General features: G+C 48.8%; 45 protein-coding genes and 4 tRNA genes (2 of these 49 only partly in view). 14 read left to right on the top strand and 35 right to left on the bottom strand.

Translation table 11 applies throughout. The features are described 5' to 3' along the window. From lon to AR688_RS05035, 11 genes are all read right to left on the bottom strand, one after another. Positions 1–2,017, bottom strand: the 5' portion of a protein-coding gene (lon, locus tag AR688_RS05085) for an endopeptidase La (protein WP_068229965.1). The gene continues 380 nt to the left of window position 1, outside the view; the window shows 2,017 of its 2,397 coding nt (coding positions 1–2,017); the start codon lies at positions 2,015–2,017; its stop codon lies beyond the left edge, outside the window. Positions 2,018–2,144: 127 nt separating this feature from the next. Next, positions 2,145–3,425 (bottom strand): ATP-dependent protease ATP-binding subunit ClpX, encoded by a 1,281-nt coding sequence (gene clpX / locus AR688_RS05080; protein ID WP_068229962.1) that lies wholly within the window; start codon positions 3,423–3,425, stop codon positions 2,145–2,147. Between the two features lie 55 nt (positions 3,426–3,480). Beyond that, positions 3,481–4,104: an ATP-dependent Clp endopeptidase proteolytic subunit ClpP gene (gene clpP / locus AR688_RS05075; RefSeq protein ID WP_197412113.1), complete on the bottom strand. Its 624-nt coding sequence runs from the start codon at positions 4,102–4,104 to the stop codon at positions 3,481–3,483. Positions 4,105–4,209: 105 nt separating this feature from the next. Continuing rightward, positions 4,210–5,520, bottom strand: a complete 1,311-nt coding sequence (tig, locus tag AR688_RS05070; protein WP_068229960.1) for a trigger factor — start codon at positions 5,518–5,520, stop codon at positions 4,210–4,212. A 239-nt stretch (positions 5,521–5,759) separates the two neighbouring features. Further along, positions 5,760–7,013, bottom strand: coding sequence for a glutamate-5-semialdehyde dehydrogenase (locus AR688_RS05065; protein WP_068229959.1), 1,254 nt, complete (start codon positions 7,011–7,013; stop codon positions 5,760–5,762). Then, complete coding sequence (proB, locus tag AR688_RS05060; RefSeq protein ID WP_068229957.1) at positions 7,010–8,131, bottom strand: glutamate 5-kinase; 1,122 nt, start codon at positions 8,129–8,131, stop codon at positions 7,010–7,012. The genes AR688_RS05065 and proB overlap by 4 nt, the downstream gene beginning before the upstream one ends. Positions 8,132–8,342: 211 nt before the next feature. Further along, a complete protein-coding gene (locus AR688_RS05055) occupies positions 8,343–8,843 on the bottom strand; it encodes a GNAT family N-acetyltransferase (RefSeq protein WP_068231226.1) in 501 nt (166 codons plus the stop codon). Between the two features lie 224 nt (positions 8,844–9,067). Next, a tRNA-Pro gene (locus tag AR688_RS05050) sits at positions 9,068–9,144 on the bottom strand. A gap of 22 nt (positions 9,145–9,166) precedes the next feature. Continuing rightward, positions 9,167–9,242: transfer RNA gene (locus AR688_RS05045), tRNA-His, on the bottom strand. Between the two features lie 25 nt (positions 9,243–9,267). Next, positions 9,268–9,344 (bottom strand) — tRNA-Arg (locus AR688_RS05040). A 66-nt stretch (positions 9,345–9,410) separates the two neighbouring features. Continuing rightward, positions 9,411–9,487: transfer RNA gene (locus AR688_RS05035), tRNA-Pro, on the bottom strand. Positions 9,488–9,676: 189 nt separating this feature from the next. On the opposite strand from AR688_RS05035, the gene folD reads away from it, so the two are divergent. The 6 genes from folD to AR688_RS05005 all read left to right on the top strand — a co-directional run bounded on the left by folD (position 9,677) and on the right by AR688_RS05005 (position 12,896). Next, a complete protein-coding gene (gene folD, locus AR688_RS05030; protein WP_068229955.1) occupies positions 9,677–10,534 on the top strand; it encodes a bifunctional methylenetetrahydrofolate dehydrogenase/methenyltetrahydrofolate cyclohydrolase FolD in 858 nt (285 codons plus the stop codon). A gap of 101 nt (positions 10,535–10,635) precedes the next feature. Next, complete coding sequence (locus AR688_RS05025; protein WP_068229951.1) at positions 10,636–10,869, top strand: CopG family transcriptional regulator; 234 nt, start codon at positions 10,636–10,638, stop codon at positions 10,867–10,869. Further along, positions 10,856–11,119, top strand: a complete 264-nt coding sequence (locus tag AR688_RS05020) for a type II toxin-antitoxin system RelE family toxin (RefSeq protein WP_068229945.1) — start codon at positions 10,856–10,858, stop codon at positions 11,117–11,119. The genes AR688_RS05025 and AR688_RS05020 overlap by 14 nt, the downstream gene beginning before the upstream one ends. A gap of 36 nt (positions 11,120–11,155) precedes the next feature. After that, a complete protein-coding gene (locus AR688_RS05015) occupies positions 11,156–11,893 on the top strand; it encodes a hypothetical protein (protein WP_156420208.1) in 738 nt (245 codons plus the stop codon). 239 nt (positions 11,894–12,132) lie between these two features. Next, positions 12,133–12,399: a type II toxin-antitoxin system TacA family antitoxin gene (locus tag AR688_RS05010; protein WP_068229940.1), complete on the top strand. Its 267-nt coding sequence runs from the start codon at positions 12,133–12,135 to the stop codon at positions 12,397–12,399. Next, positions 12,390–12,896 (top strand): GNAT family N-acetyltransferase, encoded by a 507-nt coding sequence (locus AR688_RS05005; protein ID WP_068229938.1) that lies wholly within the window; start codon positions 12,390–12,392, stop codon positions 12,894–12,896. Before AR688_RS05010 ends, AR688_RS05005 begins: the two co-directional genes overlap by 10 nt. A 240-nt stretch (positions 12,897–13,136) precedes the next feature. On the opposite strand, the gene AR688_RS05000 is transcribed toward AR688_RS05005, so the two are convergent. The 13 genes from AR688_RS05000 to manD form a co-directional block, all read right to left on the bottom strand. Then, complete coding sequence (locus tag AR688_RS05000) at positions 13,137–18,401, bottom strand: ATP-binding protein (RefSeq protein WP_068229937.1); 5,265 nt, start codon at positions 18,399–18,401, stop codon at positions 13,137–13,139. A 1,068-nt stretch (positions 18,402–19,469) separates the two neighbouring features. Further along, on the bottom strand, positions 19,470–20,429 hold the full coding sequence (locus AR688_RS04995) for an alpha/beta hydrolase (protein ID WP_068229933.1): 960 nt from the start codon (positions 20,427–20,429) through the stop codon (positions 19,470–19,472). A gap of 46 nt (positions 20,430–20,475) precedes the next feature. Further along, the gene (locus tag AR688_RS04990) at positions 20,476–21,600 is read right to left on the bottom strand and encodes a glycoside hydrolase family 43 protein (protein WP_197412112.1); all 1,125 of its coding nucleotides are present in this window, start codon (positions 21,598–21,600) and stop codon (positions 20,476–20,478) included. A 161-nt stretch (positions 21,601–21,761) separates the two neighbouring features. Further along, positions 21,762–23,237, bottom strand: coding sequence for a phosphoesterase (locus AR688_RS04985; protein WP_068229928.1), 1,476 nt, complete (start codon positions 23,235–23,237; stop codon positions 21,762–21,764). A gap of 4 nt (positions 23,238–23,241) precedes the next feature. Continuing rightward, positions 23,242–24,555 (bottom strand): sugar MFS transporter, encoded by a 1,314-nt coding sequence (locus AR688_RS04980; RefSeq protein ID WP_068229926.1) that lies wholly within the window; start codon positions 24,553–24,555, stop codon positions 23,242–23,244. Further along, complete coding sequence (gene nagA / locus AR688_RS04975; RefSeq protein ID WP_068229923.1) at positions 24,552–25,721, bottom strand: N-acetylglucosamine-6-phosphate deacetylase; 1,170 nt, start codon at positions 25,719–25,721, stop codon at positions 24,552–24,554. The genes AR688_RS04980 and nagA overlap by 4 nt, the downstream gene beginning before the upstream one ends. Positions 25,722–25,745: 24 nt before the next feature. Continuing rightward, a complete protein-coding gene (gene nagB-II, locus AR688_RS04970) occupies positions 25,746–26,738 on the bottom strand; it encodes a glucosamine-6-phosphate deaminase NagB-II (protein WP_068229920.1) in 993 nt (330 codons plus the stop codon). Further along, positions 26,735–27,625, bottom strand: a complete 891-nt coding sequence (locus tag AR688_RS04965) for a BadF/BadG/BcrA/BcrD ATPase family protein (RefSeq protein WP_197412111.1) — start codon at positions 27,623–27,625, stop codon at positions 26,735–26,737. Before AR688_RS04965 ends, nagB-II begins: the two co-directional genes overlap by 4 nt. Positions 27,626–27,657: 32 nt before the next feature. Next, positions 27,658–28,734, bottom strand: a complete 1,077-nt coding sequence (locus AR688_RS04960) for an acyltransferase family protein (RefSeq protein ID WP_068229915.1) — start codon at positions 28,732–28,734, stop codon at positions 27,658–27,660. A gap of 13 nt (positions 28,735–28,747) precedes the next feature. Further along, positions 28,748–31,030 carry an alpha-N-acetylglucosaminidase gene (locus AR688_RS04955; RefSeq protein WP_082694676.1) on the bottom strand — a complete coding sequence of 761 codons (2,283 nt, stop codon included), beginning with the start codon at positions 31,028–31,030 and terminating at the stop codon, positions 28,748–28,750. An 80-nt stretch (positions 31,031–31,110) separates the two neighbouring features. After that, positions 31,111–33,771 (bottom strand): TonB-dependent receptor, encoded by a 2,661-nt coding sequence (locus AR688_RS04950; protein WP_082694675.1) that lies wholly within the window; start codon positions 33,769–33,771, stop codon positions 31,111–31,113. A gap of 187 nt (positions 33,772–33,958) precedes the next feature. After that, on the bottom strand, positions 33,959–34,978 hold the full coding sequence (locus AR688_RS04945) for a LacI family DNA-binding transcriptional regulator (protein ID WP_068231220.1): 1,020 nt from the start codon (positions 34,976–34,978) through the stop codon (positions 33,959–33,961). A 216-nt stretch (positions 34,979–35,194) separates the two neighbouring features. After that, positions 35,195–36,403 (bottom strand): D-mannonate dehydratase ManD, encoded by a 1,209-nt coding sequence (gene manD, locus AR688_RS04940; protein WP_068229910.1) that lies wholly within the window; start codon positions 36,401–36,403, stop codon positions 35,195–35,197. 170 nt (positions 36,404–36,573) lie between these two features. Here manD and AR688_RS04935 point away from each other — a divergent pair, with 170 nt between their 5' ends. Together AR688_RS04935 and AR688_RS04930 are read left to right on the top strand one after the other, a co-directional pair. Then, the gene (locus AR688_RS04935) at positions 36,574–37,329 is read left to right on the top strand and encodes a FadR/GntR family transcriptional regulator (protein ID WP_068229906.1); all 756 of its coding nucleotides are present in this window, start codon (positions 36,574–36,576) and stop codon (positions 37,327–37,329) included. A gap of 165 nt (positions 37,330–37,494) precedes the next feature. Then, the gene (locus AR688_RS04930; RefSeq protein ID WP_068229904.1) at positions 37,495–38,556 is read left to right on the top strand and encodes an alpha/beta hydrolase family protein; all 1,062 of its coding nucleotides are present in this window, start codon (positions 37,495–37,497) and stop codon (positions 38,554–38,556) included. Between the two features lie 34 nt (positions 38,557–38,590). On the opposite strand, the gene AR688_RS04925 is transcribed toward AR688_RS04930, so the two are convergent. Further along, entirely contained in the window at positions 38,591–39,973 is a 1,383-nt protein-coding gene (locus tag AR688_RS04925; protein ID WP_068229901.1) for an MATE family efflux transporter, read from the bottom strand. 134 nt (positions 39,974–40,107) lie between these two features. Here AR688_RS04925 and AR688_RS04920 point away from each other — a divergent pair, with 134 nt between their 5' ends. The 3 genes from AR688_RS04920 to AR688_RS04910 all read left to right on the top strand — a co-directional run bounded on the left by AR688_RS04920 (position 40,108) and on the right by AR688_RS04910 (position 42,364). Next, positions 40,108–40,992 (top strand): LysR family transcriptional regulator, encoded by an 885-nt coding sequence (locus tag AR688_RS04920; RefSeq protein WP_068229898.1) that lies wholly within the window; start codon positions 40,108–40,110, stop codon positions 40,990–40,992. Positions 40,993–41,190: 198 nt separating this feature from the next. After that, the gene (locus AR688_RS04915; protein WP_068229896.1) at positions 41,191–41,796 is read left to right on the top strand and encodes an AHH domain-containing protein; all 606 of its coding nucleotides are present in this window, start codon (positions 41,191–41,193) and stop codon (positions 41,794–41,796) included. Continuing rightward, positions 41,789–42,364 carry an imm11 family protein gene (locus AR688_RS04910; RefSeq protein WP_068229893.1) on the top strand — a complete coding sequence of 192 codons (576 nt, stop codon included), beginning with the start codon at positions 41,789–41,791 and terminating at the stop codon, positions 42,362–42,364. The genes AR688_RS04915 and AR688_RS04910 overlap by 8 nt, the downstream gene beginning before the upstream one ends. A gap of 308 nt (positions 42,365–42,672) precedes the next feature. Here AR688_RS04910 and AR688_RS04905 read toward each other — a convergent pair whose 3' ends face one another. From AR688_RS04905 to cysS, 3 genes are all read right to left on the bottom strand, one after another. Then, a complete protein-coding gene (locus tag AR688_RS04905; RefSeq protein WP_068229892.1) occupies positions 42,673–43,311 on the bottom strand; it encodes a nucleoside monophosphate kinase in 639 nt (212 codons plus the stop codon). Positions 43,312–43,418: 107 nt separating this feature from the next. After that, positions 43,419–44,576: a Shedu immune nuclease family protein gene (locus tag AR688_RS04900; RefSeq protein WP_068229891.1), complete on the bottom strand. Its 1,158-nt coding sequence runs from the start codon at positions 44,574–44,576 to the stop codon at positions 43,419–43,421. Positions 44,577–44,818: 242 nt separating this feature from the next. Continuing rightward, entirely contained in the window at positions 44,819–46,198 is a 1,380-nt protein-coding gene (gene cysS / locus AR688_RS04895) for a cysteine--tRNA ligase (protein WP_068229888.1), read from the bottom strand. A gap of 157 nt (positions 46,199–46,355) precedes the next feature. Here cysS and AR688_RS04890 point away from each other — a divergent pair, with 157 nt between their 5' ends. Both AR688_RS04890 and lpxH read left to right on the top strand, forming a co-directional pair. Next, positions 46,356–46,850 (top strand): peptidylprolyl isomerase, encoded by a 495-nt coding sequence (locus AR688_RS04890; RefSeq protein ID WP_068229883.1) that lies wholly within the window; start codon positions 46,356–46,358, stop codon positions 46,848–46,850. A 9-nt stretch (positions 46,851–46,859) separates the two neighbouring features. After that, positions 46,860–47,636 (top strand): UDP-2,3-diacylglucosamine diphosphatase, encoded by a 777-nt coding sequence (lpxH, locus tag AR688_RS04885; RefSeq protein ID WP_331458813.1) that lies wholly within the window; start codon positions 46,860–46,862, stop codon positions 47,634–47,636. On the opposite strand, the gene AR688_RS04880 is transcribed toward lpxH, so the two are convergent. The 6 genes from AR688_RS04880 to AR688_RS04855 form a co-directional block, all read right to left on the bottom strand. Then, on the bottom strand, positions 47,633–48,181 hold the full coding sequence (locus AR688_RS04880) for an acyloxyacyl hydrolase (protein ID WP_068229882.1): 549 nt from the start codon (positions 48,179–48,181) through the stop codon (positions 47,633–47,635). The genes lpxH and AR688_RS04880 overlap by 4 nt on opposite strands. 160 nt (positions 48,182–48,341) lie before the next feature. Beyond that, the gene (locus AR688_RS04875; protein WP_068229881.1) at positions 48,342–49,250 is read right to left on the bottom strand and encodes a LysR family transcriptional regulator; all 909 of its coding nucleotides are present in this window, start codon (positions 49,248–49,250) and stop codon (positions 48,342–48,344) included. Positions 49,251–49,326: 76 nt separating this feature from the next. Then, positions 49,327–50,349: a Gfo/Idh/MocA family protein gene (locus AR688_RS04870; protein ID WP_068229878.1), complete on the bottom strand. Its 1,023-nt coding sequence runs from the start codon at positions 50,347–50,349 to the stop codon at positions 49,327–49,329. Between the two features lie 20 nt (positions 50,350–50,369). Beyond that, the gene (locus AR688_RS04865; RefSeq protein WP_197412110.1) at positions 50,370–52,754 is read right to left on the bottom strand and encodes a GH36-type glycosyl hydrolase domain-containing protein; all 2,385 of its coding nucleotides are present in this window, start codon (positions 52,752–52,754) and stop codon (positions 50,370–50,372) included. A gap of 21 nt (positions 52,755–52,775) precedes the next feature. Next, positions 52,776–54,167, bottom strand: coding sequence for an MFS transporter (locus AR688_RS04860; protein ID WP_068229876.1), 1,392 nt, complete (start codon positions 54,165–54,167; stop codon positions 52,776–52,778). A gap of 76 nt (positions 54,168–54,243) precedes the next feature. Beyond that, positions 54,244–54,756 (bottom strand): gluconokinase, encoded by a 513-nt coding sequence (locus AR688_RS04855; RefSeq protein ID WP_068229874.1) that lies wholly within the window; start codon positions 54,754–54,756, stop codon positions 54,244–54,246. Positions 54,757–54,887: 131 nt separating this feature from the next. Here AR688_RS04855 and AR688_RS04850 point away from each other — a divergent pair, with 131 nt between their 5' ends. After that, positions 54,888–55,889 carry a LacI family DNA-binding transcriptional regulator gene (locus AR688_RS04850; protein ID WP_068229871.1) on the top strand — a complete coding sequence of 334 codons (1,002 nt, stop codon included), beginning with the start codon at positions 54,888–54,890 and terminating at the stop codon, positions 55,887–55,889. Positions 55,890–55,994: 105 nt separating this feature from the next. On the opposite strand, the gene AR688_RS04845 is transcribed toward AR688_RS04850, so the two are convergent. After that, on the bottom strand, positions 55,995–57,671 hold the 3' portion of the coding sequence (locus AR688_RS04845) for a TonB-dependent receptor (protein WP_068229868.1). Its footprint extends 819 nt past the window's final position; only the last 1,677 of its 2,496 coding nucleotides appear in the window; the start codon falls outside the window, past its right edge; it ends in the stop codon at positions 55,995–55,997.

Here is a 57,671-nt window from a genome sequence, read left to right as displayed (position 1 = left end):
TGGCGCCTTCCGGTACATGCACGTGAATATCGCGTTTTTCATAAAAGTCTTCATTGATACGCAAACCTGCGGCGCGGCTACGCACTACTGTCATCGCCGCCTGGATAGACTCTTTCATCACATCACCCAGTGAGCCGGTAAAGGTCAATTTGCCTTTACCCATCACCGATGCCGCTTCAATGGTCAGTAAATCACCGCCTACTTCAGTCCAGGCTAAACCTGTTACCTGGCCGATACGGTTGCTGTCTTCGGCTTTACCGTAGTCATAACGCTGCACACCAAGGTAATCTTCCAGATTCTGCTGGTTTATCACCACCTGCTTTAAATCTTTGGTCAGCAGTATTTGCTTTACCGCTTTGCGGCATAGTTTGGAGATTTCACGCTCTAAACTACGCACCCCTGCTTCGCGGGTGTAATAACGGATAATGCCGATAATAGCGCTATCTTCAATCACTATCTCGCTGGCTTTTAACCCATTGCGGCCAATTTGCTTGGTGATCAGATGCTGCCTGGCGATATTCAGCTTTTCATCTTCGGTATAACCGGCCAGACGAATCACTTCCATCCGGTCCAGTAATGCCGCCGGAATATTCAGGCTGTTGGACGTTGCGAAGAACATCACATCAGATAAGTCGTAGTCCACTTCCAGATAGTGATCACTGAATGCCGTGTTTTGCTCAGGATCTAATACCTCCAGCAAGGCTGCTGCCGGATCACCGCGAAAATCTGATGCCATCTTATCGATTTCATCAAGTAAAAACAGCGGGTTACGCACGCCAACCTTAGCCATTTTCTGGATGATTTTGCCAGGCATAGAACCGATATAGGTACGACGGTGGCCACGAATTTCAGCTTCATCACGCACACCGCCCAGCGCCATCCGCACGTACTTACGTCCGGTAGCTTTGGCAACAGATTGCCCCAGTGACGTTTTACCCACACCCGGAGGGCCAACCAGACAAAGGATTGGGCCTTTTAACTTATTGACCCGTTGCTGCACGGCTAAATACTCAACAATGCGCTCTTTCACTTTTTCCAGGCCGTAATGGTCTGCGTTAAGAATTTGCTCGGCCACCGCCAGGTTTTTCTTCACCTTGCTGCGTTTTTTCCACGGCACATTAGCCAGCCAGTCGATGTAGCTGCGCACCACTGTAGCTTCTGCCGACATTGGCGACATCATTTTCAGCTTTTGTAGCTCGCTACGGGCTTTATCTGCCACTTCTTGTGGCATTTGTGCCTGTTCAATTTTTTTATTCAGCGTTTCAAATTCGTCCGGCGCATCTTCCAGCTCACCCAGTTCGCGCTGAATAGCTTTCATTTGCTCGTTCAGGTAATACTCGCGCTGGCTTTTCTCCATCTGCTTTTTCACCCGGCTGCGAATACGGCGCTCTACCTGAAGAATATCAATTTCACTCTCCATCATCGCCATCAGATATTCAAGCCGCTCGGTCACGTCGAAGATTTCCAGCACTTTTTGCTTATCTTCCACTTTTAACGGCATATGCGCGGCCATAGTATCGGCCAGCCGTGCCGGTTCATCTATACCGGTCAGCGCGGTTAATACCTCTGGCGGGATCTTTTTATTCAGTTTGATATAACCTTCAAACTGATTAATAGCAGAGCGCAGAAACACTTCCTGCTCACGGCTATCTACTTCCGCAGTTTCGATAATATCAACATAGGCCGCAAAGGCTTTGTCTGTCTCTGTAAATTCAGCCAGACGGGCACGACGGCTGCCCTCTACCAATACCTTCACGGTACCGTCCGGCAGTTTTAGTAATTGCAAAATCGTCGCAACCGTACCTACTTCATATAGATCAGTCGCTGCCGGATCATCCAGCGTGGCGTCTTTTTGCGCAACCAGAAAAATTTGTTTGTCGTTTTCCATGGCCGCATCAAGGCATTTAATCGATTTTGCCCGACCAACAAACAGCGGGATAACCATATGGGGATAAACGACCACGTCGCGCAGTGCCAGCACCGGCATATGCAAACGTTCAGCGTGTTCTGATGTCATTGATACTCTCTCGAATTTAGTTACTGCAGGCGCGAATATGTTTCAGTATATGGGGTTCGTTTTAAAAACTTCAATTACATATACGAAAAAGGAGCTGATTCAGCTCCTTTTTTTTCCTGTGACAGGATTAATGTGACTCAGCCGCAACGGGCTCACTGCTCTGATAAATCAAAATAGGGTCGCTTTCACCGCGGATCACGGTTTCATCAATCACTACCTTTGACACATCCTGCATTGATGGCAGTTCATACATGGTATCCAGCAGCACACCTTCAACAATAGAACGCAGGCCACGGGCGCCGGTTTTCCGCTCCATTGCTTTTTGTGCAATGGCTTTTAGTGCGTCTTCACGGAACTCCAGCTCAACATCTTCCATCGCGAACAGGGCGGCAAATTGTTTTACCAGAGCATTTTTCGGCTCACTGAGAATTTGCACTAAGGCCGCTAAATCCAGCTCAGTTAAGGTGGCAACAACCGGCAACCGACCGATAAATTCCGGAATTAAGCCGTACTTCACCAAATCTTCCGGCTCTACATCACGGAAGGATTCACTTAAGCTGCGCGTACTTTCTTTGCTGCGTACCTCAGCACCAAAACCAATACCAGAACCTTTGGCACAGCGCTGCTCAATCACTTTATCCAAGCCGGCAAAAGCGCCGCCGCAAATAAACAGAATTTTTGAGGTATCAACCTGCAGGAATTCCTGCTGCGGATGCTTACGGCCACCTTGCGGTGGTACCGAGGCAACAGTACCTTCAATCAGCTTTAACAGCGCTTGCTGCACGCCCTCACCCGATACATCACGGGTAATAGACGGATTATCAGATTTACGCGAAATTTTATCGATTTCATCGATGTAAACAATGCCACGCTGGGCTTTTTCTACATCGTAGTCGCATTTTTGCAGTAGCTTCTGAATAATATTTTCGACATCTTCACCAACATAACCGGCTTCGGTCAGGGTGGTCGCATCAGCCATGGTAAAAGGCACATCGAGTAAACGGGCCAGCGTTTCTGCCAGCAAGGTTTTACCGCTACCGGTAGGGCCTATCAGCAGAATATTACTTTTACCCAGCTCAACGTCTTGTTTATGCTGAGCACTGCGCAGGCGTTTGTAATGGTTATACACCGCCACTGCCAGCACTTTTTTCGCATGATCCTGACCAATGACATAATCGTCAAGATGATTACGGATCTCGCGCGGCACCGGCAATTTGTCGGCATCACGTTTCGGGGAAATGTCTTTAATTTCCTCGCGGATGATGTCATTGCATAAATCAACGCATTCATCACAAATATAAACCTGTGGGCCTGCAATCAACTTACGCACTTCATGCTGTGATTTGCCACAAAAAGAACAGTACAACAGTTTACCGTTCTTATCGCCGTCAGTGCGGTGATCAGACATGTAACTACCTCTTTCACTACGGTGCAGCCCTGTAACGCAGAGCTGCCTAAAATGATTACTTCGTTTCTCTATTGGTTAATATGGCATCTACCAGGCCATAATCCAAGGCTTGCTGCGCACTTAAGAAGTTATCACGCTCAGTATCTTTGCAAACCTGCTCATAACTTTTATCACAGTGCTCAGCCATTAAACGGTTTAATTTCTCTTTAATGCTTAAAATTTCCCGGGCATGAATTTCAAAATCCGTTGCCTGGCCCTGGAAACCACCTAACGGCTGGTGGATCATCACCCGCGCGTTGGGTAAACAGTAACGTTTGCCTTTAGTACCACCAGATAATAAAAATGCGCCCATACTGGCCGCCTGGCCAACACATACCGTGGCAATATCCGGCTTGATATAACGCATAGTGTCGTAAATTGACAAACCAGCGGTAACAGAGCCACCTGGCGAGTTAATATAAATATAGATGTCTTTTTCCGGATTTTCTGATTCTAAGAACAATAATTGCGCCACAATCAGGTTGGCCATGTGATCTTCAACCTGACCGGTTAAGAAAATAACCCGCTCTTTTAACAGGCGTGAGTAGATATCGAATGACCGTTCGCCTTTGGCTGTTTGCTCAATAACGATTGGTACCAGAGCGTTTACTATGTCATTTAAATGTTGCGGCATAGACATATTTCAGAGTTCCCTTTAAATGGCTGGGTTTTGCTGTTGCAGAAAATAAAATGGCCCGAACTGTTGTCCGAGCCATTAAAGCCGTCAAGCCAAAATAAGTCAACGTTAGTTGGCAGCTTGCGGGTTCATTATCTCGTCAAAAGCCGCTTTTTGTTCAGTCACTTTAGCGCCGGCCAGAATAACTTCAATGGCTTGCTCTTCAAGTGCTACATTGCGCATGCTTTGTAACAGCTCTTTATTGCTGTTGTAATACTGTACCACTTCTTGCGGATCTTCATAAGCAGAAGCAACAGTTTCAATTAACGCCTGAACCTTTTTATCATCTACTTTCAGTTCATTCGTTTTGATCACTTCACCCAGCAACAAACCTACTTTTACGCGATCTTTGGCTTGTTCTTCAAACAGTGACGCTGGCAATTCTGGTAATTGCTTAGGATCCACGTTATTACCAAAACGCTGCAGAGCTTGTTTACGCAGTACATCTACTTCGCCGGCAATCAGTGCTTGTGGCACGTCTACGTCGTTGTTAGCCAGTAAACCTTTGATAACCTGGTCTTTTACTTTAGCCTTAATATTCTGGTTCAGTTCACGCTCCATGTTTTTACGCACTTCTACTTTCAGTGCATCCACAGTAGCGGTTTCTAAACCAAACAAGGTGGCAAACTCGTCAGTCAGTTCAGGCAGTACCTGCTGCTCTACTTTGTTTACCGTAACAGCAAAACTTGCCGCTTTACCTTTTAAATTCTCGGCGTGGTATTCTTCAGGGAAAGTAACATCAACAGTAACTTGCTCACCGGCTTTTTTACCTACGATACCGTCTTCAAAACCTGGGATCATCCGGCCCTGGCCCAGCTCTAAAGTGAAGTTAGTGGCTTTACCGCCTTCAAACTCTTCACCGTCAATAGAACCTACGAAATCAATAATTACCCGATCGCCGGTTGCCGCTTTGCCTGTGGCCTCTTCCCATTTAGCGTGTTGTTTACGCAGGGTATCCAGCATCTTGTCTAAATCGGCATCAGCAATCTCAACAACGGGCTTATTTACTTCAATTTTATCCAGGTTTTTAACTTCAACTTCAGGATACACTTCAAAAGTGGCTTTAAATTCTAAATCTTTACCTTGCTCCAGTTGGCCTGGGGCAAAAGTCGGTGCGCCTGCCGGAGTCAGTTTGTTGGCAATAATGGCATCATAAAAATGACGCTGCATTTGCTCACCGGCAACTTCCTGCAATACTGCCAGACCATAACGCTTTTGGATCAGTGTTACCGGCGCTTTGCCCGGACGGAAACCGTCGATACGCTGACGCTTGGCCAGATCACGTAAACGGCTTTTTACTTCTGAGTCAATTTTGTCGGCCGGAACAGTGATAGTTACTTGGCGCTCTAAACCCTGAGTGGTTTCCACAGAAACTTGCATCTTGTTACCTCAAATTCAAAAACGGGCGTGTAATTAACGCCTTACTAGTGTGATCTGGTATCAAAACGCAGCACTGAACCAGACCTGTTATAAAATAGGACGCGGCATTATAGCGGGGTAAATGTCTGACGTCGAGCCCTTAACAAGGCCGTACTAAGCCAGTATGCCGACAAAATAAAAAACGCAGCATAGTCAATAAATTACTATTGCTGCGTTGATTTTTTCGGTCGTGACGGCAGTTAACTGCGGGTTTGGCCGCTGCCGGTTACCACATATTTTTCCGTGGTCAGCGCTTCAAGGCCCATCGGCCCGTAAGCATGCAGCTTACTGGTAGAGATACCTATCTCAGCACCTAAGCCTAACTCACCACCATCAGAGAAGCGTGACGAGGCGTTATGCATGACCACCGCAGAATCTACCTGGCGGATAAAGCGCTCTGCATTGGCCTGATCGCTGGTGCAGATAACCTCAGTATGCTGGCTGCCAAACTGGTCAATGTGCGCCATGGCGGCATCCAGATCGTCTACCACCCGGATAGCAATTTCCGGCGCCAGATATTCCTGACCAAACTCATTATCAGCAATGGGCTGCGCCTGATTAAAGTAACCGATACTGTTTTTGCAGGCATGTACGATTACATCGTGCTGTGCCAGCGCATTGGCTACTAACGGCAGAAAATCAGTGGCAATGTGCTTGTTTACCAATAAGCCTTCGAGCGCATTACACACGCCGGGGCGCTGTACTTTGCCGTTAAGCAACAACCCCAGTGCCATAGTTAAATCGGCGCTTTGGTCAACATACAGATGACAGACACCTTTGTAGTGCTGAATAACCGGAATACGGCTGTGCTCGGTAACAAAGCGGATTAAGCCTTCACCACCACGTGGTATTACCAAATCGATATACTGATCCTGTTTTAACAGTGCCAGCATTAAGTCACGATCAGGATCCGGCACTATGCTCACGACTTCGTCGGGCAAATCATGTTCGCGCAGCGCTTGTTGCATCGCCGCCGCTATGGCCAGACTGGTTTGAATAGCCTCACGGCCGCAGCGCAGAATAACCGCATTACCGGATTTAAAGCATAAAGCCCCTGCGTCCGCCGTTACATTAGGCCGTGCTTCGTAAATCATACAAATAACGCCCAGTGCAATGCGGCGTTTTTCGATATTAATACCGTTTGGCCGCTGTTCAATATGCCGCGTTGCGCCAACCGGGTCCGGCAAGGCTATAATTTGCTCTATGGCTTTGGCCATGGCATCAATGCGGTCATGATTGAGTGTTAAACGGTCGAGCATAGCTGCACTGGTGCCATTGGCACTGGCCGTGGCCACTTCATCTTTATTCGCTTCAAGTATTGCAGCGCTGGCATTATGGATGTGGTTTGCCATACTCTGCAGAACAAAGTTTTTCTGCTCTGTCGTCAAATTTGCGACAGCTTTAGCTGCCTGTGACGCTTTAGCGGCTATCGTTGCCGCGACATCGGTACTCATATTCTCTCCAGTAACATCATTTCACTGCGATGGATCACCGCATCACTACCCGTTGGACAATAGCCAAGGCAAGAAGCAATATCGCGGCTTTGTTGACCTTTAATCGAAAACAATTCGCTGGCACTAAAACGGCTGACACCTTTGGCAATTTTACGCTTACCAGCAGCACAGCGCACCAAAACGGCATCACCTGAATCAAATTCACCGCTAATGTTTACTATACCGCTACACAACAATGAAGCGCCCTGGCGGCATAAAGCTTCAACACAGCCATCGTCGACCCAAATTTCGCCTTTGGCTCTGAGTGTATGCCGTACCCAATGTTTTTTAGCCGATAGGGGCTTAGCGTGACCATAAAAAATGGTGCCCGGATTTTTACCCGCTAAAATACACTGAAAACCGTCTGGTTTGTGGCCATCAATAATAACGGTATCTATACCGTGCGCAGCAGCTTTTTCCGCTGCTTCAATTTTGGTGTACATACCGCCGGTACCCACTTTAGATGAAGCACCACCGGCCAGAGTGTAAATACGCTGGTCAATAATACGCACCTCAGGGATCAGGCTGGCTGTTGGGTCTTTGTTTGGATCTGCGGTATACAGGCCATCAACGTCAGAACAAATAATTAAAGCATCTGCGTTCGCAACCGTAGCTACCATAGCAGCGAGATTGTCGTTGTCGCCTACTTTTAGCTCATCAGTGGCTATCGTATCGTTTTCATTGACGATAGGCAGTATCTGATGGTCAAGTAAACGTTTTAACGTGTTTTGAATATTAACGTGACGCACCCGGTCGCTCAGATCACCGTGGGTCAGTAATACCTGTGCACAAGGAAAGTCAAAACAGCGGCTCCAGAAATTCATTAGCTGATTCTGGCCAACAGCTGCCATCGCCCGTTTTAGTGCGATAGGAACCCGTTGATGCTGAAAATTAAAATGATGGCGGCCAGCAGCCACACTACCTGATGACACCAGGATCACTTCAAGACCCTGTAACCGGCACTGCCGGATAAATTCAGCGATGGGACGCAGGAACTGTTCACTACACCCCTGGTTTTCCGGCGCTATCAGGGCACTGCCAACTTTAAGCACGACCCGCCGCCAGGATGGGTTAATCATAACTCCTCCAATGGTTGTTCCGGCGGCTATAGTAGCAAAAACTGTAACCTGATTCCACCGAGGTTACAGTTTAGAAAAACAAAGATAGGAACATATAAATCATAACTTATTGATATAATTTAACTATAGCTATTATGAATACCTACCATTCACAAAGTACAGCCTACAAAAAACGACTAAAACTGTAATTAAATTACATTCCTGTCAGCGTTTAGGAATACAGCTGAACATCTTTTAATGACGGCTGAACCTGCACTACTTTCTCAAAACTCAGACCTAAGCGGGTTAATACTTTAATTGACGGGAGATTACCGGCACTGACCAGGCCAACAATACGTTTGAGCTTAGCCTTCTGGTAGCCAAAATGCAGCACAGCAGAAGCCGCCTCAAGCGCATAGCCCTTGCCCCAGAACTGAGGTGCAAACGCAAAACCAATATCGGTTTCCTGCAGATAGTCGCGAAACAGCAGTCCGCAAAACCCAATCGGTATTTGATTATCGCTGGTTTCAACCAGAAATAAGCCGTAGCCATGTTGCTGATAACTTTTAATTGGCCCCTCGGCTAAATAATGCAGAGCGTCCAACTTGGAGCGCACACCACGATCAGCAATATTTTCAATAAAAGAGGGTTCATTTAATAGCTGGCAAGTAAAGGCAGCATCTGCAGCCGTAAGATGCCGGATACGCAAGCGTGGGGTTTCAGCAATTATCAAGATAATCATCCTTAATCTGATATTAAATAGCAGCATACAATAAGATTTAAGGATTTGGGAACTGGATTTTATTGTTTAATAACTGACAGTGAATAATTGCTGTTAAAAAGTATTTGCTTTAAAGAAGGGAGAATGGTCGGTGATGCAGGATTTAAACCTGCGACCAGTGGGATTAAGAGTACCCAAACCAAGTGCGCTATTTTTTTACTGTTACGCTGAGAGAATGGTCGGTGATGCAGGATTTGAACCTGCGACCCCTTGGACCCAAACCAAGTGCGCTACCAAGCTGCGCCAATCACCGACTATAAGAACTCTGGGAAAGATGGGGTGGATGATGGGGTTCGAACCCACGACAACCGGAATCACAATCCGGGGCTCTACCAACTGAGCTACAACCACCACTGAAACTGTTTTGCGCTTGTTATGGCGCGCCCGATAGGATTCGAACCTATGACCCACGCCTTAGAAGGGCGTTGCTCTATCCAGCTGAGCTACGGGCGCACAATCTAAACCCTACCAAGCTACTTAACGGCAGCTAAAATACATTCTTAGCTACTGTCAGGAAGATGGTCGGTGATGCAGGATTTGAACCTGCGACCCCTTGGACCCAAACCAAGTGCGCTACCAAGCTGCGCCAATCACCGACTTTGCTGCACTGCTGCAACGGGGCGGAATATTACAGCCGCCCAGCAATAGCGTCAAACCTTTTTTTGCACAAATCAACTGATTGCCTATTATTTGAACCTATTGCGCTACGCCCATTGCAGGATGGAGTTCTGCTGGTAGCTGTGCGAAAATATGCCACAGTAAAATCATGGCAGAGACGTAAGCAAATGACAGCACAAATTATTGATGGCAAAGCCGTTGCCCAGGCAACAAAAGATAAAGTGGCTGCTCAGGTTCGCGCCCGGGTTGCAGCAGGTAAAAGAGCACCGGGCTTAGCCGTAGTGCTGGTAGGGGTAAACCCGGCCTCTCAGGTTTATGTAGGCAGCAAACGCAAGGCTTGTGAAGAAGTTGGCTTTCATTCTGTGTCTTACGACCTACCCTCTGATACCACTGAACAACAGCTGCTGGAATTAATTGATAACTTAAATAACGACAACACTGTAGACGGTATTCTGGTGCAGTTGCCGTTACCTGCCGGCTTAGACTCATCCGCTATTTTAGAACGCATAAACCCGCACAAAGACGTCGACGGCTTTCACCCATACAATATTGGCCGTTTAGCCCAGCGCATGCCAGCGCTGCGCTCTTGCACGCCTAAAGGCATTATGACACTGCTGCAAAGCACCGGTGTTAATGTAAAAGGCATGGATGCGGTTGTCGTAGGTGCCTCCAACATTGTTGGCCGGCCAATGGCGCTGGAGCTGTTACTGGCAGGTTGTACTACAACAGTATGTCATAAATTTACCAAAAACCTGGAAGCTCAGGTACGCCGTGCTGATTTACTGGTTGTAGCTGTAGGCCGGCCGGAATTTATCCCCGGAGATTGGGTAAAACCGGGCGCCCTGGTTATCGATGTTGGCATTAACCGGTTAGACTCAGGCAAACTGGTAGGCGATGTGGAATACGGCGCAGCGGTAAAGCATGCGCGTTATATCACTCCGGTGCCAGGCGGTGTAGGCCCGATGACAGTGGCCAGTTTAGTTGAGAATACACTGGAAGCCTGTGAGCTGTATCACGACAGATAACTGACATAGCAAACGTCAATACAGCGGGAGCTATCTGCCCATGGCGCTATAACGTTATAGCGCTATAATGTCAGTATGTTTACATTGCAACGGGTAGTGATATGAGTTCGCTGTCTAAAAGATCGACCGTATATTTTGCACCGGCAATTCATCAGGCTTTAAAGCTACGCGCTGCAGCAACCGATAGCTCGGTGTCCGAAATTATCGATGAAGCAGTGCGTTTATTAATTGCCGAAGATCAGCAAGATTTAGCCGCCATCGCCGACAGAGTAGCCGAGCCGGAAATAAGCTATGAAGCCTTACTTAATGACTTAAAAGCGCATGGCAAAATATAAGCTGGTGTTTAAAAAGTCGGTTGCAAAAGATCTGCGAAGCATCCCCAATACTGACGTTAAAAAAATACTGGCGAAAATTGATACCTTAACGCTCAACCCAAGAGCTGAAGGCTGCATTAAGTTATCCGGGGTAGACAAATACCGTGTGCGTCAGGGAATATACCGCATTATTTACGAAATCAGGGACGAGCAACTGATAATCAGCGTAATTAAAATCGGCCATCGTTCTGGTGTATATCAAAGTAACTAAGCCGCTTAAATGACAAAACCTGCTACGGAATCAACATTGGATAAAATCACTTTTAAAGACTGGCTCTTTGCCCTGATTGGCCTGCTTTTTACCTTAAGTGGCTTGCTGATTATTCAGAAGGATTTTAATACCGGCATCACCACACTGGTATTTTTTGGCTCCTGCTTTGCAGTGGCAGCTCACACTATTATTCGCAAATTGCGCTTACAGCGGCAGTCATTACGCACAGTAACCGTTGTCGGCGGCGAACCTATCCACGCATCCAAAAAGCGCATCGCTTTGCTCGGTATTGGCTTGCTGGCATTTGGCAGCACCCTTATGCTGTTTCAGCCTGACGATAATAAGATTTTTTATGGCATTACCCTGCTGATTGCCCTTACCGGTGCGGTGATGCTGGTGGGTTTATTTAGCGGCCGCCTGGCGAAAACCTATATCCAGTTCGACCCGTCAGGTTTTACCTTTGGCTACCCCAAAGGCAAAGTCAGTATTCCGTGGGAGGCCATCACCGATTTATACCGTGGTGAAATCCACAATAATCAGGCGATATTTTTGTCAGTTGCCCAGGAAAATATTTTAGTCGAACCGGCGTCGTATCTGGCTAAAGTGAATAAGCAAATGGCGTCATCCCGCAAATGGACCGGTGCTGATTTTGTCATTATGACGTCTACTTACGGTATTGATGCACCAGTGCTAATGGCCGCAATAGAAAGGTATATCACCCAGCCAGAAGCCAGAGTAGAGCTGCAGGCTCAGCGGAAGTTAAGCGAAGGTTGAAAAATGTGCCCCCTGTAATAAACGCCTGTCCACTGTACATCTGCAAGCTGACGTTCGTTGTGAAAAGTCTGCGTCAACAACTACAAATACTCTTTCCAGTTAATTCCGACTGAATCATTCATAATTAACTGGAAAGAGCACTAGCCCAGTAAATCAGTTGGCTACAAATCATGTATATCTATTGACTACACCGAAAAACCGCCTAAACTGTGTATTAAATAGATATACGGGATGGTGTCATGGCCACAAAAACAGCGCCAATCAACATGCGAGTACTGCCAGCGGTGAGAGACATTATCGATGCAGCAGCAAGCCTAAAAAAGGTCGATAGAACCGTGTTCATTCAACAAGCGGCGCTCAATGAAGCGCATAATGTACTGGCTGAACAGCGGGATTTTGTACTTGAAGCAAAAGCTCTTGAAGCTTTCGATAACGAACTCCGTGCAGAGCCCCAGACGCTTGAAGGCATGAAAGATCTGTTTAATAGGAAAGCACCTTGGGAATAAGTGCACCAACACTACTCACCGAGCAGCATCAACTCAACCCATTTCAGTGTGGTATTGAAGAACTAGATAGCTGGTTAAGCAAACAAGCCTTAAAGAGTCAAAAGCGCGGAACCGCGAGAGTCTATGTGGTCAATGACACGACGACTCACCAAGTTATTGGTTACTATGCAATTGCCATGGGCTCAGTATCAAGAGAGCAAGCATTCAGTTCACTACGAAGAAATAGTCCAGATCCGATACCTATGGTAATTTTGGCTAGGCTTGGAGTGGATAGTGCATATCAAGGTCGAGGCATTGCCGCAGGTCTTTTAAAAGATTGTATCTTGCGTTCGATACAAGCGATGAACGCGGTGGGTGGTGCTGGCATTTTGGTGCATGCTATCGATGACAGTGCGCAAGCGTTTTACAAAAAATTTGGTTTTAAAGCATCGACCTTTGATCCTCTGGTATTGATGGCGCGGATCTGCGATATCGAGAAAACGTTATTATCAGAGTAATAAATCGACTCCCCTTTTACAAATGAAGCCCCAAACTCCATGAAAGTTGGCAAAGAGCGAAAAGCAGCTGTTCAGATCAGGGCCATAGCAGGGACGCAATAGCTTGTAAAAGAACAGCCCAATCCTTCATGTAGCCTCCTCTATAGCTTAACAATTTGATCCCCATGTTGAGTTACACACCGAGAATCCGTGTCTGTTCTCATTTTGTGCCTCAGATAGCAATCGTTATCAAGTCGAACCCTACGTAGTCTTCAGCATTTTGTCCTGCAATTCCAACGCCTGTGCAACTTGCCGATCAGACATCAACTTTAGAATAGTTGAGAATTGCCACCTAACTTCGGTGTCAGAAAGAATCAAGCGAAAGTTGTTTTGCCAGTCGTATTCAAGCAAAGAAAGCAAAGAACGCTCCAGATAATAGAAATCGCGCCAGTGCCAATCTTCAAACTGATTTGATATAGTTGCAATTTTTCGGATTCCGTCACGAAGGTAGTCGACGGCCGAAGGGCAAGTTAGGAAATTCGCAAATGTACTGGTGGCATCAGGGTGTGGGAAAAACTCTTCTGTCCATTGTTCGATTTCGGGCTTCATCGATGCAATGTACGAACGATACTTTTCGTCTTTAAGGTAGCAATAACCAGTGCGACTAAACCCCATCAAATGACTATGTAATTTCCCTTCCGATCTATAATTTTGTACTTCAGTTTGCCTCCAGTTATGGTGAGTCCAAACGAAAGTTATCATTGCCTTCCATTCTTGGATGAAAGTGTTTTCACATTCTTCAATTCGCGATCCGTGGATGAACCAAGCTGATATAAACGAATCTACCCAATGTGGTCGTTCCAGTCCGAATGATAGGATTGGTTTCCATAACTGTTGAGCTGAATATGTTTTCGCGATTTTTGGAATAACTGCTGCAACAAGGTCGAATATCCAAGTGTTCCACTGCCCTGGTACAGCAAAGAAATTATCTTGGTTATTTTGATCGAATAAGGCTTCGTCAACTCCGCCTAGAGGACGTAACATGCCAAGCAAGAGACCTTCAAGGGTTGTCACAAATTCCGTCAATTCTTTGCTATCAATAGCTTCTTCCACTCTTTCTAGCCAGCAAAAGCCCGCTTGCAATTGCTTAGGCTCAAACCCATAACCGCGTTGAATCCGCCTTGCAATTGACGCTTCAACCTCGTCTGAAAGTGGCTCAACGTGTGATATTAAATGTTGTTGATGGACCATCTTAATGATTGTTTCACAGGCCTCTTCAGCAATACCGCACAGATTCGGGATTTCGGCTGGTAACGATGACTTTTCGAATTGATCGATCAAATCGTTGTAACGTACATCGGCATCGTACTCAATATCAGGGCAATCCCATATGCTGTTCCCACCATGTGTGACAATGTGGACATTACGTATTCCTGAGGAAATAAGAATTAGATGCTGTAATCGTTTAAAGTTATCACCAAGAGATTCACGTATTTTAAATGCAAAAGTCATCAGATCTTGAATGACGCTGTAATTGAAGGCTAACGCGAAATATGCGCAAATACTTCTAACTGCAACGTTGTTCGGATCATCAGCAAGCATTTTTGGAATAAACATTGCTGCGAAATTATCCCAGTGGTAGTTGCTAATAGAATTCGCACTGTGAAACTGAGGTCGCTGCGGAGGGTTATTAAATACATCGATAAACTGTTTAACACACCAATCCTCTCGCTCAGGATTTTCGGCCAACCAATCTTGGTGCAAGATCATCAGGGCCGCTATACCACCAATAATAGCGTCTTCGGGCCTGTTCCCGCGACTACGAGCTTGTTCGGCATCCTCTGCAATATCCATTAGCCGATTCCAAAAAGCTTCCAAAGCTAATGGTTCCAGCTTTAGTTGCTCATCAATCATTTTTCGGCAGGTCATTGGAAAAGTGAGAACCGTCATATGTTTTTCGTGTGATTCACGAACTTCCGCGAGTTTGAGTCTTCTTTCTTCCGACTCAATGAATTCAAGAGTGATACCATTTTCAAGTTTCCGCATCTGCCAATTGCTCTCATCGAACCTCAAAGTGATGTTCTCAAGAAAACCAGCTTCCTCCGACTCTTCTAAGTTTTGAAGGTCTTCTACCCATTTGGCCTTTACGCTAGTCAAAAATGAACGTGCTTCTGCATCGGTAAAAAATCTCTGAAGTAGCACGTCGCCGAGTGTTGTCTTTCTATGTGCAAGCGTATGCCATTCGTGAGCTGAGTTCCAAATAGACTCCCCCCATTGCGTCCACTGATACATTTGCATTCCGAATAAAGATTCAAGGTCCTGTAATTTGTAGTTCTCTTCCCAAAGCTGAAGTTGCCATACAGGCACCAATGCGCGGAGTTCATTATGGAATAGCTCAGGCGACTTGCGGCCAACAGCCACTAACACACCCAATAAAGCTGTACTCCTGGAAGTACATAATATGCGTTGGATAACGGGGGCTATTGGCTCTTCGTTCTCCAAGTACATATAGAGCCACTTCTCCAGCGCCATCAGCGCTGGCGCAACCACGTTTGGAGAGTGAAATGAACCGCGATACCAATAGTACGCATCACTGGAGCCAAAAAACACGATGTCTTCGCTTCCTACCGAAATACTGATTACTGGAGGGGAGCTGTCTTGAGCTTCTATCCAACGATCCGTTACAAAATTCAGCAGCGTAACGATTGTTTCTATCCCTTTCTCTTGGTTGATTTGAAGAAATGAAAAGAATGGGCCTAAAAAATACATCGGCGGTGACCAATCTTGTTCAGTATTGACGTGTAGAAACTCATTAAAAACGCTGCCGAAATAATCATGATACTGTGGTAATGGTTCCCGTATAAGAAGTGCAAGCAATACTTCTTTGCCGAGGTCGGGACGCGCTGCGAACAAGTACTTTAGCGGGTCGCTACTAGCTAAAAACCCTTTACGAACACACTGATTTACACGACGAAGTGGGCCATCTGTCCATGGTGCTGACAATGGGCCGCGCAGTCCAAAGAGCTCTGCTACACCATCCTCCTCAGACTCTATTTCGTTTACGTCAGACTCGATTATTTCATCTTCGACGAAAAGTGATTTTTCACATCGCTCAACGAGAGCAAGTGCAAGTTCAGAAACCTCATTCGGGAAGACAGAAGCGGCGAACAGAAACCGCGAAAATACACTACTGCATAAATCACTGTCCACCTGCCAATCATGAGACCGGATCTCCTCGATAATATGCAGGGTTGAGTCAAGTAATATCTGTCCAGCCTCAGTGCGAAGAGGCCAGTTAACTTGAGAACATTTAAGCCAAAGACTGGCTATACGCGTGACTTGCTCAGTCGCTATTGAGATCGTCTCGGCTCTCTTCTCAAATAAGACTCTCAGCATAGGGAGCCAGAGTGGCCAGAAAGGAATTCGTAGCAAGGCGGCAAACTTAAGATCGCTTCCATACAAAGGGGCGGGTAGCGTTGCTGTGTGCAGGAATCGTGTCAGGAGGCGGTTGAGTAGTATTCCATTTCTTGCCAATAGCGCAGGCCATACTTGCTTGAGCAGTGCTTCAGCATTTCCTGCGAATACAATTGATTCCAAGATCAAATCGCTTTCGACTTTGTTTTGGTCGTCTGGTGACAACTTGGAAAGGAGCATTTCCCAATCTTCGATTCGAGATTCTTTTTCGAGCAATCGTAAACCGAATAGCCGTATAGCACGGTGCCAACGAGGATTTATTGAATATTCGGGGGCGAGCCGCGAAAATTCATGCTGTCGACTTAACAGAAAACGAGTTCGCGCCCAATCACCCAAAAGATCGTGTTCAAACCCGAATCTCTCATCACGCTCCCAGATGACCTGATCCGATATCAAATCTTGCGAAAGCAAACATTCACTATTGTCGAAATCAATGACCGGAACGGCGGCTAAAAAATTATTCGCTTCTGTACATGCCAATTTTTGCAAGAATCGCGAGCGCGCAGTTCCATTCATTCCATTTTGAATGTGCTGCGTCCAGTACCATTCGAGAATATCCGTCTCCCCGACCCAAGATGTGGTTTGTGTACTATTGCTAGCATTCGACAAAACTAAGTCGAGTATTTTTAAATTTGAAAACAGACCGGACAAATTTTTACGCAATAACATTTGTGAAATAGTAGGGAATGCCTCAACAATTTGGGCGCGTTTGCGGTCGAATTGGAACTCCACCATTTCAACCGAGACATTAAGTCCATTGTTACATTCTCGCTTGAGTTCGAAAAATGTGTGTTCCCATGAGTCGATGACACAGGTGAACACGAACGACCACGCCGTTGAATCTTTGTGCAATCGCGACCGTTTCAGTAACACTGCCAAATTAGACAACCCAACTTGGGTAAGTCTTTCTACTCCGTCGATAACTATACATCCTGATTTTCCAGTAGACTTTTCAACTAATTCTAGGAAAGAATAATTAAGACCGAGATTGGCGAGTAGCACAGAAGCTGAAGAAGCGTTTATATCCAAAGCTGTGAGCCAAACGACATGTCCGTTAGATGCCTCTTCGTAAGCAAGTTGTTTTGCTAGGACGGTTTTTCCTGAACCACTAGCTCCGACTAATGCAATAATAGAATGCTTAATTTTTGGGAGCTCCGCTTTGTCTCGTGCAAGTTCAAGGCTACCAGCTAAGCGGTCTCTTACATGCTCAGTGCGGATTTTGAAATCAGCAGAAATCTTGTTCCAATCAGAAACGTAATTAGGAAACTCGTTCAGAGAGAATTGACGCCGGAGCATGTTTGCCAGTTGCCCCCGAGTCAAATCTCCGCCAGCCGTAGCAAATTCCCTCGCTAGTTGCTTAAGGTTATTCCATAAAAGAATAGCGTGCGGCTTTCCTCCATCTCTAAGCAGATCCGCACATCGATGGATGCATTTGTTTTCGTCTTCTGAAGGCTCGCTTCCGAAATCGAATTGGAAGTGTCGTAGTCGCTGTAACAGTTCCGTGGTGTCTACCGGTGTTATTGAAGCATTAATCGTTGGTGGGCAGTGAAGGCTGCTAAAAATAGCTCGCTCGATATTATTTGAATAGTTGGCGGTACCAAGTCGGTCTGCAAATAGAGTAACGTCCGAAGCGATCGCTTTTGTAAGCAAACCGTCCCAGGCAGTCTTCACTTCCAACTCGATGGTTGACGTCACAAGCGAGAGATAATCTGCATTCACGTCAAATTGCTTCGTTCCTAAGTGAAGCCTCTGCTCCCACACTGCATCCCGAAAGTCAGTTGGCAAACCAGATTTCGTAATCTGGGAATTGCTCTTTACTGAAGCGGCGAGTCTGCAAAAACTATTGTCCGGTCTCCGAAGTTCGAGTACGAGGTCGTCCAGAAACCAGCCATCTGCTCGTTTTTGGAACCGAATTACCTCTACTTGTCCGTCTTCAGCAGACAAAGGGTTGTCGCCAGAAAGCATCTTCAACATAAACGATGCCGACACCTTATCTTCAAACGTGAATCCACCACCGGCGGTCTGCTTTGGTGTTGCTACGTTTTTTGCCACATTTTTCCCTTACCTGCTGTTGGAATAACTTTACTGCAATTTGAGCTAATATCCGCTTGGTCGCTTTCTTTATTGATTGTTGCTAGGCCACTATGCGTGCAGACGTATCATTAAAATTGGAGCGTTCAGAATGAAAATCATCTTAAAACGTACCTGTAACCACGAACCTACAAAGAACTCCTGCGGTTTACAATAGGGGAGTATCTGGGCACTTAGGCGATAGTCATGAGCTTTTATTTACGATGAGAATCTGTATAGATTTAGAATGTGGTTGTCAACTAATTTTAGCCGCATCCTTGTAGCCTTATGACCGGAAACCTGCGGAAACGAGAAGAGGATGATGTGCGTTTAAGAACATTTTGGCAATGTATTGAGGTCTCGAAATTTTCGAAAGCGTCGGTTCTTACGGCTACAACAAACGTCCGCTTTCAGTGAAAAGCGTCGATTTGATCTAATCTCAGTGAATTTCCGCTATTGACACACAGACGATCTTCGCTTTGAGTGAAAAGCAGCCATATGCCAAGACCAATCTAACTACTGCGCCTCCCCCCGTTGGAGCGAGCCGTTGAAAAATAGCGATTTGAGGTTTTAAGAAAACGGGTGTTTGAGCGATTCGACGCTAGCGAATCGCGAGTTACGTTTTCGCCTCAAATCGCTATTTTTCAGCGGGCTTTCGAGCGGAATCGGGTTGCGTTTTCTTTGGATACTTTCTTTTGGCAAGGCAAAAGAAAGTATCTCGCCAAAGGCGAAATCTTTGCTAAGCGGTGTAACCGCTGAAGCAAAAATGATGCTAACAAACTAGCCATCCGCAGGAAAAGCGCCGATTTAATCGAATCTCAGTGAATATTCGCTTTTGGCACTTTGCTGAGATCCTGTAAAACTCTTAGTTACCGAGTTTTAAATTAAAGACAGCTTGAGTACGAGTATCTATGCAGTGACATCGAAGTTCGCAGCCCTTTTTGAGATCGCAAATTGCGACTCCGGTACGCAAGCATACCGGAGCCGGGTAGCGGTTTAACTGTAAGCGTAACAGCAACGCAAGAAACTCGCCCTATCTTCGCCTGATGCTTACTCTTTACGCTTAAACATCCCGTGCATTGTTAGCCAGCTTGTAAAAGCATTAAACCAGCCGGTACTGGTGGTTTCTTTGGGGTACATACCAAAGCCGTGGCCGCCCTGCTCGTAAAAGTGAAACTCAACCGGCTTTTTGGCGGCATGCCAGCTCTTAATCAGACCGAATTCCCCATTCGCGAAGAACGGATCGTCTGCGGCCAGTGCAACGAATAGCGGTGGTGCATCTGCTGGTACCTCTACCGCATCTATTGGACCGTAGATATTGCCAATAAAGGCGGGCCTAGCCTCTTTATCAACGTCTTTATCAACCAGCGTGGTTGCCATAGTAAGCATGGCACCGGCAGAAAAACCTAGCATACCAATACGGTCCGGATCGATGTTCCACTCTACTGCGCGGCTGCGGATAAGCGCGAAGGCTGCACGGGAGTCTTCCAGCTGCGGCGCGAGGTTAAGCTTCATCTGTGCCGGATCAGGCCGCGGCGGCCGGCGCCCGGTTGCCGAAAACATCTCGTCCATCGCCCGTTTAAATTCCGCCATGTCCGCCGGTGTTTGATTTAAGCGATACTTAAGCACAAAGGCTGCAATGCCCTGATTGGCCAGGGCCTGAGCAACCTCCCAGCCTTCGTTATCCATCGACAGTGTGCGAAAACCGCCGCCGGGTGCAACGATAACAGCAGCTCCGCTGGCCTTTTTCGGATCGGGCAAAAAGGGTGTCAGCGTGGCAAGGGTGACGTTGCGAACAAACCGGCTGCCATACTGAGAATGCCATGTCTCTTGTGTTTTAGCGCCAGGCAATGGGCCAGTACCGATGTCGATCGTATTGCTCTGATCAGGTGGCGCGATCGGTGTCATGGTGTCGTTTACCTGCGCCAAGGCCTGCGCCGTAAATAAGCAAGCGGCGAGCAGCAAGCTCAGCCGGATGCTGTCACACCTTGGTTTTTTTATCTGTTGCATATAATGAGTTTCCTTTTTGTATCATCTGCATAGGGCGCTTAACGCGCTATTTTTTAAACGTTCTGACAATAGGTTTAATAGTGCCATCTGCATTAAAGTACACTCTGTCCACGCAGACTGATCTGCGGTAATTGCCACCTCCGGGCAGGTCGGCGCTGTGATAGGCCAGATAGGTGTTGCCGTTAAAATCAAACATCGCCGGGTGAATCGTCGTAGTGTTAGGCAGCGGTTCCATAATGATGCCCTGATACTGCCAGGGCCCGGTTGCGGATGTACTGGTGGCATAAGCAAGGCTTTCCGGAAAACCCGCCGCATAGACTAAATAATAGATACCGTTGTGCTTTGACAGGTAAGGGCCTTCTTCAAAATTAGGCAAGGTATCAACAGTATGAATTTTTACCTTGCTGGTATCGCGGTTTTGCATATTTCCTGCCGCATCCAGCGTGTAGCTTTCGCCTTTTAGATGGATTAAATCTGCCTCAAGCTCACCCCACCATAACTGCTTATTTCCCCAGTACAGGTAGGCTTTGCCATCATCATCAATAAAGACGGCAGGGTCGATATTACGCCAGCTGTGATCTTTATCCCTGGCGGTATCTTCCAGCAAAATCATCGGTATGCCGCGTAGATCGGTAAAGGGCCCTTGTGGGCTGTCTGATACAGCTACGCCAATCGAAAAACCAAATTTACCGTCGGTTTGGCCGCCTTCTACGGCGGCATAAAAATAATAGCGTGACTTACCCGACGGATCTTTTTGCTGGATAACATGATGGGCATAGGCGTTGCCGGTTTTTTGATCTCCTCTGGCCCACTTAAAGTCAGAGTACCTGAGCACAGCGCCTTTATTTTGCCAGTTGACCATGTCTGTACTGGTCCATAACCGGTAGTCGTACATGCGATAATCTTTGCCATCCACTGACTGCTCGTCGTGCGTGGTGTAAAGGTAAACAGTATCATCTACCACCATAACGGCGGGATCTGCGGTATAGATAAAATCACCCACCTCGTTGGTTGGGTCTTTGGTATCGTATTTAATAATAGGATTGTCAAAGCTTGCGGGAGCGACAGCTGGAGTTTTTCTTTCAGCAGAGTCTGCTATTTTTGCACTGCTGGCGAATGATGCCAAAAGTGATATAGCCAGACACAGATGCACCACTCGACTCAGATGCACAACGGGATTTCTATTGTGTATGGTGTTTTTGGCGATAAACATTGCAGCGTATCCTTAGGCAAGCACAATTGGATACGCAACAGTGTGTATAAGTTTTTCGCATAACGGAACGTTGATCCTGTTACGAATCCGTTTAATAGCTTTACCTTATTTGCTGTGCCTTACATAACCCTGATAAACACCGGGTTGCTGTAAAACCACAGATCACTCCAAGGGTTTTCGCCTTTTTCATCCGGCAGAGGTTCCAGCTCGTCGCGCTGATTAGTGCCGCGCAGGCGCAGGTACTGATCGGCCGTTACTTTGCCAAGTGGCAGTTCAAATACGCTAAAACCATTTTGTTGTCGCCAGTCTTGCTGGTAAAAGCGCTGCAATACCCGGGTCGTGCTGGTTTCATCGCTATTGCGGTCGGCCACCGGGCCGCTGATCTGGCCCATAATGGCATCAACCCGTGCCACCTGCGGGTTATCGCCGTCGGCGTTTAAGGTATCCGGATCGCGAAAACGTACCCGCAGTACCAGTTCATCCTGCGGTGTTACCGTTAAGGTTTCACCGATACCGGCGCTGCGATCTGAGCCTTTTACTGCTACTTCAACAAACAGGGCGTCAATTAAATCGCCGGTAACGGCAAATACACGGCCGGCTTTTAAATTGTCGAAAATACTGTCATAGGTTTTATCGGCATAAACATAGGTTTTGGCGTATTCACCGGGCCAGAAATCGGCCCAGCCGTCGGTGTAATGACCGTGGCTGTCGGATACTGCAGTTACCCACCATTGGCGCCCTTCGCTAAGCAGGCTATCCCAGACGCCGCCTAAACGCGCGGTCATTTGATCGTAACCGCCCATGGTGGGGTAACCGGGGTATTCACCGCGGACACCGTCTGGCTTAAGGCTGCCATCGCGGTTAAATACCGCCGCCTGATGGCCTTCGGCACCACTCATGCCTATAACTACCCCGGGTGCCGTGTCTTGCCAGTCACGTAATTGCTTTGGGGTAATTTTATGGTATTCACGAAAACCGGTTGCCAGCCGGCCGGGGTGATTCGCCAGCAATAAGGGTTTATCTGGTAAGGCATTCATGGCTTTTAATGCCAGCAGCATATAGGCATCGTCGGCTTTATCTGCTGATGGCGGCATACCCTGGCGGCCATTGTATTTACTTTCTATTTCATACAGTTGCTGCGCTTCAGTTGGCTGCTTTGGCATAATAAAGGTGGCATGACGGCCACCGGGGCTATTACCCGGCACATCAAACTCCATACCGTAAAATTGCAGAATATGCGGCAGGGCTTTACGCGAAGCCAGCAGTTCCGGATAAGCTTGTTCCAGCGCCAGTTTGGCGCGGTTTGGCCCGCCGTGATCGGTAATCACCAGCCAGCTTAAGCCGTGGTGCGCCGCCATCTGGGCATTAAGCGGAATAGAATAGATGGCATCGCCGCCAATAATGGGGGTTGGCGGAAACACGCTGCTATCCCAGCGTACGCTGTAATGGGTGTGCACATGGTGATCACCGGCCAGCCACTGGCGGGTGTCGCTTGCTTCAGTTAGCGCCGGGGTTGCTCTGGTTAGCGCAGGGCTGTTCTGGCAACCAGCCAGCATTACCATACTCATACTTAATGCACATACGGACAACTTCATTAATTTACCTCTTTGCAGCGATTTGTTTGGGCTTAGACCCATGCAGCGCGTAATACAAAATCATCGCGTAACAAGGTAATAGCACCATATAAGCACTGATTGGCCCGGTTTGCTCGGATAAGGCACCGTATACCAGCGGCAGCACAGCACCACCGGCAATACCCATAATTAACAAGGCTGAACCTTTCGGAGTTAGCGAACCTAAGCCCGCCAGTGCCAGTGGCCATACTGCCGGCCATACCAGCGCATTAGCCAGCCCCAGTAGCGCCACCAAACTGACAGGATCAGGCAACAACGGAATACCGGCCCAGCCCCACAGTAAGGCTGAAATAGCGGTGCTACCGGCATCAGATAATAAGATTGCCAGCGATAATACCAGCCCCAGCCCGGCCGAAATGGCCAGCGCCTGGCGCTGTGACAGTAAGCGCGGTACTAACAATAAGCCTAAGCTGTAACCCAGCACCATAAAGGCTAACGTATAAGAGGTAAGCGTGGTGGCGCCCGGTACTTTTAGTGCAGAGCCCAGCAAACCAATGGTGTCACCTGCGATGACTTCAACGCCGACATAGCAAAACAACGTAATAACGCCCAGCACCAGATGGCGGTGCTGCCATACCGAGGCATCGCCCTTGCCAGTGCTAACCGGCGCAGGCTCGGCTGGTAAATCGGGTAAGGCAGAAAAGCGCAGTGCCACTGCCAGCAGCAAAATGGCCACAGCGATCCCGGCATAAGGCGTGATCAGCTGCAGCGACAGCATTTCCAGCTGTTGCTGGCGTTGTGTTTCATCCAGCAAGGCCAGGCTTTCAGCGGTGATATGCCCCAGATCCTGCAGCACCAGCCAGGTAAATACCAAAGGTGCCAGCACACCGGCACTTTTATTTAAAATGCCCATTAGCGAAATACGCGCGGCGGCAGATTGCTCCGGCCCTACCCTGACCAGGTAAGGGTTAGACGCAGTTTGCAGTAAGGTAAGCCCGGAGCCCACGACAAACTGTGCCAGCAAAAACACACCAAACTGCTGGCTTAGCGCCGCCGGAATAAACAGTGCACAGCCCAGCGCTATCAGGCCAAGGCCAATTGACATGGCATTTTTATAACCGGACCATATCAGCACCCGTGCCATTGGCAGCGCCATTACCACGTAGGCAATATAAAAACTGAAGGCGATCAGTAAGGCTTCTACTTCACCCAGCTGACATACCAGTTGTAAAAACGGGATTAAAGCACCGTTTAGCCAGGTAATAAAACCAAACATAAAAAACAGCACACCGATAATAATAATCGGTTGCAGGCTGCCTGCGGCTTTGCTCTGCGTCATACAACTCTCCTGTTATTGTTATTAATCCGGCTGCCTTGTAGCCAGCACTGTTGTAACTGTAGATCGGCATTAAGCAGCAACATATTGGCCAGCGCGCCCTGTTGCAGATAGCCAATATCGCTCTGCAGGCCACATAACACGGCAGGGTTAGTGCTAAGCGCTTTTAAACCGCTGCCAAGCGGTAATGCTAAATCATGGTGGTAATGGCGCAGTGCCGCGTGCATATCCAGTGCCGAGCCAGCCAGCGTGCCATCGGGTAGCGTGAGCTTTAAGCCGTCGCGGCGAATTTCGGTATCCTGATAGGCTAAGCTTTGTAGCTCACTGCCGGTGTGTGCCATCGCATCGGTGACCAGGATCAGTTTGTCTTCACCTTTACATTGCGCAGCAATACGGGCAGATAACGGATGTACATGCAGATGATCGAGAATAAGGCCGCAATACACCTCATTACTTGCCAGGGCTGCCCCCACCATACCGGGTTCGCGGCTGGTAAGCGGCGACATAGCATTAAATAAATGGGTAAAACAGCGTGCTCCGGCGTCAATGGCTGCCAGCGCTTGTTCTGCCGTTGCGGCAGAATGGCCCAGGCTGACGATAACGCCCGCAGCACATAACGCACGAATTTGCGCTACCGGCACTGTTTCCGGGGCTAACGTCACCATAACAATACCCAGATCTTTACGGCAAAACAGTGCCAGCTCAGCATCCGATAATGGCCGGATACAGTCTGCCGGGTGAATGCCCCGCCGGGCGGTTGAAAGATGCGGCCCTTCAAAGTGAATGCCCACTATCGTATGCCCGGCTTGTGGTAACAAAGCCGCCACCGCATCGGCGGCATGCTGCATTACCTGCAATTTATCGGTAATAACCGTAGGCAGCATGGCGGTGGTACCAAACTGCAGATGCGCCTGGCTGATAGTGCGTAGCGCGGCAATATCCGGCTGCTGGTTAAATAACACGCCCCCGCCGCCATTTACCTGAATGTCAAAAAAACCGGGGCACAATAGCCCCTGTAATTGCTGGCTGTGTTGGGTGGGCTTAATCCCGGCCTGAATAGCGCTGATACGCCCGTTTTGCCAGTCTACCCTGACATCCTTTAGTTGCTGCCTGCCATCAAAGCATTGCGCTACATACAGGCTTTGTGCAGGGTTATTCGCCAAACTCATAATCTAACACTCACAATTTAACACTCACAGCGTAATGGTCACTTTATTCAGCCCCACCGGGGCATCCGGGTTTTTGCCCATCGCCACCGCTATGGCTTCAATATCCAGATAAAAGCGCTGCATCAGCAATAATGGCTGCAGGCGCGGATGAATATCCGCCAAGGTGATTTGTAATGTGACGACTTCAGCCCCGCGTTTTTTTACTTCGGTAATTTGCGTTTGATGCGCGCCAGCGCTTTCATCCTCCAGCGCCACATTTAACAAAGTCAGTGGCTGGTTTAGTAACGACACCGGGCCGTGTAAAAACTCGGCGCTGCTAAAAGCTTCAGCCTGAATACCGCATACTTCTTTAATTTTAAGCGCAATTTCGCGGCTGATGGCATAGCCGAAGGCCCGCCCCAACACCACACAATGCCGCAGTTGTTGCAGGTGCGGCAGTTGCAGCTGGGCTGGTTGCGCCAGTACGCTTTGCAGTGCTTGCGGTAAGCTGGTTAATGCGCCAAGCAGCGCGGCATCCTGTTTCCAGTGCGCCACCAGCTGTAATATCGCCGCCAGCGTACACAAATAACTTTTGGTTGCCGCCACAGCCTTTTCCGGCCCGGCCAGTAACGGCACTGCATAGTCGGCCAGGGCCGCCAGCGGTGAGCTGATATCGTTTACCAGCGCTACCACCAAAGCTCCGCTTTGTTTGGCGGCCCGTGCTTGTGCCAGTATGTCTTCACTGCGGCCAGATTGTGAAATAAGCAGCACCAGCGCACGCTGTAACTTAAGCTGACGGGAAAATAAACTGGCCACCGACGGTGCTGCGGCAGCGACCACCACGCCCAGTTCTACCTCAATCAGATAGCGGGCAAATACACCGGCATGATCAGAAGTACCACGGCCAACAATATACACAAAGGCCGGATCAAAGCTGCGAATACGCTCTGCCACTTCTGCGTATAAGCTGCCGTTACTGTCGATTTGCTGTTGAATGCGTTGCCAGGTTTCGCTGGCTTCCTGTCGCATTAATGTCATATCACTTTCTCCAGAAAATACTGCCGGGCCAGTGCAGCAGCGCCAACTTCCGGCGAGCCCTGCACCGGGCTAAGTTGCTGTTGTAATGCTGCCGGTAATAATGCCGCCAGCTGCAGTGCTAAACCGCCAATCATCACAATGCGGGTTGCGCCGGTGTGTTGCAGCCGTTGCAGCAAGGCCTGAATATACCCCAGGCCCCGTGCTGTAATATCGCAGGCATAAGGGTCGCCCTGTTGCTGTTGCTGCAATACCAGTGGTGCCAGCTGGCCGTAATCTGCTGCTTTGTAACCTATGCAGCAGCTGATCAGATCGGTATTGCTGCTTACTCCCAAACGACGGCAAATACTGCGCGTCAGTTCCGTTGCCGGTTGTAAGCCATCCAGCACATCCAGCGTGGCGCACACGCCCTGCCAGCCAAGCCAGGCACCGCTACCCCGATCACCCAGCGGAAAGCCCTGCGCGCTAAATAGCCATTGCTTAGCGTTAACAGTGGCAAAAGCGGCAGTACCGGTGCCGGTAATTAAAATGGCACCATCGCGCCCGCCATGGGCACCCAGGCAGGCAATATGTAAGTCGGTAGTTACCTGCATGCTGGCAAAAGGGTGCTGCCAGTTTTGCATTTGCCGTTGTACCCTGGGTACATTTACCCCGGCCAGCCCCAGCACCACATGGCTTTGCGCTAACATTGCACTGGCGTAACCGGCTTGCTGCAACACGCGCTGACAGGCGCTGAGTATTGAGTCGGTTGTCTGGGCAAAGTCTGTCGCCGGGTTAGCTGGCCCTGCTATTGCTTCAGCCAGCAATTGGCCGTTGGCATTTTCCAGCCGGGCTTTACATTTGCTGCCACCGCCATCAACCCCGATAAAAAGTGGTTCGCTTTGCTGCACTAAAATCTCCTCAGACTGCACTACTGATGTCATTAAATTTTTACGAAGATTTTGCGCTGATACATCCACCATACCGGCACGTAACACAAGGCCAGAAAGGCAAGTATCCATAGCCCGGCGCTGAAAAACCGGCTTAAGCCAAGTTGCTCTGCCAACTGTAAATAACTGCCATGTACCGACACACCTGCTACCGGCAGTTCCAGCAGTTTTTCCAGCGCCACATGCAGCACATAAGCCACAATGGCATTGGCGCCAAACACCAGCGGAATATGGCTGAACTTGCGGTATTGCTGTACATCGGTGTACCAAATCAGTAATGCCAGTACCATGCTGGCCATACCGCTGGTTACCAGAACAAAAGAGCTGCTCCAGATTTGCTTAATCAGCGGAAACCACAAGCTCCACAGGCAACCGAGCAAAAAGCTGCTAAAACCCAGCACAAACAGCAGCATTACCAGTGTTGGTAACTGTTGTTTATGCAACAGCACCAGCCGGCCCATAATGACGCCAAATAAACCGCTGGCAATGGCCGGATAAGTGCTGAGTATGCCTTCCGGATCCCAGCTACCGCGCCACAACATACCGGGCAGAAACTGGCTGTCGAACCAGTTAATCAGGTTGGCGTCACGCTCCAGTTGCCCGGCAGGCAGACCAGGAGCCGGTACCAGTAAAATCAGTAACCAGTAACTCAGCAGAATAAACACTGTGATTTGCACCAGACGCTTAGTGCTGCAGTGCATCGACAGCAGCGAGCACACCAGATATACCAGCGCAATACGTTGCAGTACGCCAAGAATGCGCAGCTCGGCAAATTTCAGGTAAATCAGGTTAACGAAGATGCCAAGGCCAAACAGGATCAGGGTGCGGCGCAAAATTTTTACCCGCGCAGCGCTTAGCTGCTGGGCGGTGCGCGCTACCGGTTGTAAACCGATAGCTACCGCCACACCAACAATCACCAGAAAGAACGGAAAAATAAAATCGGCAAAGGTAACGCCATCCCAGTAAGCATGGGAAAACTCGCCATAGGTGTTAGGGCTGTTAACCATAATCATAAACAGAATGGTTAAACCGCGGAATAAATCTAATGCCAGCAAACGTTGTGATTGCATAGTGCCTTCCTGCTTAAAGGTTTGACGGCGGTGCTTTGCTGGCTTTCACCAGTTGCTGCAGCGCTTTTACTGCAGACACCACATCATCCGGTACTGCTGATGCAGGCGGTAACGGCTGATCCAGCCAGGCGTTTTCCCAGGCAATTAATTGCTGCTCCAGTGCGGCAGTATCCAGTGGCTTACCGCTTGCTGCGGCCTGGCGCTGGGCATCGAAAAACACCTGCCAGCGCGGCAGATAAAAGTGCGCGTACATACCCTGCCAGGCTTTGGAGGCATAGTCTTTTAAGCTGCTGCCGCCCCAGCTGGTTACCTGCTTGCGGGCATTGCGCTCATAAAACGCCGCCAGTTCCGGCGTGTCGCCATAAGCGCGGGCATCATTAACCCAGCTGTAAAGCGTTTCCTGCTGGCCACCAATCAATGCATCCACCCCCAGTATCAGTTGCCCGGCCTGGCGGCGGAAATTATCGCCCTGCTCTACTTTGCCCTGCTGATACGCCAGCATGGTATGTTGCAGCAACATATCAATATGTTGGGTAGTCGAATGGCGGGAAAAGTCGACCAAATCATAGCGGAATAACGTCGTACTTTGCTCTTTCGCCGGCAGCGCGACCAGCTGCTGCAATGCCTGATCCAGCATGGTTAAATCGCCCGGCGCACCGGTGTAACGCAGGTATTCGATAGATGGCCGTTTAAATAACAGATAAGCACCGGCCGAGCCTTCCCACCAGCGTGGCTCCCAATATTTAGTGCTGAATACCGCTTTGTACAGCTTATTCCAGGCCGACAGTAGCGCCGGGCTGGTGCTGCCATAACGGGCATTCAGGTATTGCTGCAGCCATTCGCCGGTGGCGGTGGCCTGCCCCTGCCAGGCCACGTCGAACATATACTCGTATGCCGACGATGTGCCATGTATCCCCTCAGGGAAAACACCGTAACCGGTCAGGTTGCCTTTATCTTCATGCTGCAACACACCAGCCACTTTTTCACGGTAGTAGTCAAAATCTGCATATACCGGGTTGCTGCCGCCATAGTTATGGATAAAACCAAATACCCACTGCTTGTTGTAAAAGCCTTTAGCTTTTTGCCAGACATCGAAACGGTCATTACCGATATCGTGGATCATCATTTTGTCATCAGGTATCTTGCTTAAAAATGCTTCGATGGAGGCCAGATCCCAAAAATGCTGATCGGAGCCAAACATCCAGCCCTGCATAACCCAGGTGGCGTTGGGTACAACCTGCGCCAGCGACTGATACAGTGCCTCGCCATAACCGGCCAGATCCTGATAGCGGTTATCGCTTGATACCGGCGGCAGCATTTCGTTAAAGGCATCCATCAGGTAGTACTGCTGCTCACCATATTCGGCGTTATAAAGCTCAATAAAGCGTTTGGCCACTTTGGCAAACAGCGGATCAGCAGGGTCCAGCCAGTAGGTGGGTTTAGGAAAGCCACTCCAGGCTTTCATTTCAATAATTCTGGCGTCGGGGAACATTTTAACAAATTGCTCCGGCACATAACCGGAAAACGCCGGTACTACCGGTTTCATGTTGTAGCTGGCCATCTTTTGCAGGATCTGTTTTTGTAACTGATGTTTTTTATCGATATAAGCCTGTGGCAACGGGCCTTCATGGCCTTCAATATTGCCCATCCGCTGCCAGGGGGTAAACGCCGGGCCAGAGAAATAAGCGGCCAGATCCTCATCTGACACACCAAATTCACGCCACAGCTGCTGCCAGATATATTCCTGGCCTTCCATCGCTACCGGATTATTTACCCCGTGCAATGCCATCCAGTCCAGTTCCTGCTCCCAGCGATCCCAGCTCCACCACGGCGTGGTATAACCATAAGCACAAACATTTAAGTAAGCGCGCTGCTGAAATAATGCTGTAACCCGCTCGGCCGGGTAATCGGCAAACTGCTGTGGCAACTGCACCCGGTTGCCCTCCCAGCTTACTGACATAGCGCCAATCTGGCGCAGATATTCATAAGTACCATAACTTAGTGCCGTTAACGCATTAGCACTGACATAAAGCTGGCCGCCCTGCGCCTCAACCTGATACCAATCTGGCTGCTCATCGTTAACCAGCGAAAAATGCACATGCGGCACAGCCTGGCCTGCCACCCGTTCAAACAGTTGCCGCACCGGTTCAGCGCCTGCGCTGTTTGGTTGTTCTGCCACTACGGTTTGCGGTGGTTCAACTGCCGGGCTGCAACCGGTTAACAGCGCACCTGCTAACAAGCAGGATGCCAGTGCCTTGCGGCGAAACTGAGACAAATTTAGCGGGGATAAATGCATGGGATGTCCTTTTATTATCATCGTTATAATGCACAACACAGCGCCTGCCCCAGGCGGCAGGCTACTGTTTTTACGAAGTATTACAGGTTAAAGCTTACACCCAGATAGTAGCTGCGGCCGATCACACTGGTGGTTTGCCAGGCACGGGTTTGCTCATCACGGTAGGCTTCTTCATCTTTGCCGGTTACGTTAAGTGCGCCAAAACGCATCGACCACTGATCGCTGATGGTCCAGCCTAACAGCAAATCTACCTGATTACGGCCGTTTACCACCCGGCCTTCACGGGCAAAAAATGCATCGCTGCTGTCCTGCACATAAGGGCTACGATGGTTCAGTGCTACGCGGGCACTGAATTCCTCGTTTTCCCAGTAGGCGGTAATATTCCAGGTTTGCTCAGATGAATTGCTCAGGGTAAAACCTTCGCTTTCGTCTACCAGAATGCGGGTATAGTTAGAACTTAAACCAAAACCGGCCACCGGTAACAGGTTATCCAGCCCCTGGTTCCAGCCAATTTCGTAGCCTTTTACCGTCAGCGTTGAGCTGTCGTTGTAAATGGCGGTGATGTCATAAATATTGCCGCTAGCGTCAACACATTCTGAACCGGCCATATTCAGGGCAGTGCCGTTGTATTGCGCCGGACACACCAGCTCACTGACGGTGCCGTTTTTAATATCTTTCTGAAACAGGTTTACCGTTAACGAATCACCCTCGCTGTAATACCACTCCCAGCCTAAATCCAGCTGATTCGCCGTCAGAGCTTTTAGCTCTGGCTGGCCCAGGTTTACCGTGTAAGTGCGGCTGCCAACCGAGTTTGCCCCGGAGGTTTCCGACGGAGCTAATTGGGTGCTGGAGGTTAAAATGGGCCTTACCAATACCTTGGCAGCAGCCAGACGCACCTGCATATCATCGTTCAGTGCCAGCACAAAGTTAGCACTTGGCAGGAAGTTGTTGTAATCATAGCTTTGGGTAATTTCACCTATCGCCAGTTTAATTTCTTCGTTATCCGGGTGAGTGTCACCGGTCAGATAAGTGTTTACATCACGCTTGGTTTGCTCGTAACGGCCACCAAAATTGCCGCGCAGTGCCAAACCAAATACTTCGGTTTCAAAATTAGCCATCAGATAGGCCGAGGTAATTTGCCGCTCCATTGAATAGCTGGACTGAGCAGCAAACAAAGTCGGTACTGTTACGCCTTCTGCCACCAGTGCATCACGGTAGGCCTGAATATTGGGTGCTATCCAGCTATGCGGGATACTCATCTGGTTATCAAGAAAATCCGTTACCAGATAACCATACTCAGCCATTGACGGTAAATCTGCCGGATCGGCATCGCCAATAGCAGCACGGTCGGTACGGTATACTTCACGCTCCAGTGTTTCTTTACGGTATTTCACGCCGGTAGAAATACTGGTAAAACCGTACCAATCCAGCAGACGGGTGGCATCAAACTGCAGTGCGGTTTCGTCTGACTCCATCTGACGGCTGGCACCATTGGGGTATTCATTACGCGGCATTACCGCAGGATACAGCGCCGGATCGGCTAAGTTTTCAGCAACATTAAACACCACGTTCGACGGGTTCGAGATATCCAGCGTAGCCTGGGAAATTACCGTGGCTAATATCGCCGCTTCTTCATCATGTACCGCTTTACCCGCGGTGTAATGCAGCACGCTGCTAAAAGCCCAGTCGTTCCAGTCGTAATCCAGCTCCAGGGTGTAGGCCTCTGATTTTGCGTCTTTCTCTTCCAGCTGGCGGTTATTTTCAGTGGTAAAGTTATTAATTTGGATCTGGTTATACACGCCATTTTCAGCAGCACCTAAGCGGGTGATCTGATCTTCATTAAACAAAAACACCTGCTGATTTAGATCCTGTTTGGTGTCATCGCCGGCATATACGGCAGTAAATTTAGCTTCAAATTCGTTGCTGGGCCGCCACTGCAGGGTACCATTAAACAAGGTGCGGTCGGTTTCACGGTCAATACGGCGATACCGTGGCCGGCGCGGTGTAACATCGTCCTGTGCATCAACAAACCAGCGGTCCATCCAGAGGTTATCTACCCGGTCGTCTAACTGCTGATAGCCCATGTTCAGCAACACACCCACGGTATTGTCGGCAAACTGGTCAATATAGGTAAAATTGGCTTTTGGTGTAACATCACCGCTGGGTGAAAATTCTGAATACTGGCCATTGGCCGACAGCAGAATTTTTTGCTCTCTGAATGACAAAGGCGAAGCGGTATCAATATTAATGGTGCCGGATAAACCGCCAGTGTCCATATCGGCTGTGGGTGATTTAATCACCTCAATCAACGACGCCAGTTCAGTCTGGATAATGTCAAACCGAAAACCACTGGTAAAATCGGCGCTGGCCATCGTCTGGCCGTTCAGCGTAGTGCGCGCATATTGCGAGCCAAGGCCGCGCACACTGATTGTTGAGCCACGGCCGTTAACGTTAGAAATTTGCACGCCGGGAATGCGCTGAATAGCTTCAGCAATGTTTTCGCTTGGAAATTTACCGATATCTTCCGTGGTGATGGCGTCGGTTACCTTAGTGTCCTGGCGTTTAATATCTGCCGCAGCCACTAAACTACCGCGGAAGGTTACGGAAATAACCTCATAATTATCATCTTCAGATGCTGTTTGCTGTTGTTGCTCCTGGGCCAGCGCCGGAAATAATAACGACGCCAGGATCGATGCAAGAACTGTTTTCTTACCTAACTTGTGCTGATTCAACCTGTTCATACCTGCGCTCTCTTGTTGCCAATTATGGTTTATTGAACGTCTTTTCCTGTGTACCCGAGCTTGCTGGGCGGTGATTTATTAATCACTCTAGGTTCAAATTAGCATCACACTGTCAACGTTGTCAATTAAAAATATGACAACGTTGACATAAATTTTAAGCTATTGTTTAGTATTGAAATATTGATTTTTACAAAGTGGAAACAGAATCGCGCAATACCAATTGCAGCTCAAAGCCACAATGTGCAGTTTGCGTTTCATTCTCCAGCATCAGGCTAATTAGCAAAGCGGCTGCTTTGGCGGCAATTTCAGCGTTGGGTTGATGCACCGTGGTTAGCCTCGGCCAGGTTTGGCGCGAGAACGGGCTGTTTTCAAAGCCCACTATCGACAAGTCTTGTGGTACCGCAAGTTGGTGCATACGGGCGGTAAATAAAGCACCGGCGGCAATTTCATCATTACAACCAAACAGTGCTGTGGGTTTGTCGCCGCGCTGTAATAGCTGCTCGGTCATGGCGACACCGGAGTCAAAGGTAAAATCACCGGTGATTACCAGTTGTTCTGACACCGTTAATCCGGCTTCGCGCAGCGCTGCGCAATAGCCACGATAGCGGCCCAGTGACGACTGGTGATCTTTGTGATAGCCCAAAAAAGCAATACGCCGATGGCCCTGCGCTAGCAAGTGCCGGGTAATGTTAAAACCGGCTTGTTCATCATCGACATAAATGGTCGGGCACAAATCATCCGGCGGTGCCGAACCTGACACTATCCGCACCACCTTGGCCTGCTGGGCCAGCAATTGCTGCACCAGTTCACGGTTTTCTGACAACGGTGGTGTCAAAATCACCCCACCGACCTGATTGCTACCAATAATGGTGGTCAGCTCCTGCAACACCTGGCCAGAGTGAGAATCTGTCGGGTGGATCACCAGCTCAAAGCCCTTCTGGCGGCACTGCGATAAAATGCCGTTTTGCATTTCTATTACGTAGTGGCTGTTGGGGTTATCGTAAACAAACGCCAGCGAAAACGGCGCTGTGCGCATTAGCCGTGCCGTGCGGTTGGGCTGATAATTCAGTTGGGCAATAACGGCCTGCACTCTGGTTTTAATGTCATCGCTGACCCAGGCTTCGTTATTTACCACCCGCGACACCGTTTTAAACGACACCCCGGCCAGCCGGGCCACATCTTTGATGGTAGGTTTTTTGCTCGACATAGCGTCCATTAAGATTAACTAAGCATGCAGCGTGATTAACCGACTTTATACCGGCGCCCGCTGGCTGTCCAAATATCTTTCTGCTTACAACAGCTTAAGTTACACAAAAAATAAAGCCTGCACCAGCGCCAACAGCATTCTCTGTGGCGCTGGTGCAGGCTTTTACCAACAATATGGGCTGTTTACCAGTTAAACCCTCTCACCAGTTAAACCCCATTACCAGTTAAACATAGTACCGTCTTCTAACCGGTTTACCGGCAGATAGGCACGTTTATACGGGTATTTTGCCGCTTTGGCTTCGTCGATATCGACACCATGGCCCGGGGTATCGCCCACCTTCAGATAGCCATTATCAAAATGGTAATCGTGCGGGAACACTTCGTCAGTTTCATCGGTATGGCGCATATATTCCTGAATACCAAAATTTGGCACCCAGGTATCAAAATGCAGCGCCGCGCCCATGGTTACCGGGCTTAAATCGGTAGCACCGTGGAAGCCGGTACGCACATGGTATAACTCGGCCAGGTGGGCAATGCGGCGTAAATGGGTAATACCGCCGGCATGCACTATGGTGGTACGGATGTAATCAATCAGTTGCTCACTGATCAGTTGCTGGCAATCATGGATAGAGGCAAACACCTCACCCACCGCTATTGGCGTAGTGGTATGGTGGCGGAATAAACGGAAACCTTCCTGCAGCTCTGCCGGTACCGCATCTTCCAGCCAGAACAGTTTGTACGGCTCCAGCGATTTACCCAGCTGCGCTGCTTCAATCGGTGTTAAACGGTGGTGGGTATCGTGCAGCAGATGATGCTCATAACCATAGGTATCGCGCAGTGTTTCAAACAGCTTGGGTACGCTGTTCAGGTATTTGCTGGTAGACCACAGGTTTTCTGACGGCAAATCGTTATCTGCCGGCTCGTAGTACATTTTGTCTTTTGATACACCATAGGTGCTGGCCAGGCCCGGTATGCCGGTTTGGGCGCGGATAGCTTTATAACCCAGCTCAATGTACTTACCCACTTCTGCTACCGTTTCGGCAATATCCCGGCCGTTGGCATGGCCATACACCATAACACCATCACGGCTGCGACCACCAAGCAACTGATACAACGGCATACCGGCCGCTTTGGCTTTAATATCCCACAGCGCCACATCAATAGCAGCTATGGCGGTCATGCCCACCGGGCCACGGCGCCAGTAAGCACCACGGTAGAAAAACTGCCAGATATCTTCTATCTGGCTGGCGTCGCGGCCAATCAGACACGGTACCAGGTGATCCTGCAAATAACTGGCAACCGCCAGCTCGCGGCCATTAAGCGTTGCATCACCGATACCATACAAGCCCTGATCGGTGGTGATCTTCAGCGTAACAAAATTTCTGCCCGGACAGGTTACAATAACTTTGGCATCAATGATTTTCATAGTGTTCCTCAACTAAAAACTTGAATATTGCTGACCAACCGACTAAATTGGTCTGGCCAATTTATAGACACTAACATTTGGACAGGCCAATTTACAATAAAAAATAATTGGTCTGGCCAATTTTTTTGAAAGCCAATTTTGTTGAAAGCCTACTTTTTTAAACGAGTATCATGACAAAAACTGTACAGACATTACCCAACACCAGCCCACTGCGCCCAGCACCCGCAGGCGCAGGCGCAAGGCTTTACCTGCAAATTGCCGAAAAGCTGGCCGGGCGGATCAGCGCCGGCGAACTTCCTCCCGGCAGCCGCTTACCAGCCGAGCGGGATCTGGCGCAAAGTTATGACGTAAGCCGGCAAACCGTGCGCGAAGCGCTGATAGCGCTGGAGGTATCCGGCCTGGTAGAAATTCGGCCGGGCTCCGGTATTTATGTGCAAAAAGCGGCAGAAAACCGCCACGGCCTGAAAAGCTCAATAGTGGCTGACGACGCCCCCGGCCCGCTGGAAATTATGGAAGCGCGCTTACTGCTGGAAGGCGATGCCGCGGCGCTGGCAGCTGAGCGCATCAGCAATGAAGAGCTGCAAAAACTCAAGGCCTACCTGCAACAAATGACGCTGCTGGTACAGGCACAAAAAAGCACTGAAGCCGAAGCTTATGACGGCAAATTTCATCAGCTTATCGCCATTGCCACCCGTAATAGCGCCTTGCAATCGATGATTGAATGGCTGTGGCAACTGCGTGAAAGCTCAGAACTAAGCCGGTTATTTGCGCGAAAAATTCAGCAACAGGTAGCCGGGCCCAATATTCTGGCGCATGAAGAAATTTATCAGTGCATCAGCCGGCGCGACGCAGACGGCGCCAAAGCGGCTATGCAAGCGCATATCAGCGAAGTAACTCAGGCTTATTTATTGCTGATTTCAGACTAAAGCCAGCAACCCTATTAAAACCTGACGCGTTAAAGAATGCTAATAGCAGATCGCTTTTTATTTTTTCTATTCACCCGGATACTGTTAGCGTGTAATGACCCGAAACCAAACCCTAAACCACTTTTGAGCGTATTAAGCGGGTTGATTCCACCCAAGAGGACTTTTATGCGATCTCATATCATCATTAAAGCAGCAGGCGTTGGCGCATTTATCGTTGCTTTGCTGATCTCATTAACTGGCTGCGCGCAAAAACCGCTACCTGATCCTGTTGTCTGGCAACAGCAACTTAATTTGCCCTCGGTAAAATACTCGGCAGAAGTTGCTGAGCGCTTATGGCTGAATATTGAAGAAATCAGTTTTGACTGGCTGGACCAAAGCCGGGATCGGGTTGTGCCGGCGTTGCTGTTTAAACCCGCGCGGCAGCAACACGCTAAGGCATTAATTGTGTTTTCTCATGGCTTAGGTGGATCGAAAGAGCGTTATGCTTACCTCGGCCAATATTGGGCCAGCCAGGGCTATGCCAGCTTGCATTTACAGCATGACGGCAGTGATCGCAAAGTCTGGCGCGGCAGCAGGCTCACGCTAGCTTTTCGCTTGATGGACGCGGCCGATACAACCGAAGCCTTAGCCAGAGTTCAGGATGTGAAGTTTGCTTTGGACCAGATATTAGCGTCAACCCATGCAGCTGATTTTGATAACCAAAATATTGTGATGGCCGGCCACTCGTATGGTGCCAATACCTCAATGTTATTGAGCGGTGCCCAAGTTGAGCAAAACGGCAGCCTGGTCAGTTTGAAAGATGATCGCATCAAAGCGGCCATTTTAATTTCAGCCCCGCCTTTTTATAACGAACAGCCGCTGGATAAAGTACTGGCTGACGTGAGCATCCCCACTTTGCATATCACTACAACCGAAGATGAAATTCGGGTACCGGGTTTTTATTCATCGCCACAAGACAGGTTTGACTTGTATAACGCCATGGCCAGTAGCTACAAAGTGCTGGCGGTGTTTAGCTCAGGTAGCCACAATATTTTTTCAGGCTGGCGTGGCGGTAAAGATACGCAGCCACAGCAGCAGGTGATCAAAGCCGCCACCCAGGCATTATCCAGTGCTTTTATTGAACAGATAACCACGGATGACAGCCAGGCAATAAGCTTATGGGCTCAGCAACACCAGGCGGTGTTATCTCAGTTTATCCGCTCAGACTTAGTGGCAATGGCAAATTAAGCCTTTAGCTATGTGATAGTTGTGGTTTAACAGCTTACGAATAAAGTAGCGCCTCTTTGCCATTTCTATTGCCCTGCTGTTTATGCAGTTGCCTCAGGCCTTTGAGGTTGATTAACAGCATCGGCAGTACAATCAATACAAAGGCGATGTTGGATAACGGCACGGCCAGCCAAACACCATCAATGCCAAGGAATTTTGGCAAAATAAACAAAAATGGCAGCTGAATGAGTATATTGCCCAGAGATACAAACAGCGCCTGGCCACTCTTACCAACGGCAACAAAGTAAATAGCGGCCATAAACAGGAAGCCATCTAAAAACAGTGCCATCAAATGCAGCCGGATACCGTTTTTACTTGCCTCAAGCAATGCCTCGTTGCCAGTGGTAAAGATACCGATAAACAGCTGCGGAAAAAGATTAAGCAGTATTACCATAGCTATACCCGAACCAACGGTGACAGAAAACGCCAGTTTTACCGTTTGCGTAATGCGTTGGTATTGTTTGGCGCCTAAGTAGTAGCTTACCGGCGGCTGCAAGCCGCTTACCAAGCCCTCGGCAAAGAAGTAATAACAGCTGGCTAAATAACCGACAATTGCAAAAGCGGCTAATTGCGTGGTATCGCCATAGGCCATAAATTGCATATTATGAAACGCCATAACAAAGCTGAAATAGATAAACATTACCAGGTTAGATGAGCCTAACTGCACAATACGGCTGGCAATGGCTTTATCACATTGCTTTATCGTCAGAGCGGTTTTGGCTTTAGACGACATAAAGTAACGCAGACACAACACGCAGGTAGCCAGTTGCGCAATTAAAGTGGCGATAGCTGCGCCTTGTAATCCCATATCCAGATGAGCCAGAAACACATAGTCCAGCGCAATATTCGTTAAGGCACCGACAATAATAAACACCGTTGCCAGGTTCGGGCTGTCGTCATTGCGCACCAGCATCGGCATGGCACTGGCCCCAATGGAAATAAGCGCACCAAACGACATGATCTGCACATAGCTCCAGCTCATTTGCATTGTTATGCCGGTTGCGCCTTGCAGCGTTAGCAGGCTTTTACCAAAGGTAATAAACACCAGGGTGGCGAATAAACCAATTAACACTACCAACACCAGCGCGGTAACCAGTGTTGCCTGAGTGCCTGCCAGGTTGTTTTCACCACGGTATTTAGACAACAAGCTGCCACCACCCATACCCACCAGCAAACCAAAGCCCATAATTAAACCCAGCAGTGGTATTGCCATATTGATACCCGCCAGCCCGTTGGCCCCAACAAAGTGGCCGACAAAAAAGCCATCAATAATCTGATACAAACCGCTGACTAACATGGCAACGATAGACGGAATCGCAAAACGCCAAAATGCGCCGGCGACAGATTGCTGCGGCTGAACGGGTGTTACGACTTGCATGACCTGATACCCATAGTGTGAAAACACCGGCATTATATATAAAAATAAGATGCATTAAAGTTAGTTATCATCCGCATAGCGGATAGGTATAAAGCAAGCAACGGCTGTTAACAGCCCCGCCGCAGGAGATAAAAATGAACTGGACCTTAGATCAATTACTGGCCTTTGTTACCGCTGCCGAGCTGGGTTCTTTTTCCGCAGCGGCCAGGCAGCTGCACAAAGCACAATCGCGCATCAGCAGCGCCATTGCTAATTTAGAGCTCGATTTAGGCTTTGAGCTATTTGACCGCAGCTCGAAATTCCCGGCCCTAACCGCGCTGGGTAAAGAAATGCTACCCGAAGCACGCGCCGTGCTTAACCAATGCCTGCGCCTGGACTCAAGAGCGCTGGCGGCGGCCAATAAAGAGCCCATTTCGCTGCGTATTGCGATAGATGAAGCCTTACCACTGGAAACCATTCACTCTATTTTTTCTCAGGTCGGCGATTTATTTCCGAGCACCCATTTAGTTATTACCAATGGCTCACAAGACGACATTGCCACGGCCATTGCAAAGCAAAAAGCCGACATTGGTTTTATGCTCAGCAACAGCGCCCTGCCGGCAGAGTTAACCTTACAGTCTTTAGGGCATTTTAAAAAAATACTGATTGTCGGTAACAAGCACCCGCTGGCCGATGCCGGCATATTAAGTCTGGCGCAACTGCAGCAGCACCGGCAGTTTGTATTATGTAACCGTTCCGGCGAGAACCGCGAAAATGCCTTAAGCCCAAACCATTGGGATTTAGACAGTTACTATTTAATTTGTGAGCTGGTAACGCAAAATCAGGGCTGGGCAATAGTGCCGGAGCATATCGCCGGGGCGCAGTGGTTTGTTGAGCAAATAACAGCGGTAAAAACCGACTTTTTAAGCGATATATTAATTGAAATAGGCATAGTAAAACGCCTCGACAGCCCAAATAGTGAAATCACGGAGTGGATAACAGAAAAAATGCGCCACTTAATAAATAATCATTCTGTTTAGCAGAGCATCAGCTAACGCATAAAATCACTTCTCGCCAACATTCAGTTTGGCATCGCTTTTAAGTAAGCAGTTCTTTTTCACTCAGCGGCACTGCTCATCTTCTTCACAATTTTTTCTCGTATCACACCACAACACTGTAAATTATAGGTTTAAAATTGTTTATTTTATGTTTTAATTTGAGCTTATTGGAGGCCAAATATGCAAAATAAACCAGAGATCCATTACCTGTCAGTGTCTGAGCTGGCTCAGGACATTGAAAACGTCACAGGCCAAAAAGAATACGCTCAGTCGGTTTCTATGAGATACGCCATCTCTTATCGGGATGAAATAATTGATACCGTTCGATATCGCCGAGGCATTATTGATGAGCGCGCTATTCGCCTAAATCGACACATCAGGTGGGAACATACCCGGTGTCATAGCCAAAGGCTCACAGCCAATATGCTAGCCGCAGGCCGCAACAAACCTGCTGATACCTCAGCACACCATATCGTTGCCTGGAATCATCCACGCGCCATTAGATCGCGTATCCGTCTGGCAGCTTTTGGTATCGACATTGATAACGAAGCCAATGGTGTTTTCTTGCCTAAAGGCCTAAAGTGCTGCCCTCATCCTACATTACCTGCGGCATCGCCCCACACTAAAGTGCATACTCATTTCTACTTTCTAAATGTTGAGTTTTTGCTTGAGTCCACTATCGCAGAAGGCATGGGGCGCAATGACATTATTGAAACCTTACGTGAAATTGGCGAAGATCTGCAGGATGGCGTATTTCCAATTACAGAGGGGTTAGAAAGTGCCTGATAAAGAGCTGTGCTGTTTTGCCATAATTCCTGATGTTGAAAACTATGCCATGTTGCAAGAAACCCCGCTGGAATTGGTGCTTGGTCAACTTGAGCCAATGGATTTACACGGCAAGCCAATAGCAGATAAGTGGCAAAGTATAAAAGTATCCTGGCTTACCGTACCGGGTGAGCGCCCTTTGTTAACACCGGATATAGCGGCATTTAATGCCACGGCGTTTGCAGCTAAAACTACAGTTTGTGAACAATTGGGCCTACATCAACAAGAAAGCTGTGAGTTATTACCAATTTCCGTTGATGGCGAAGCCTGGTCCATTATTCATGTGCTAACTGAGCTTGATGCGGTAGATGAACAACAATCAGAGCGTAAAATCCGTCGCGGGGGTCAGTTTGGCAGAGGTTTTAGCAAGCTGGTGTTAAAGCTAAATGCAGTTTCAGACACGCCTTTATTTCGGGTTAAAGGTGCGGGTTTAAGAATTTTCACTTCATCTGCTGCAGATAGCTTTTATCAAGCTGTTCAGACAGCAGATCTTAAAGGGCTGATTTTTAAACCTGTAGCAACGGCCTAAAATTCATTGCCGTCACCAGGCCGTTGTTTTCCATGCGAAGTGAATGAATTCACTCTCATACTCGGTCAAAAAGGGGTCGAAAACAATTAAAGGTCTGTCTGGCTAATCCAATATATTTCAGTAGCTTGCAAAAAATCAGCGATTATTAACTCCGACCCCTTTTTCTCATTTATTCGTTTGTTGCAGGCTATAGCCCGGCAAGCATGATGACAGATAAAGCAGTTTATCTTGCTGATCGGCAACAGACTTGCCGCTAACGCGGCCAGAACAGCGGTTTTACCTACGGCCTCCGGGAAAGCTCATATGTGTTAAACATTTTCATGGCTCAAACCTTGGATCTGATTTACAACCTCTTTCGGGGTTGTGAAAGGAATTGTTTCCAAGCCTAGAACTCTACTTAAAGTAGATACACCTGATAAGGCACCATTGTCGTCAAAGTATGAGTCAATTAGGTGGGTAACTTGGTGATTTTTTAAATCATAGGAATGAATCATAGGTTTGTTACATATCTCACATTCAGGATTACCTTCCGACGTTTCCAATTTGGGGTGAGAAGAATCCATACAGTGAAACTGTGATTCAAATTTTTTTGTGATTGACGCTTTGTCTGAACTAACCACAACACAAGCACTGATGCGATATGCGCTATTTTTGACAAATTTCGCAAGCGATTCTGACTGCGTTTTATTGTTTGGGTAGTTAACCAATATTTTATTATCAGAATCATTAAAGAACCTTTGTGATAGCAGCTCGCTTACCAAGTCTGGCTTGAGAATTTGCCCGCTATCAAACACCGTTTTTATTTCCTCTCCGAGCAAAGAGTTGCTTTTCACTTCTGCTCTTAATAAATCGCCAATATATACAACTTTAGCATCCAGAAGAGATGCTATCTCTGACACCCCTTTTGACCACAGGGGGGGAAATGGAGAGCTAAAGATTATCTTCATGTGACTTTACCTTTGAAGCCCGCTACACAGGTGAGCAACTTGTTGCAGACCGCTAGCTTGGCCGGAAGAGCGGTTTTATCTATTAACACTGGGAAAGCTTATATGTGTTAGCTTTGGTTGTGCTGGACAATGAATTTTGCGCGCTCATAAAGTTCATCAAATGTAATAATTTCAGGATTAGTGGTATTTTTACGAAGCAGCTCAAATGACCGCAATTTGTCTTTGTTTACACCTTGCTCTGATACAAACTCCCCCATATTGCCTATTACCAAATAGGATTTAGGTTGGTAATTATAAATTTCTTCGCCTGTTGGATTGCCTTCACTATCACTTGGGTTAATTCTGCTAGATAGATTTTCTACTGCGGAGGCGACAGTACCTTGGACTTGCGCGATAGCACCAGCTAATTCTTTTGAAGGCGCCCAGCAGCCGGATCGATAAGGCTTAGCATCTAGTAAAGCAGTCGTGTGAGTCTTAACTTCAACAAAGCATAGATTGGATATAATACCTTTTGTTTTCATAAGAGCATCAACACGCTTACCATGCGAAACTGCGCTATGCCCTTGGACCACTTGTTCTAACTTTCTATCATCAAGACTGGACAAGAATATGTAACCTAGTCCATAACCAAACACCCAAGGGTTCTTTTCAAAGTACTTTTGCCACAAAGCTTCATTAGAACATTTATTTTTAATTTTTAATTTGTCGAAGTAGCTCTCGTCATGCAAAAGTCTGTGATAGTAACCTAGCTGCTTCTTTCGAAATCCTACCGCAACAAGGTCTTCCGTGGTGACTTCGGATTTTAATGCTTCAGCAAACAACGCCTGATTTTCAGTAAGAAATGTTTTAGCCTGATGAGTGGTTAAAGCTATTTTTCGAAGCTCTTCATCAGTTATATTTACTTTAGCTCTGTTCTTGAAATCTACAGATTGGATATTTGCCAGAAATTCACAGAACCGACCTATTTCTTCACCTACAAATGAAAACCCAGCCCCGTAAGGCTGTCCTGATTCTGATACAAATTTTTGTATAGTTAATACGAAGGTTTGCCTAGAATCTTCTAAGAATTTTGCTGTTATATAAGTTTTTGCGTCTGGCTTTTTTCTTAAAACTATCTCGTCGCGTTCCTTTACGTATTCATAGCCATCTTCAGAGGGTAGAATTTTAGATGCAATACGAACCTGTCTTTCCTTGTTACCAAAATCTGGGAGTGATGGACTTATATAGGTTTTCCCCGGCAGGGGATTCTTGTAATCATCATCCATAATTTTAATTTCTACTCCTAGAAGCTAAAGCTTATTCGACGGGCGCCCCGCATTTAAACACGGGCTACCCGACGTTGGTAATTTTATATACTCAAACATTACACCGCCTATTCCCAACTTACAATAACTTACAGGTACAGCCTATTTCAGCAAAACTTCAATCAGCTTTTTAGGCCTGCCTGCTGCAACATTCACGCATAAAAAAACCGCCAGCAGGCGGTTTTTTTATCACGGGAGCTTAATCAGCCTTTACGCCAGCTGGTTACGCCGTTTTTATCTTCTACGATAATACCTTTGGCCGTTAACGCATCGCGGGCGGCGTCTGCTGCTGCCCAGTCTTTGTTAGCGCGGGCGGTGTTGCGCTTAGCGATCAGCGCTTCTATTTCGGCTACATCATCAATTGACGCGCCTGATTGTAAGAACTGCTCAGCATCGCCCTGTAACAAGCCCAGCACACCGGCTAACAGGTTTAATATGCCAGCCAGCTCGGCAGCCTTGGCCGGTTCGGTTTCTTTAAAGCGGTTTACTTCACGCGCCAGTTCAAACAACACCGGTAAGGCTTCGGGAGTGTTGAAATCATCATCCATTGCCGCTTTAAAGCGCACAATGTACGGGCTGTTTAAATCAATACTGTGGCTTGGCGTAACATTACGCAGCGCGGTGTATAAGCGGCCTAAGGCAGCATGCGCCTGGGTTAAGTTCTCTGCCGAGTAGTTCAGCTGGCTGCGGTATTGGCTGGATAATAAAAAGTAGCGTACCGCTTCGGCGTTATATTCCGCCAGTACGTCTTTTACCGTAAAGAAATTGCCTAAGGATTTAGACATTTTCTCTTTATCTACCTGCACCATACCGGTGTGGATCCAGGTATTAACGTACTTGTGGCCATGGGCACAGGTCGACTGGGCAATTTCGTTTTCGTGGTGCGGGAACTGCAAGTCTGAACCGCCGCCGTGGATATCAAAATGCTCGCCTAAATGCTTGGCACTCATGGCAGAACATTCAATATGCCAGCCCGGCCGGCCATTGCCCCACGGCGATTGCCAGAACGGCTCGCTCGGCTTGGCGCCTTTCCACAATACGAAATCCAGCGGATCGTCTTTATTGTCGGCCACTTCTACCCGCGAGCCGGATTGCAGCATCTCCAGGTTTTGCTGGCTAAGCTCGCCATAGGCTTCGTATTTGCTAACGTCAAACAACACATCGCCATCGGCCGCGACATAGGCATAGCCTTTGGCCACCAGGGTTTCAATCAGGGCGATAATTTCGGCCATATGGGTAGTAACACGCGGTTCTATGTCGGCCGGCATTAAACCCAGCGCAGCAAAATCGGCGTGCATGGCTTGGGTAAAGCGTTCGGTTAAGGCGTCGCAGCTTTCGTTGTTCTCGGCGGCGCGTTTAATAATTTTGTCGTCTACGTCGGTAATATTACGCACATAGGTTACGTCGTAACCCAAAAAGCGCAGGTAGCGGTTTATGACATCAAAGGCAACATAGGTACGGGCGTGGCCGACATGACAGTAGTCATAAATAGTAATACCGCAGACATAGAGCCCTGCTTTACCGGGTTCAATTGGTGTGAAAAGTTCTTTTTTTCTGCTTAAGGTATTATAAATTTGTAACATGTCTTCCTCGAAGTCCTTTGACTAAAAAACGCTAAACCAGTGCAGCTGCTGCACCAGCGCGCTAGTGTATCACCAGCACCTTAACCCGGCTATCCTTGCTTTATGATTTGGCCTGACTACGTTAGAATAGCGCCACTTTGAAATAAGGACTCTGATTATGATTAGCTTACACACCAATTACGGCGTAATTAAATTAAACCTGTTTGCCGACAAAGCCCCTGCCACGGTAGAAAACTTTATCAGCTACGTAAAAGACGGCTTTTATGACAACACCATTTTTCACCGTGTGATTAACGGTTTTATGATCCAGGGCGGCGGTTTTACTGCCGATATGGAGCAAAAAGACACCAAGGGCCAGATTAAAAACGAAGCCAACAACAAAGTGCCAAATAAAAAAGGCACTATTGCTATGGCGCGTACCAACGATCCGCATTCTGCCACCTGTCAGTTTTTCATCAACATCGCCGATAACGACTTCTTAAACTTCAGCTCTGAAACAGGCTCCGGCTGGGGTTACTGCGTATTTGGCGAAGTAGTTGAAGGTATGGACGTGGTTGACGAGATTAAAAAAGTGGCCACCGGCCGCAATGCTGGCCACAGCGATGTGCCGGTAAAACCGGTAGTGATTGAAAAAGCCGAACTGCACGCTTAAGCCCTGTTAATGTCAGAGCTGATGTCTGAGCAGCACACGCTGTTTATCGCCGATCTGCACTTAGCGGCAGATCGGAGCGATATTACCGCCGCCTTTTTGCGCTTTTTGCGCGAGCACGCCATCCACGCCGAAGCCTTGTATATTCTGGGCGATTTATTTGAAGTCTGGATTGGTGATGACAACCCCGAGCCATTACTGCAACAGGTGGCCAGCGCACTTAAAACCGTTAGCGATAGCGGCGTAGCATTGTATTTTATTCACGGCAACCGCGACTTTTTCCTACGCGATGCTTACGCCAAACGCTGTGGCATGGCGATATTGCCGCCGTCAAAGGTGATTGATTTATACGGCAAGCCAACGCTAATTATGCATGGCGACAGCCTGTGTACGCTGGATATTGCCTACCAGAAATTCCGTAAATGGTGGAACCAGCCCTGGTGGCAGTGGCTGATGCTGAATATGCCGCTATGGTATCGCCAGCGTCTGGCACGTAAAGCCCGCGCCAGAAGTGCCAAATATAAACAGCAGTATATGGCACAGGCGCAACCACAAATTATGGACGTGACCCCGGGTGAAGTACCCAGAGTGATGGCAGAAGCCGGTGTATTAAAGCTGATCCACGGCCATACCCACCGCCCGGCGGTGCATCAGCTGGAGGTAAATGGCCAGCCCGCAGAGCGTTATGTATTGGGCGACTGGTACAGCCAAAGCAGTTATTTAAAAGTGAGCGATAACCAGTGGCAGCTGTATTTTAATGCGCTGACAGATGACAGCCCGGCGGCTTAAAACCGCCAGGAATAGGCAATGTTAACAAAATCCATGCCGGGGTTACGGCTGGATAAACCGGCATTAGAGTAATGCATATAGCGAATAGCCAGCATTTTACTGTTTTGCTGGTCAAGCCCAATCAACAGGCCCAGCCGGTCTTCAAACTGAAAATGCGAGCCTAAATCTTTACCGGCAAATTCACGCTTGGTCAGCATACTGACACCAATACCAAACTCCCAGAACACCGGTTTGCCATACCAGTTGGCAAACTGCTTTTTCAGCACCGGTGATAATGCCAGCGCCACATTAGTTTGATACTTTGACGGCTGGCCGTACTGCCAAAAGTTAGTGCTGGCTTCCAGATACATATTGGCGTCGCCCAGCAGCGGCAAGGTAGTAAAGTGAAACTCCAGCGGCCGGTAAGCCAGGCGCACGCCATTTACCCTGCCTTCGCCTTTTAAATATTCCACTGAAAGCTGTGAAATTTGCTCTGTGCGCATATCCGCCTGCGCCTGCCCTATTATTCCAAATAACAATACTAATGCCGCCAACCACCGTTGCATATTTTCACCTTACACTGTCTATGCCCCTGTGGGGCTAACCGATAATGATGAGAAATATACCGAACGGTACAAATTAGATAAACAAGCAATTCCCGATAACATTATTCACAGTGGTGAATAATGTTTTGGTATAAATTATTCCGTTTTATCTCAGCCTGGTTTAATACGGCCGGTACGGCTGGAACACCGCCATAACCCAGTTGATAAAGGTGCTTAAGCGGCCACTCAAATGACGGCCTGGCGGGTAAATAAGATACAGCGGAAAGGCTGCGCGCTGCCAGTCTGGCAGTACCAACTGCAACTTACCATTATCAAGAAAAGGCTGCGCCATAAATAACGGCAGTTGGCTTACGCCCAGGCCACTTAAGGTAGCGGTTAACTGTGCGGTGCTGTCGTTTACCGACAACGGGCTGCCCTGCTGCTGAATTTCCATGGATTGTTGCCGGTTGCTAAAACGCAGTGGCACTACACGGTTGGTTTTACGCGAGCGATAATAAATAATACGGTGTTTGCTGCTTAACTCGTCCGGCGTTTGCGGCGTGCCGTATTGTTGCAAATAAGCGGGTGCAGCACAGGTGACAAAGGTCAGCTCGGCAATACGTTTGGCAATCAGCGATGTATCGTTTAGCTCTCCGCCGCGAATTACGCAATCTATATTGTCGGTCAGCAAATCGATATTGGTATCACTAACACCTAACTCCAGCTGAATTTCCGGATATTGCTGCATAAAAGACGGTAACGCCGGCAACAGAATAAAATTAGCAATCGCCGACGCCATATCAACCTTTAGCCGGCCCCGCGGTGTGCTCTGTTCATTGCTGATATTGCTTTCGATATCGTCCAGTTCGTACAGTAACTTAGTGGTACGCTCGTAATAGGCCGCGCCTTCCATTGTTACCGTAACCCGGCGTGTGGTGCGGTGCAGTAACTTTAGCCGCAAATGCGCTTCCAGCTCTTGCACCAGCTTGGTTACGGTGGATTTTGGCATATCGAGTAAATCTGCGGCGCGGCTAAAGGTGCCGGTTTCAACCACACGACAAAACACTTTAATGGCTAATAGATGATCCATGCCGGTATAACCCTAATGCTGCTATAACCGGCATAATAGGCAACAACCAGCAGCGCTGCAATGCCAGCTGCCGCGACTAACGGCGGCAGCTACCACGGCTTAACAGCCCGGCGTGCTGATAGATCTGGTCCAGCAAGCGCATATTATTAATGGCATCGCTGCCACCGGTTAAGGCGGTGGCGAGGCCTTGCAGGCAATCTTGTACGTGCTGCAGTTGATAATAATAAGTACTGTGGCCAGGCACACTGTATTGCCGCTCGGCCCCGGCAGTAATCACTTTAATACTGTTGCCCTGTTGCGGCGTAATCAGGCCGGTTACTTCAATACTGCCCAAACTGCCTTCCAGCACCAGGCTGGTATCGGGTGTGCGGCTTAAATGCTCTGCCATGCTGGTGCCGATATCGGCAATAGCGCCATTAGCAAATTGCAGCTGTGCCTGGCTGATGATATCAATTTGTTCACCGCCGGTTGCCGCACTGGCTGTAATACAGTTAGCGCTTAACACTTGCGGCTCCTGCCCCGGCTCAGAGCCCATAACAGTACGCACCCAATGCAGCGGATAACAGCCTAAATCCATCATGGCGCCGCCGCCCAATGCCGCTTCATGGCGCAGCGAGCCGGCAAAATACGGGATCCGCACCGAAAAATTCGCCCGTAAATGGCTGATAGTGCCGATAGTACCGGCCTGCACCAGGCGCATCACCTCAACAAACAACGGATGAAAGCGGTAATGAAATGCCTCCAGCAATAGCTTGCCGGAGGTTTGCGCTGCCTGCACCATCGTCTGAGCTTCAATTGCATCCATAGCAAAGGGCTTTTCGCACAATACATGCTTACCATGCTCAAGCGCCTTTATGGTCCAGTGGGCATGTTCAGACGGTGGCAGCGCATTGTAAATCAGGTCAATATCATCGCGCTCCAGCAACGCCTGATAACTGTCGGCGACATGTAAGATGCCATGCGCGCCGGCATACTGGCGGGCCCGCTCTGATGTCGAGGCTGCCACTGCTTGCAGCACAAAGCCGTCCAGTTGCTTAAGCGGCTGAAATATTGCTTTGTCGCTGATACGGGCAGCGCCTAATAAGCCAATGCGGATCATAGCGGTTCCTTATGCTGTTATTAAACCGGCGGCAGTAGCAGCTCGACCTGATAATGCCGGCCGGCGACAATGTCGCGAATAAGCGGCTCTGGCAGTAAACGGCCATCAACACTTAGCTGTGCTACTTTGATGCCGCTTTGCCGGCGCATTACTATAGAAAACTGCGCCCCGCGAAATTGCCGTGTCAGTTTAACCTGCGGCCAGTCGGTTGGCAGTTGCGGCTGCAGCAATAAGCCGTCGGCACAGCCTTTTACACCAAACAGCCCTTCGATTAACGAGCGATATACCCAGTGCACGGTGCCGGTATTAAATAACTGGCTGGATCGCCCGGCGGTACGCGGAAACTGTTGGTAAGCACCGCGATAGTAATTCGGGATAAACACCGGTAACTGACCGCGCTGCAGGCAGTCTTGCTCTGTGCTGCCGGGCAGCATCTGGCGCAGCACCGCAAAGGCTTTATCCGGCTGGTTAATCTGGTACAGCGCATACAGGTAAAACGCCGCCGCATGGTTATATACCGAGCCATTTTCGGCCGAGCCCGGGTGTTTTTGCGTTACGCGGCCAACATCGTCGCGCATCGCAGTATAGGCCGGTGCCAGCATTTGCACGCCGTAAGGGGTGGCAAGTTGGGCATCAACTTCGGCCAGCATAAGCTGCAATTGTTCCTGATTAGCGGCACCGCTTAGCATGGCCCAGCTTTGCGGGTTCAGATAAATACGGCCCTCGGCGTCTTTACTAACACCAAAAACCACATTATCGTCGGTAATGCCGCGGCCATACCATTTGCCATCCCACAGATACTGGTTAACCGCCTGATTAAAACTGTCGGCATCACTGCGGTATTGCTCAGCGCGCTTATGCTCACCCAGCTGCTGACAAATATCGGCCCAACAGTTAAGCGCATAAGCGGCCGCCAGCGATAACCAACCCGATACACCGCGGCCTTTGTAGCCGACCATATTCATCGGATCGCACCAGTCGCCCTGTTCAATAAAACTCAGGCCGCGGGTATCACGTTTATGCAGCAACCAGCTCATGGCGCGGCAAATATGTTCAAACACAGTGACTTGTTCTGTGCTGTCGCCAAAGGCGATCTGTTGCTGCAATAAAGCGGTGTCGTTAGTTTCGGCCAGATAAGCCGCTAAACACACCGGCAACCAGACACACTGGTCGGTATGCGGCACCTGATTAATATATTTCAGCTCGGCGTCGGGGTGCAGCAAAATACCGTCCGGCATTTCGCCGCTACTGTGCTGCTGCGCCAGCGCCGTTAATAACGCCGTGCGAAACGCTTGTGGCCGCACATAGCTCATGCCCATATTATCCTGCAGATAATTACGGGTTTGCGGATCTGTAGTAAGCCGGTTTACATCGCCGTGGTAATACACCTGGCGCGGCAGCCAGTGGTTAACAAAATTATCCAGCGCGGTATCCGGTGTTTCAATAGTTAAACAGCCCTGGCCCTGGGCAATATAATCGCTGTACTGCTGCTGCGCTTTGCTAAAGCCATCCGGCGTTAAAAAATAACGCTGCCGGGCAGCGGCAATTTCGCTTTCATCCAGCGCCGGGCCAAACACAAAGCGGTAAACCTGCTGTGCACCGCCTGCCAGTTGCAGCCGGTATTGCATAACACAAGCCGGGGTTTCATATAAGGCATCGCCGCCATCGAGCTCGGTTTGCTGCAAAGCATCCGGCGCATGCAGGCCGCCCTCACCTTCAAAGGCTTGCTGCGCGCATTGCCAACTGGTGGGTACCTGCTCTGCCAATAAAAAGGTTTTATCTTTTAACAGCTTATTTTTAAAGTAATCGGGGTATTTTTGATACGGCGTAACGGAGGAACACACTATGGCATTCAGCTCTGGCTGAAACTTTGCTGACTGATTCATCCACGACATATAACCAACCGGAAAATACGGATAGATACTCAGTTGCCGTGGTGTTGCGCTCAGGTTAGTCACGGTAAGCTGCCACAGCTCATGCGGCTGGTCCGGGCTTAAGCATAGCTGCCATTCCAGCTGCAAACCCTGTTGCTGCAGCTGCCAGCGGATATCACTTTTACCGGCAGAGAACACAAAGCTGTCGGCTTTGCTGCGCACCGGCTCGTAAGGTAGCGAGAACACCTCAGCGCTTTGCTCATCTTTAATATAGACAAAGCGGCCCGGATGATGCGCGTAATACGGCTGCTCCGGCTGCATAAAGGTTTTTGCTTCCAGATTTGGTGCATGGGCGTATTTGGCAGGCTCCGGTTGCATAAACTGCGCGGTGGCATAGCCACGGCAGTTAAGTTGCACCATTAACTGTTTGTTCCATAAAAACGCCGCCGCCAGCGGCATAGTGGTTGGGCTGAATAAGTCATAACGCTGGTTATTATCACCAGGTTGCATGCCAGTGGCTGCCATCAACATAGTACTCCGGATAAAATTAACTTATAGCGGCGCGGCTTCTGCCTTGCGCTGTTGCAAATCAAACTGAATTTTTGCCAGTTGCTGATTGTCCAGGCTGTAATAGCGCATAACAAAGGCCGCCAGCAGCGCTATAACCCCCGGGATCACTGAGATCAGCAGCACTATGCCGGTTTGCGAACCCGTGCTTTGCTGCTCGTTGGCAACATAACCAATAGCTGCCAGTAACCAGCCAATTAACGCCGAAGCAATAGCGCCGCCGAGTTTTTGCGAAAAGGTAGCGGCAGCGAAGGTCATGGCGGTAGCCCTGCGCCCGGTGCGCCATTCATTGTAATCGGCTGTGTCGGCATACATCGAAAACGCTAGCGGTGATTTTGGCCCCAGCACAAAACCAATTGCCAGATTCAGTGCAAAAATAGCGCCTACGGCATCAGCAGGTACAAAGTACAAACTGATGGAAAGCATCCCTGCTAAGGACATCAGTAGCACCATCAGGCGTTTTTTATCGATAAAGCGCGTCATCAGCGGTGTGGCGGCAGCCCCCAGCGCCAATGCCAGCATATAGGAGGATAAAAACTCGCCGACTAAATCGGGCCGTTCTACATAGTATTTAAAGTAGTACACGCCGCTGCCGGCGCGCATGGTAATGGTGACCATAATGATCAGCGCCAGCGCAAATAACACCAGCCAGGGTTTGTTGTTTTTTAAGTCGATTAAATCCTGCCGCACCGCATTAGGTTGCAGGCTCAGTGGCGCGATACGCTCTTTGGTGGTCAGAAAAGTGACTAAAAACATTAGCGCAGCGGCAATACCAAATACCAGCATCGTCAGCTGCCAACCCAGCACGTCATCGCCCTGCCCCAGCAGCGGCACTAATTTGGGCGTTAAATAAGTTACCAGGATGCCGCCACTAAAACCGCCGATAAAACGAAAGCTCACCAGCGTAGTACGCTGCTGGCTGTCGCTGGTAATCACACCGGATAATGCCGAGTAAGGAATATTAATGGCGGTATACACCAGCATTAACAACGTATAGGTGCCGTAAGCCCACACCAGTTTGCCGGTTTCGCCTAAATCCGGCGTGCTGTAGGTCAGCACTCCGGCAGCGGCCAGCGGCAGCGCCAGCCATAACAAATAGGGCCGGAATTTACCAAAGCGGCTGCGGGTACGATCAGCAATTGCCCCCATTAACGGATCGGTAAAAGCATCGACTATTTTTGTTACCAGCATCATGGTACCGGCCGCTGCGGCGGAGATACCAAAAACGTCGGTGTAGTAAATCAGCAAAAATGCCGAAATATTGGCCCAGTAGAAATTAAAGCCCATATCACCGAGGCCGTAACCGATTTTTTCGCGCAGCGGTACCGCTGTGACTGTATTTTGCGTTGTTATGCTTTGTGAAGCCGGAACTGTCATACCCTGTTATCCACTGTTAACTATTGTTATGGCATCAGCTCTGCGGCTGAATATGATAGCGCAATCAGGTGTCGCTTTACGCTGCTAAAAACTGTGTTATCTGCTGTACCAACTGTGGTGCCGGCAGTGTGATATCCAGTATGGTTATATCATTTTCATTGTCGCAACTTTGCATCGTCAGCAACTGGCTTTGCAGCATAGCCGGTGGCATAAAATGATTTTGCCGCTGCGCCAGGCGCTGTGCCAGCAAAGCGGCATCACCCTGCAGATAAAAGAAATGCGCGTTATCTGCACTGCTGCGAATTTGCTGGCGGTGGCGGGCAATTAAGCCGGAATAACTCAACACACAAGGCTGTTTTGCCGCTTTACAGGCGCTAAGCTCGTTACACAGTGCCTGCACCCAGCTTTCACGTAAATGCTCAGCCAGCGGTATGCCACTGGCCATCATTTGTTTGGCCTCGGGGCTGTGAAAATCGTCGCCTTCAATAAAGCGCCAGCCCAGCTGCTGCGCCAGTAACTGGCCAACGGTTGACTTGCCGCTGCCGGCTACGCCCATAATCACAATAGTTCTGCTTACTGTAGCGCGCATAATAAGCTGCTGTTTCCTGTTAGTGTTGCCTGTTGGCTTAGAGCTTAAACCAGCACCAATGATTGCGCAACCATTTTGACTAACAACCCGCAATACAGTATTGTCATGTAAAAGATTGCAGAGCTAAGCTTATGAGCCCAAAGCCAAATTTAAAAGACGTTGCCAAAGTTGCCGGTGTAAGCGCCATCACGGTATCGCGGGTATTGACAGATCCAACCAAGGTGTCTGACAAATTACGCAATAAAGTAGAAAAAGCCATTCACGATATCGGCTATATCCGTAACCATGCCGCCAGTGCGCTGGCATCAAAAAAGTCCGGTGTGCTGGCGGTGATTATTCCATCGTTATCCAATATTGTATTTAACGATGTACTGCAGGGTATTTATCAGGCGGTTAAAGCAAAAAATTTGCAGGTATTACTCGGCGACTGTCATTACTCGCCGCTGATAGAAGAACAGCTGATTGCTACCCTGCTAAGCCAGTCGCCGGAAGGCTTTATCGTTACCGGTACCGCGCAAACCGATTATGCCCGTAAGCTGTTATTGCAGGCCGATATTCCGGTGGTGCAGATAATGGAGCTGACCAACCAGCCAATAGATATGAACATTGGCTTTTCGCACTATCAGGCCAGTTACGATATGACGAAGCATTTGCTGCAACAAGGCTATCGCGCACCGGCCTTTGTCGGCGCCCGCATGGACCCGCGCACCCAGCAGCGGCTGGCGGGCTTTAAACAAGCTATAGCTGATTGGCCACAGCCGTGTCGCAGTTTTGTGCAAACCACAGTGCAGCCATCATCGATTAAACTTGGCGGCCAGTTATTACAGGCCGTGATTGCCGAATCAGACAACCAGTGCGATGCAGTATTTTGCTGTAATGATGACCTGGCGCTGGGCGCCTTGTTTGAAAGTAAACGGATGAATTTAAACGTACCCAAAGATATTGCCATTTGTGGCTTTAATGATTTAGAAGCATCAGCATTGGTAGAGCCGGCCATTACGTCAGTAGCATCACCGCGCTCCGAGATGGGCCGCCAGGCGGTAGAAATGCTGTTTAGTGCCGCCGGTAAAGGCCGCCATGCGGTGGCACCGGTGGATGTCGGTTACAGCATTATGGTGCGCAGCTCAACCTGAGCTGCGCTATAAATAACAAAGCCGCTGGTGTCAGCGGCTTTTTTTATGGCTAATTTTACTTAGCTATTCCGGTTTAGCTATTCTGGTTTGGCTATTCCGGCTTAGTTATTCAAAGCTTACTTTTACCCGTACACCAAAAGTACGCGGCGATTGCCACATATAGTTAGGTACCGGGTTACTGTTCCAGCGGCCCTGATCGCTTTTTATTGCTTTGTCAGTCAGGTTATTAACGAAAGCTTCCAGGCTCCAGTTGCCGGCAGATGGCTGATAAGCCAGGCTGGCATCCAGCTTGGTGTAGGCATCCTGGCGGTCAATATCCGCAGCATAGGGCAGATCACGGAAACCTTCCGGCCGGTCGCCACGGTTAGCCGGATCAAACCATATCTCTGACGAATAGCTGGCACGTAAGCGTGGCCGCACTGTAGCACCATTGCTTAACTCGAAGAAATGCTCGTAGCTTAGCGACATACTGAACTCCGGCGCCTGCACCAGGTGGTTACCACTGAAATCCAGCAGATTAGGCAGGTTCGGGTTACCGGCTGACGGGTTAAAGGCTATGCCATCAGCGCCGTAGCTGGAGTCTGTAGTCAGGAACTCATCGTACTTCGCATCCAGATACGACAGTGTACCGTTTAGCTCACCATTGCTGCCCACCAGCCATTTAGCTTCTACTTCCAAACCGTTAATCGTGGCTTTACCGGCGTTGGTTTTACGCAGTAAGTCGGCACCGGTTTCGGTAGTAACATTACTGGTTACCTGTAAATCGGTATATTCGGTAGTAAATAACGCAGCAAATAGCTGCAGCGTGTTATCAAGAAACGAGCCTTTTAAGCCCAGTTCAATACTGGTATTTTCTTCTGGGGCCACATAAGCACTGGTACCAGCTGCGTCATTGTTATTGTCAGCGATAATGGCGTCTAAATCGGCCTGGGTAAACGGGCCTGTGCCGGTGTAACGGCCGCCATCCTGAATAGTGCCGGATTTAAAGCCGGTAGCATAAGAGCTGTACAGCATTACTGTCGGCGAGAAGTCCCATTCTAACCGTGCCATACCGGTGGTTTTATCCCAACTTGGGCTGGTATCGTTGTAGGTATCTACCCAGCACTGCCCCGGCTGTACCAGAAATTTGTTTGGTGCCAGTCCATTTAGCAGATTATCCGGGTCCAGCAGGCCGACATAGTCACTGTTTAGCGGCAGGTTTTCTGTGCGTTTAACATCAGGGCACATAATATTACGGCCGCCTCGGTCCCAACGCTCGTCTTCGGTGTAACGCAGGCCCAGGCTAATGCGGAACACATCGGTCAGTTTATAGGTGCTTTGCGCATAGATACTGTTTGATTTTAAGCCACGATCCGGCTGACGGTAAGTAGACCATAAATTCGGGTTAGGTGTGCTGCCACCTTCGTAATCAACATCCGGGTGCACAATATCAAAAATGGTGCTGTTGTTTTCTTTAAAGTAAAACATGCCAACCATCCACTGCAGACGGGCGCTGTCTTCGTTTTTCAGTTGTAACTCGTGCTGAGTGGCTTCGTGATCGCACTCGACACAGCCGCCCCATTCATATTTGTTTTCATCCCAGCTTCTGTCCCAGACAGATTCACGGGAAGAGTCGGTATAACCGCCGATATACGACACTGTAATGCCGTTATCAAAGTTGTAATTTAACCGGGTGCGCAGGCTGTCGATAACAAAATCATTAAAACCCGGTTCCTGAATATAAGCCGAGCGATCTGAGCCGCCACTTACAGTAGGAATATGGCCGGTGCCCTGATCGATGAA

Source organism: Rheinheimera sp. EpRS3, from assembly GCF_001513785.1.
In the GTDB taxonomy this organism is placed as follows: Bacteria; Pseudomonadota; Gammaproteobacteria; order Enterobacterales; family Alteromonadaceae; genus Alishewanella.
Note: the sequence above shows the minus strand (reverse complement) of the source record. Positions and strands in the feature narration are given on the sequence as shown.

What these genes read in the sequence shown, in the direction of transcription:
- clpX (WP_068229962.1), bottom strand. Translation starts at nt 3,425, where the DNA reads ATGTCTGATCACCGCACTGACGGCGATAAGAACGGTAAACTGTTGTAC.
- clpP (WP_197412113.1), bottom strand. Translation starts at nt 4,104, where the DNA reads ATGTCTATGCCGCAACATTTAAATGACATAGTAAACGCTCTGGTACCA.
- tig (WP_068229960.1), bottom strand. Translation starts at nt 5,520, where the DNA reads ATGCAAGTTTCTGTGGAAACCACTCAGGGTTTAGAGCGCCAAGTAACT.
- AR688_RS05065 (WP_068229959.1), bottom strand. Translation starts at nt 7,013, where the DNA reads ATGAGTACCGATGTCGCGGCAACGATAGCCGCTAAAGCGTCACAGGCA.
- proB (WP_068229957.1), bottom strand. Translation starts at nt 8,131, where the DNA reads ATGATTAACCCATCCTGGCGGCGGGTCGTGCTTAAAGTTGGCAGTGCC.
- folD (WP_068229955.1), top strand. Translation starts at nt 9,677, where the DNA reads ATGACAGCACAAATTATTGATGGCAAAGCCGTTGCCCAGGCAACAAAA.
- AR688_RS05025 (WP_068229951.1), top strand. Translation starts at nt 10,636, where the DNA reads ATGAGTTCGCTGTCTAAAAGATCGACCGTATATTTTGCACCGGCAATT.
- AR688_RS05020 (WP_068229945.1), top strand. Translation starts at nt 10,856, where the DNA reads ATGGCAAAATATAAGCTGGTGTTTAAAAAGTCGGTTGCAAAAGATCTG.
- AR688_RS05010 (WP_068229940.1), top strand. Translation starts at nt 12,133, where the DNA reads ATGGCCACAAAAACAGCGCCAATCAACATGCGAGTACTGCCAGCGGTG.
- AR688_RS04995 (WP_068229933.1), bottom strand. Translation starts at nt 20,429, where the DNA reads ATGCAACAGATAAAAAAACCAAGGTGTGACAGCATCCGGCTGAGCTTG.
- AR688_RS04985 (WP_068229928.1), bottom strand. Translation starts at nt 23,237, where the DNA reads ATGAAGTTGTCCGTATGTGCATTAAGTATGAGTATGGTAATGCTGGCT.
- AR688_RS04980 (WP_068229926.1), bottom strand. Translation starts at nt 24,555, where the DNA reads ATGACGCAGAGCAAAGCCGCAGGCAGCCTGCAACCGATTATTATTATC.
- nagA (WP_068229923.1), bottom strand. Translation starts at nt 25,721, where the DNA reads ATGAGTTTGGCGAATAACCCTGCACAAAGCCTGTATGTAGCGCAATGC.
- nagB-II (WP_068229920.1), bottom strand. Translation starts at nt 26,738, where the DNA reads ATGACATTAATGCGACAGGAAGCCAGCGAAACCTGGCAACGCATTCAA.
- AR688_RS04960 (WP_068229915.1), bottom strand. Translation starts at nt 28,734, where the DNA reads ATGCAATCACAACGTTTGCTGGCATTAGATTTATTCCGCGGTTTAACC.
- AR688_RS04955 (WP_082694676.1), bottom strand. Translation starts at nt 31,030, where the DNA reads ATGCATTTATCCCCGCTAAATTTGTCTCAGTTTCGCCGCAAGGCACTG.
- AR688_RS04950 (WP_082694675.1), bottom strand. Translation starts at nt 33,771, where the DNA reads ATGAACAGGTTGAATCAGCACAAGTTAGGTAAGAAAACAGTTCTTGCA.
- AR688_RS04945 (WP_068231220.1), bottom strand. Translation starts at nt 34,978, where the DNA reads ATGTCGAGCAAAAAACCTACCATCAAAGATGTGGCCCGGCTGGCCGGG.
- manD (WP_068229910.1), bottom strand. Translation starts at nt 36,403, where the DNA reads ATGAAAATCATTGATGCCAAAGTTATTGTAACCTGTCCGGGCAGAAAT.
- AR688_RS04935 (WP_068229906.1), top strand. Translation starts at nt 36,574, where the DNA reads ATGACAAAAACTGTACAGACATTACCCAACACCAGCCCACTGCGCCCA.
- AR688_RS04930 (WP_068229904.1), top strand. Translation starts at nt 37,495, where the DNA reads ATGCGATCTCATATCATCATTAAAGCAGCAGGCGTTGGCGCATTTATC.
- AR688_RS04925 (WP_068229901.1), bottom strand. Translation starts at nt 39,973, where the DNA reads ATGCAAGTCGTAACACCCGTTCAGCCGCAGCAATCTGTCGCCGGCGCA.
- AR688_RS04920 (WP_068229898.1), top strand. Translation starts at nt 40,108, where the DNA reads ATGAACTGGACCTTAGATCAATTACTGGCCTTTGTTACCGCTGCCGAG.
- AR688_RS04915 (WP_068229896.1), top strand. Translation starts at nt 41,191, where the DNA reads ATGCAAAATAAACCAGAGATCCATTACCTGTCAGTGTCTGAGCTGGCT.
- AR688_RS04905 (WP_068229892.1), bottom strand. Translation starts at nt 43,311, where the DNA reads ATGAAGATAATCTTTAGCTCTCCATTTCCCCCCCTGTGGTCAAAAGGG.
- AR688_RS04900 (WP_068229891.1), bottom strand. Translation starts at nt 44,576, where the DNA reads ATGGATGATGATTACAAGAATCCCCTGCCGGGGAAAACCTATATAAGT.
- cysS (WP_068229888.1), bottom strand. Translation starts at nt 46,198, where the DNA reads ATGTTACAAATTTATAATACCTTAAGCAGAAAAAAAGAACTTTTCACA.
- AR688_RS04890 (WP_068229883.1), top strand. Translation starts at nt 46,356, where the DNA reads ATGATTAGCTTACACACCAATTACGGCGTAATTAAATTAAACCTGTTT.
- lpxH (WP_331458813.1), top strand. Translation starts at nt 46,860, where the DNA reads ATGTCAGAGCTGATGTCTGAGCAGCACACGCTGTTTATCGCCGATCTG.
- AR688_RS04880 (WP_068229882.1), bottom strand. Translation starts at nt 48,181, where the DNA reads ATGCAACGGTGGTTGGCGGCATTAGTATTGTTATTTGGAATAATAGGG.
- AR688_RS04875 (WP_068229881.1), bottom strand. Translation starts at nt 49,250, where the DNA reads ATGGATCATCTATTAGCCATTAAAGTGTTTTGTCGTGTGGTTGAAACC.
- AR688_RS04870 (WP_068229878.1), bottom strand. Translation starts at nt 50,349, where the DNA reads ATGATCCGCATTGGCTTATTAGGCGCTGCCCGTATCAGCGACAAAGCA.
- AR688_RS04865 (WP_197412110.1), bottom strand. Translation starts at nt 52,754, where the DNA reads ATGTTGATGGCAGCCACTGGCATGCAACCTGGTGATAATAACCAGCGT.
- AR688_RS04860 (WP_068229876.1), bottom strand. Translation starts at nt 54,167, where the DNA reads ATGACAGTTCCGGCTTCACAAAGCATAACAACGCAAAATACAGTCACA.
- AR688_RS04855 (WP_068229874.1), bottom strand. Translation starts at nt 54,756, where the DNA reads ATGCGCGCTACAGTAAGCAGAACTATTGTGATTATGGGCGTAGCCGGC.
- AR688_RS04850 (WP_068229871.1), top strand. Translation starts at nt 54,888, where the DNA reads ATGAGCCCAAAGCCAAATTTAAAAGACGTTGCCAAAGTTGCCGGTGTA.